Here is a 57,671-nt window from a genome sequence, read left to right as displayed (position 1 = left end):
GTTGGCCTGAGCTGTTTCGAGTTGTACCTTGCTAACAATGTTCTTCTCCACCAAAGGGCGAAGCTTATTAACCTCTACCTGAGCCACTTCCACCTGAGCCTTAGCTGAAGCGGCTGACTGGTTGAGGGTCTGTGTCTCGAGCTGGAACATAGGCTGCCCCTGAGAAACGGCTTGGCCTTCATCTACCAATACCTTAGTGATATAGCCAGAGATTTTGGCCTGTACGGGACTATTAACGACTCCTTCTATATTGACAGGGAAAGAGAGGTCAGAGGTTGTACGCTGCTCTCCTACGGTAATCACTGGTAGCTCCTTAGGCCCACCTGCCCCCATCATAGCACCAGAGGCTTGTTGGTTTCCATTCTTACACCCTACTGCAAAGAGGGCAATACTTGAAAAAATTAAAACTTTATTCATTTTTTTAAATGTTTAATAGTTAATGATTAATGGTTAATGCCAATAATGATTAATGATTAATGCCAATAATGATTAATGGCCTCATGCTGGCATGAACTCGTCACTTGTCTCCCTTTTGCTAGCGCGAGCTTGCAGCTCGTGCTTATCATAAGGGAGCTTTTAGCTCCTTGTAGAAGAGCTGCAAGCTCGCGCCAGCGTATGAACTTGTCACTTGTCACTTGTCACTTGTCACTAATAACTTATACGTTCCTACTGAAATCAAAATACATAGTGTTATAGCAAAGAGCATAGGCTGGTCGGTAGCGGCGGAGAACAAGGCTAAGATAGCCCCAATCACTGCCCCCGTGGCAAAGCGAAACATACCTATAAGCGAGTTGGCCGTACCTGCTGTGCGAGGGAATAGTTCCAAGACAGCCGCATTGGCATTGCTCGATACCACCGAAACCATTCCTACATAGAAGGCAACCCCTATAGCTACAGGCCACAAGCCCCAGTGAAAAATAGCACAAAGTCCCAACCATAAGCCTGCTGTAAGCTGTATGCCAAGCCCTATACGCAAAACACGCTCCGTCCCTAAGCGACCCACAAAACGTCCCGAAAGGAAAGTGGCTACCATCATCACCCCTATATTAAGGATAAAAAAGTACCCAAAATGCTGTGGTGCTACCCCATATACCCCTGTATAGACCAGCGAACCAGAGGTCAAGAAACAGAACATTCCCGAATAGGAAAAGGCATTGGTAAAGATATAGCCAATGACCTTTTTATTGGTAGCTACTTGGCGGTAATTGCGCAATACGCCTATGATATCCAAGGGAATACGTCGCTCCTTAGGCAAAGACTCTGGGATGCGTAGCCACACCAAAAGGGCAGCGAGCAGTCCCAATACTGTCAATAGGTAAAAAATAGCCTGCCAATGAAACCAATTGGCTATATACCCTCCTAAGATAGGGGCTACCAAGGGCGCCACCATCGTTACGAGCATCACCATGGACATCATCTTGGAGAAAGCCTCCTTGTTGAAAAGGTCTCTAAGCAAGGCACCTGCAACCACCGCAGGGGCAGAACCAAAAAAGCCTTGCAGAAAGCGCAATATATAAAAATGGTATAACTCCCCCACCTGAGTGAGCCACAAGGCAATCACTGCCGCTACGATCACCCCTACAATAATCGTAGGCTTGCGTCCATAGCTATCCGAAAGCGGCCCCCAGAGCAATTGTCCCACGGCAAAGCCCATGGTAAAGAGCGCCAAGGTCGTCTGGATCCGCTCTTTGGAGACATGTAAGTCCGAGGCTATCGCCCCAAAGGACGGCAAGTACATATCTATCGCCAAAGGGGTAAGCATGGAGAGCAACCCCAAGATGAGGATAAATAGGATATCGGTATTATGGTTTTTCACTTATTTCTTCTTGTTTTAGTTTTTCAAAAAATTTTCGGTAAGCGTCTCTATTTGCTCTAAATAATCCAAGAGTAGCCCCAACTTATGTATTCTTTCCTCGGTAAAGGAGTGTTCGCTCTCATTCTGTGCCTTCATATACTGCTGAAAGTGTACAGTAAAATCTTTTTCATAACGAATCAGCTCCAAAAAACCTTCAAAACGCTTGTCAAAGGGAAAGGACTTAAAGTATTTGCGCCGTTTTCCCTCTTTGGTTTCGTAGTAGATTAGCTCCTTGTCCAATAGCAAGTGGATATTGGTAGAGAGGGCACTCTTGCTAACTTTCAATCGCTCTATCAGATCCTCAAAAGTAAGCCCATGTGTGCGGCCTTCTATAGCCAACACCGAGAGGATCTTGGCGGCCATAGGAGAAAGGTGATGCATACGGCGGAAGAGCTCCTCCATCATCTCAAGCAAGACAAACCGTTCTTTCATATCTTCGTTCTTCACTTAATCTGGATGCAAAGATAGTTATTTAGTTCTATTATTTGCGAACCAAAGTTATAAAATTTTGTTAATTTTTATCATTCAATCATCGGCCTCTTGTCTACGCTCTTACTAGCTGACTATTTTAATATGAGTTCAATATAACGAAAGCCCCCACAGATTTTCACGGATTTCACAGATTTTCTATGTTTGTGTAATTGTGCTGTTGCGATTTACACAGATTTTTATAAGGCCTTTGGCCTTATTTATCCGTGAAAATTAAAGAGTTATACTTAGTTGTTGTGTTATTTTCTCTGTGAAAATCCGTGGAATCTGTGGGAGAAAATGTAATTTTGCTTACGTCGAACTCACGTTATTTTATTTGGAAAGATGTCCAATATTTACTATTTTTGCGCAATTTTAAGGAACAAACGCCAGCAGTCAGTAAGCTATCTGGCATTAATCATTAATCATTAAAATGCGTCTATTATATATCTTATTAGCTCTCTTGACAATAGGTTGTTCCAAGGGGGGAGGGGATCGCAGCTCTGTGGAAGTGCTTTTGCGTAAAAACCCCTCTATGCTGCTACATATCCACCAAAAAGACCAGTTTGTAAGTCAAGCCATTAACCATGATTTTTGGAAGGAATACTTTAAGTACTATCCCAATGGGAATGTGCAGAACCTATTGCGTTCCTTGCCTGTGGATAAGGACATCTGGTTGGGCTATACCCATGAGGGGGCGTATCTGAGCTGTAGATTACCTGAAAAAGATACGCTTAGCCCTTGGAAGTCCCTTACCCCTGAGCAGTTGGATTCCCTAACCATAGAAAACAAAAAGTGGTACTATCGCTATCATGAGCGCAACCTGCTGGTAGGCTCGCTCAAGGACCTTCCACAGTGGGAGAGAGAAACCGAAGAGGAGCACCCTTATGAGGATTTCTACAAACTCAACAAGACCACCAGTGAGGATGTGGTAGCCAATTTGTTTCTCTCGCCTAAGAAAAACCAAGAGTTTGTCGGAGGGATCTTTCCCCCTCGTCTGGTAGCACAAATCGGTGATTGGACGGCTTGGGATATCTTCCTTGATAGGCATACCTTTCGCCTGAGTGGCTCCTCGCTGCGTCCTGCCGATAGCCTACCACAATTGCCACTGTCTAACCCTAAGAAAAACACCCTTGAGAGTGCTTATGTCATTCCCCAATCGGCTAAGAATATAGAGGCTTATGCCTTTGACGAGGCACTGATCCCCGACGAGTTTTACTTTGATTTCCAAACAGATATATCTTCTGTAGCGTTCTTTGATTTTGCGGGAGATTCCTTGGCCGTACTACACAGCGAGAACCCTACCGAGACACTGCGCTACTTTACCATACTCAAGACAGAGACCTTCCAAGGTGCTTCTCTCTACCAGATAGAGGAACTCTCAGACGTACAGTCGTTCTTTAGTATCTTTGGCCATGAGCTAGCCCCTAAGTATATCTATAAGCAGGAGGACGATCTTATCTTTGCCCAACAGCGAGGTGCTCTTGAGCAACTTATCAATGCGCTCCAGCTCAAGCAGAGCCTAGCCGAGCAATCCCGTTTTGCCGCCCTCAAGGAACAGAGCAGTAGCCAAACCGCTTTTGTTGCGGTAGCCAACCTTAACGAATCATCAGCTTTTGCCAAGAAATACCCTACCCTGGCCACTCGCTATGGCTATGCTGCCCTACAGCTAAGTCCCGAAGAGCATTTCTACCAACTCACGCTCTCGGCTACTGCGGCTAAGGTAGGGGAAAGCGCCTTAGAAACCACCGATACCTCTGCTAGCCCCACCCAAGGCAATACCCCTACAAACGAAGGGGCTGCCCTTGCTGAACGCTTCCAGCTAATCCTTGACAAAGATGCCCATACCCTCCCCCACTTTGTTACCAACCACCGTACAGGGCAACGCGAAGTGGTCATCCAGGATACTGACAACCAACTCTACCTCATAGGCCATGAGGGGAAAATCCTTTGGAAAAAACGCTTGGATAGCGCTATACAAGGGAAGATATACCAAGTGGATCTCTTCCGCAATGGTTTCTTGCAATTGGCTTTCAATACCCAATACTCCAGCTATGTGATAGACCGCAATGGCAAGGAGGTTATGCCTTTCTGTCATTCATACAAGAACCCTCTGCTACCCTTGCAAATCTTTGACTATGACCGCAATAAAGATTACCGCTTTGTGATCTGTGACAACTATCGCATCCGCCTTGAGGACAGGCGCGGGGAGGAGGTCAAGGGCTTCGAGGGCAGCCATGTCCCAGTAGGGATTAAGGCTACTCCTCAGCACATGCGTTTAGCAGGTAAGGACTTTATCGTCTTCCCAAAAGCAGACAATCACCTTAGTATCCTCCACCGCAATGGTAGCGTACGTATTCCCCTTAGCCAAACCTTTGCCTTCTCTGACAACCCTATACGCGCTTATAAGGATTGCATCTGCTTTACTACCGAGGACGGCAAGCAGTACTATATAGACAGCAACGGAGGCCTACGCCAAGAATCCTTGGGGGTAGGCGCAGGACATTACTTTGATGTATTGGACGATACTTGCGTGGTACTAAGCGGCAACAAACTGATTATTAACAAGAAAAAAATAGACCTCCCTTATGCCGACTATGCGCGACCTCGCCTGATACAGACACCCAAGGGGCTGCTTATCTCGGTACTTGACCAGCAGAACCACCAGCTCTACCTGCTCAATGCACAAGGAGAGATTTATCCAAATTTCCCTATCTACGCCCTCTCCCAAGCGGATGTCACCGTGGAAGCAGGTAAGCTGCTACTGACTTTTCTAAAGGAGAAAAATACAGTAACAGTAATAAGTGAAGAGTGAAAAGTGAAGAGTGAAAAGCGCCACCCTGTTGTTCACTCTTCACTTTTCATTTTTCACTATAGAAAGTGTCAGTCCATCGCGTATAGGCAGCAATACCGTTTCCAAACGTGGATCGGTAGCTAAGCGCTCATTATAGGCCATAAGGACTTGGGTATGCTTGTCATTGTCCTTGACTGGCTCCACCACCTTACCACTCCAAAGCACATTGTCCGAGAGGATCACCCCCCCTACGCGCATCTTAGGCAAGACCGCCTCTAAGTAATTGAGGTAGTTCTTCTTATCGGCATCTATAAATACTAAGTCTATGGCATCGGGCAAGGTAGGCAAGACCTCAAGAGCAGGAGCAAAGTGCTGTACAATCTGCTCTCTGTAAGGACTCTGCCCGAAATATTTGTTCTGAATATCCTCATATTCCTCATTAGCCTCTATAGTATGTAGCCGCCCCGAAGGAGCAAGCCCCTCGGCCAAGCAGAGGGTTGCATAGCCTGTAAAGGTACCTATTTCCACTATATAGCTAGGGGCGAGCAGCTTGGAGAGTACACTAAGCAGGCGCCCCTGCAAGTGGCCACTGAGCATACGAGGCTGCAAGACCCTCAGGTGTGTTTCACGCACAAGAGCCGCCAACAAGGGCGGCTCCTGCTGGCTATGCTGTTCGGCATAGCGCTCTAAATCTTCTGAAAGGAAGTGCATAAGTTATTGCATTAGGGTCATTTCATCTACCACATGCTTGGCACCTGCATAGGTATCTATACACCAAAGCACGTAACGAATATCCACCACTATGGTACGTTGGAGCTTTTTGTCAAAGATCACATCACCTGCCATAGCCTCTATATTACCGTCAAAGGCCAAGCCGATAAGCTCCCCCTTGCCATTGAGCACAGGCGAACCAGAATTACCCCCTGTAATATCATTGTTGGTTAGGAAATTCACATGCATGGTGCCATCCTTATCTAAGTAACGACCAAAATCACCTTTTTGGTACATCTGGACAAACTTCTCTGGCATGTCAAACTCTGGATCCCCTGGCTTATATTTATCCAACATGGTTTTGAAAGTGGTGTAGTAGTTACGCTTCACATCATAATTGCGCTTATCCTTAGGCAAGGACTTCACGCTGCCATAGGTAAGGCGTAAGGTAGAGTTGGCATCAGGATAGAGAATTAGGCTCACCTTGGAATCGCGCATACCCTTTACATATTTGCGGAAAGCCTTTTGGTAAGTATCCTTCAGCGCTTCATCTTCAGAGCTATAATACTTATCCACCAAGGCCTTAGCTATATGTGCTAGTGGGTCTTTGTCAAGTGCTTCTTGGCTTGGATTTTGGAAGAACTTGTCTATATGCTCCTTAGTTGTAAAGATACTACGGGCAAATACCTCTGCGGCATATTTCTTAAAATCCCCCTTATACTGCTGCTTAATCTCAGCCAATTCTTGAGGAATATCGGTAGACTTGTCCGCATAGAGCTTAAGGTTATCAGCGAAAAGGTCTATCTCGGCAGGGAGATAGGTACGGTCATAATAGTTGTAAAGCGCCTGGGTTACACGCTCTTTGATCTGCTGTTTTTCCTTATCGGAAGAAGAGTTGAGGTACAAAGAAAGTTCCTTGGCCAAGGGATTTGCCTGAGAGGCGAGTTGGCTAGCTCTAAAGAAAATAGCCAAGTAGTTTTGGTTGGCTGCCTGTTCATTCGTCTTGGCAAAGAAAGACGCTAAGTCGGTTAGCACAGCACCATATTCTGCTTTGTTTTCCTGCTTAGCTGCCCATTTGGCAAATTTCTTTTCTGCCTTTCGCTTAAGCGCTGCGGTCTTGTGAGCGGTAAGGGCATCGATCATTCCTTGGCGATTCTTCCAATAGTTGGCCAAGCCTGCATAAGCAGAAGCATATTTGAGGCGTACAGCATTGTCGGCATCCATATGTTTTTTCATGGCATCCATAGCCGTTTTGGAAGCCTCTACCCAAGCAGGGTAGCCATATTTCACCTGCTGATCCACCCAATAGGAAGGCACCCAGCGGTTAGTACGACCAGGATAACCCAAGATCATCGCAAAATCCTTCTCTTCCACTCCTTTGAGACTTACATTGAGGTATTTTTGTGCCTTCATCGGAATATTCTCTGGCGAATACTCAGCAGGATTGCCATTCTTATCGGTATATACACGGAACACGGAGAAGTCGCCTGTATGGCGTGGCCATTCCCAGTTGTCGGTATCGCCCCCGAATTTGCCTACATTCTCAGGAGGAGTACCCACCAAGCGCACATCCTTGAAGTCCTGATATACAAAGTAATAGAACTCATTGCCTTGGAAGAACGAACGCACGGAAACCACATACCTGCCTCCCTCATCGTTCTCTTTTTGAATCTTGCTTATTTCTGTATTGAGGGCGGCCTCGCGTTCTTTCTCGCTCATAGAAGGATTTACCACCGCGAGCATACGATCGGTAACATTGTCCATACGCACAAAGAAGCGTACAGAGAGACGCTTAGGAGAGAGCTCATCGGCCTTGGTTTTTGCCCAATAGCCGTCGCGTAAGTAGTTATGCTCAGGGGTAGAAAGGCCTGCAATCGCCCCATAGCCACAGTGATGGTTGGTAATAACTAGCCCATCGGGGGAGATAATACTGGCCGTACAGCCCCCGCCAAACTGCACTATGGCATTCTTAAGGCTGTTATTGTTGATACTATAGATTTCTTCAGCGGTAAGCTGCAAGCCCTCTTTCTGCATATCGCGCTCGTTCAGGCGCTTGAGGAACATCAGGAACCACATCCCCTCATCGGCTCTGACCATAGAGGGCAGAAGTAATAACAGAGAGGTTACAAAGGAAAAAATAACTTTTCTCATTCGGTTAGGTTTTTAGGAATTTAATAAAGGGCAAAAGTACGAAAAAATTATCAATTAGCCAATCAGGAACCTCTCCAATTCGTAAGCTACTACAAAGCTAGTCAAAGGGCTTGTTACGCTGCCGCGAACTTGCAGAGACTAACCCTATATAGATGCCGCGATAAAAAAAGATAAGCAAGTAAATATCTAAAAAATAATTATTACCTTTGTACTCTAATTTAATATTAAGATTTATGAGTATTATTGCAACACTTATTATTGGAGCCATCGCTGGATGGTTAGGAGGAGTTATCTACAAGGGTAGTGGACTAGGCCTTCTTGGGAATATCATTGTTGGTATTCTTGGAAGTGGCGTTGGGTATTGGCTTTTAGCAAGTGTGTTTCACATCTCACTTGGAGAAGGATTGATTGGTTCTATCTTGACTGGAGCCATTGGAGCCATTGTTATTTTATTCTTGATAAATTTGATATCTAAGAAGTAATAAAGAAGCTACTTGCACGAGTTTCTAAAAGCCAGTGAGTAGGTACTCATTGGCTTTGAAAATTTTTTATAACACCTATTTCACATTAATCAAGGTAAGAAGAAGAGAGCTGACTACACTAGCGCGAACTAAAAGTTCGCGCTAACAATGAAAAAAAATACAACCCTCTGATATTCTTGCTATTACAAAATTTTCAAGTTAAAAATTTCTAAAAAATAATTTTTCTTTGCGAATATTTCATCATTACAAAAGAAGTTTATATATTTGCCTTTGGAAAAAACAGAAAGAAAAATGGGATTATTAGATTTATTTAAAAAGAAAAAATTCGATGAAACAGACTTAAAATCAATAACTTACAAAAGATATTGGTTAGATTCTATTTCTACTATTCTCATTCCTACCGATTGGGAAGTAACTAATACTGACCGTTTTTTAGCTAAATCTGCCGATGATAGAGCGATCCTTACGGTAATGAGTTCCGAAGAACCCGTCAAGGGAGAAATTAACAAAGCGTTCTTCGAACGTCTCAAAGGCGATTTCTTCAAGGAATATGAGAGAGATGGTTTCACCGCACTGGATGAGACCACTGCTAACGAGCGCTATATCAGTAAAACTTTCCGCACCTACGACGAGGTAGAGTACCACTTCACTTGTGCCAAAAAGATTGACGACAAGGCTATTATTACCGAGATTATCCTTCGCCACAAGGATTCTTATAGCCTTGAGATGCGCGAACTAGTGGATAAGATAGGTATGAGCATACAGTATGTACCCGACTTCACCCGCCTTTTCGCTCAGCGTTTGGTAACTAAGAACCCCAATGTACAGGTGAGAAAAACCAAAGGCCTTGAAATAGAATGGATGCTCAAAAGTGAGCCTGGACAGCTCATCACCAGTTTCCTTGACAATGCCTATGCCGAATATATGCACCGCAGTGATTTCTATCTAAGTGAAATCATTGAGAAATATGCCAGTTCCATACTTGAGACTATTCCCAAGCAAAAACCCAAACCACAGCCTGAAAAACCTAAACCGCAGCCTGAAAAACCAAAAGAAACGGCCAAGAAGGAAGAGCCTGTGATCATCACCACGCCTCCTCCTGCCCAGCCGCCTAAGCCTAAGGAAGAAGCGCCTAAACCTAAGGAAGAGACGCCTAAGGCTCCTGCTGCCCAGCAGCCCGTACAGCCTGTGGAAAAACCCGTGGAAACTCCTGCTGACAAGACCCCTAAGCCAGTGGAAAAACCCATCGAACCCCCTGTGGTTGAGACTCCTAAGGCAGCAGAAAAACAAGAAAAAGCACCTCACTTCCCCGATGTGGAGGCCTTTACCCGTGGAGAAAAACCTGCGGTTGAGACCCCTGCCCCCCAAGTGGCTAAATCGGTTGAAGTGGCCAAACCTGTTACAGCCCCTATCCTAGGAACTTCTGTAGAAGCACCTGAAGAAATCGACGAAATGGTCATAGGAGGCATTGTTATTAAGAAAGAGGAAATTTTCCCACTGGTGAGAACCACTGGCTTCATAGAAGAACTCAAAGCAGAGATACCCGACTTGCTCTATGAGAATATCAATAGTGAATTGGGTGTGATCTACTTGGTTCGTGATGAGAAGATCAGCCTTACTATGGGCGATCTCAGAAACCTACACTTGGATATGCTTGCACTGAAATCATTGGCGGTACAGAACCTTATCAACCAGATAGAAGTAGGGGTAGAGGAAGAAGGCAACCGCTATACTATTGTGGCCGATGGCAAGTTCGAGGCTAGCTTCTTAGTGGTTTCCGACCTTTGGTCTAAGGACAACATCCCTGTAGAGGGTACCATCACCGTAGGAGTTCCTGCCAACAATGTATTGCTCATCACCGGTAGCGCCAACCCTAATGATATGAACTGGATACGACACAGAGTCGCCCAAGCCTATGTGGAGAGTAATATTCCAATCTCAGACAAGCTCTTTGAGGTAAAAGGAAACTCTCTTATTCCTCTGTAAGTATTATATGAAAAAACTACTCTTTTTAATCACCACTATACTAAGCCTCGCCTGCCATGCACAGGACGATAAGAATATCCTTTTGCCCCAAAACCAAAAGCAAAGTAACTTCTTTGACAACTTTACCATAGGCGGCAACATAGGAGCCTCTTTTGGAAACAACCTTTGGGGTGTGTCCTTGGCTCCCCGTATAGGCTATAAGGTTACCGAAGATTTTGAAGTGGCTTTTTCAGTGAATTATTACCACCAAAAAAGTCCAAATGTTCGATACAACTCTCTGAGCTTAGGCCCCTCGCTGAACTACTATATAGCGCGCAATTTCTATGTAAAAGCCTCATACCAGCACTATTTCATAGATCAGAAGACAAGAGGGATTAGCGAGCATTACAAGAGGGAAGAATCCGCTCTATACTTAGGGGCTGGCTATATGCAATACTTAGGGGGACGTTCCTACCTGCGCCTAGGCTTCTCTTACAATGTGTTGTATGACAAAGATAAAAGTATTTTCTCCTCTGGCCTGTCTCCTGAGGTAGGGATCGTCATAGGGTTATAATACTTAACTTAGCAAGCAGAGAATGGAATGGATATACGATCTTTTTGAATTTTCCAAAAAATACCCAATGGATTTTACCCAAATGGGTTTTTGGGTATTTTTCTTCATCGTATATACAGGTTTTGCCTTTGTCTATAAGCGCCTTTTTGCCCGCAATCTCTTTCTGTTCTTAGTCAGTTGTTTTTTCTATTACAAGACCAGTGGACTGTTCGTCATGCTCTTGCTATTCAGCACTGTAACGGATTTTTACTTTGGCCGCCAGATAGACAGAAGCGAAAATGAGGGGAGGCGAAAACTCTTTGTTACGCTGAGTGTTACGCTGAACCTACTGGTGCTGAGCTACTTCAAGTATGCGTACTTCTTCACTGATTCCTACAATACTATTTTCCACACTGACCATAAGGTGTTTAACTACTTAGCTTACTGGGGCAATGGCTTTCATAACAAGGGCTATTTCTCGGTAGATGAGATTGTGCTCCCAATGGGGATTTCTTTCTATACTTTTCAGACTATTAGTTATACGGTAGATATCTATAGGCGCAAACTCAAGTCTCTGGATTCTATCTTGGATTTTGGGCTGTATGTAACCTTTTTCCCCCAACTCGTGGCAGGGCCTATTGTACGTGCGGAGGAGTTTGTCCCCCAGATTCTGCGCCCTACTCAAATCACCCAAGCCGATTTCAACAAGGCCACTTTCTTTATATTCAAGGGACTGATTAAAAAGATGCTCTTTGCCAACTTTATCGCGACGGAGTTCTTAGATAGGGTCTTTGAGATGCCAACTATGTATTCGGGTTTCACCAACCTTATGGCGCTAGTGGGCTATTCTCTGCAAGTCTACGGGGATTTTGCTGGCTATACCGATATAGCCATAGGGCTGGCGCTACTTATGGGCTTTGAGCTACCGCGTAACTTCAATTCGCCATATAAGGCCGTCAATACAGGAGATTTCTGGAAGCGCTGGCATATCTCCCTCTCTACTTGGCTGAAGGACTACCTCTATATTCCTTTGGGAGGAAATCGCACAGGCTCTTGGGCATCGGTGGCGATCTCCTTGTTATTGATCTCGGTGGCACTCATCGGGGTAGGTAATCCCTATTTCTCGCTCATTGTAGGGGTATTGCTCTTAGGGGGGACGCTCTTGGCCATGAAGAATGAGCGTTTTCAGCACTATATCTCGACCAATATCAACCTGATGCTCACTATGGTACTGGGAGGGTTATGGCATGGTGCCTCGTGGAAGTTTATCCTATGGGGAGGAATTAATGGTTTAGGTATTGTCTTCTACAAACTCTGGCGTAAGATAAGCCCCTATGAGCATTCTACCCATTGGTTGGCACATTTCTGGAAAGTCTTTTCCACTTTTATGTTTATCGTCTTTGTACGTCTTTATTTCCGTGGAGAGGACATAGAGCGTATCAACCAATTCTACAGTCAGCTATGGAACAACATGGACTGGAGCAGCAGCGGACAGGTATTATGGTACTTTCGTGATGCCTTCGCGGTTATGGTACTAGGCTATGTAGTACACTGGCTTCCCCAATCGCTCAAGGATAAAATAGAGAATGCCTACTACCAAAGTCCTATCTGGGTAAAAGTCCTTATCGCAGTAGTGGCAGCTGTTATCTGCTATCAGACTTTCTCCAACGAATCACCAGCGTTTATTTACTTCCAATTTTAGTAGTTAGTCGTAGGGGCGAATGGCAATTCGCCCATGAAAGAGGGCAAATAGCAATTCGCCCATGAAAGAGAGTAGATGACTTCCTTGATGGGCGAATTACCTTCCTTGATGGGCGAATTGCCATTCGCCCCTACATGTGTGTTATCAAATCACTTTTTCAGTGCTTTATCTACCTCCAGCGTAAAATCACTTAGCACATTCATATAATTGATATAAGCATCATAAGGAGAAGGGTAAGGTGATACTTTCTTGAGGCGTTGTTCTATAGGAATAAACTTGGTACTCATATAGTTAAAGTGGTTACTACACTGCAAGCGGCTATAGGTACGCAATAAAGCCTCATCGCCTGTAGCCTCAACCTTGGCACTTAGTCCAAAGAGTTCTTCAAAAGCATTCTCCTGCAATTCGTTACCAAGCCATGAGGTAATATCTCGCTCTTCGTCTGTCCAAGAAATAGGATTAGGTACATAAATGGCTTCCTTAGGCACGAAAGTGGCCACTACCTCCTTAGGCGTTAGGAAGGCATATTGAGGATCGTCCAATACATATTGAGGCAGATAACGCAAGAAATCAAAGATTCCAGAATCAGGCGTATTGTACTTACCAAAAGCCTGATAGTGCATAAAGAGATTCACCACATCGCTATCGCGGAGGCTATCCTTAAGCCAATGGGCATACTTCTCGGCAGTAAGCGGATACTCATTCCAATCCTTTGAAGAGAAGCGCAAGGAAATATCATCGCTGAGCTTGGCATTCTTGAGCAGGATTTTTATTTTGGTATCACTGGGGTGATGATGTACAAAATTAGGGTTACGCCAGCCCAAAATATGCTTAGCTCCCTCGGTGAGTATATTGCGGAAGCCCAAGCGAGCGATACGCTCCCCTATACTATCGGAATAGATCAGGGAGGTGTTGCGGAAAGTTACAGGTGTCTGTCCGAAGAGTTCTTCTATACGCTGAATATGGCGCTTGACATCCCGCTCGAACTCAGTAGTATCACTTGAAAGGGAAGAGAGGGAGTGTGCATAAGGCTCACAGAGAAACTCCACTTTTCCTGTCTTGGCCAAGGCCTGGAAACTATGGATTACCTCTGGGGCATGTAGCTCCAAGAGTTCTATAGCACTACCTGAGATAGAGAAAGCCACCTTGAACCTGCCTTTGTAGCGATCTATCAGCTCCAAGAGAAGCTCATTGGCAGGCAAGTAGCAATCCCGTGCCAACTGTTCTATCTCGGTACGGTTGCGATAATAGTCAAAATAATCATGTTGCTTTCCTATGTCAAAGAAATGATATTGGCGAAGCTGTTCGGGGTGATGAACTTCAAAATAGAAACATATTGCTTTCATGGTTTATTATTTATTTTTAAGGAGGCAAAGCCTATAAGTGAAAAGACACCTCCAAATATACGACTTTTTCTTTGTTTTACCAAATAAATGAGCTATTAATATAACACTTGTTGGTAAATATTTTTGAGCTTACTAGCAGCAAACTCCCATTTTAGGGTATTGACTTCGGCCAAGCCTTCTCTTTTGAGTGAATCGGAGAGTTTCGGATAGGCAATAAGACCATAGATAGCATCGGCCAAAGCGTTCACGTCCCAATAATCTACCTTGATAGCATGCTCCAATACCTCCGATACGCCTGACTGCTTGGAGATTATGGTAGGCACGCCACAGCGCATCGCCTCCAAGGGAGAGATACCGAAAGGCTCGGACACCGAAGGCATCACATACACATCACTATAGCGGAACATACGCTGTACATCGTCCCCACGCAAGAAGCCTGTAAAGTGAAAATGCCCACCGAGTTTTAGTTGTGCTACACGCCTTACCGAAGGGGTCATCTTATCCCCATTACCTGCCATCACAAAGTGTACATCAGGACATCTCTTATGCACCTTAGCGGCAGCTTCTATAAAGTATTCAGGGCCTTTCTGTAGGGTGATACGACCTAAGAAAGTAACAATCTTTTGATTAAGGGCACGAGGAGGGAGGTCTAGATCATCGTCGGAGAAGTCTACTGCATTGTGCACGGTGCTGACCTTATCGGCAGGGATACCATATTTTTCTATAACAATATTGCGTGTCCAATCACTTACGGTAATCACATGATCTGCCCCTTCCATACCTTTCTTTTCTATATCATAGACGATGGTATTGCGGTTGTATTCGCCCCCACGGTCGTACTCAGTTGCATGTACATGCACCACCAATGGCTTGCCACTGATACGCTTGGCGATAAGCCCTGCCTGATAGGTGAGCCAGTCATGTGCATGTATGATATCAAAATCATACTTGCTAGCCACGGTTCCTGCTACCAAGGCATAACGATAGACTTCCTCCAAGAGGTTATCCCCATACTTCCCTGAGAAATTAAAGGTATTGTGGCTGTTATGGGTCGTATATTTCTGTCGGTTCTGTTCCTCTTGCCAGTAGGAGGCGAAGACCTCTGGAGAGAGGTAAGGGCGCAAGGAAGAACCAATTTCCATGAACTGGATATGCTCTAAATAATCATCGGAAAGGGTATAGGGTTGGAGCATTTCCTCCTGGCTAGCATTGATTATTTTTGCCGCTTCGGGGTCTTCATCTCCTGAGGCTTTAGGCATTACAAAGAGTACTTCCACGTCATTCTTCGCTAAGCCCTTGGTAAGTCCAAGGCAGGCGGTTCCCAAGCCTCCACTTATATGAGGGGGAAACTCCCAGCCGAACATAAGTACTTTCAACTTTTTCATAAGGGTATTATTTTTGGGGTGAATTTTCCTTTTTATAACTATTCATCAGATAGGCTGCCCGCACAATCTCAGCCACATTGCGTGCCTGAGAGATACAGCCATGCCCTGAATAGGGTGGGTTACCGTCATAGAACTCAGAGAGCAGGCCTATGCCGTAGTTTTTCATATCTTCGCTGTCTTTGGAGAGGAGTTCCTCTGCCTTGGGCACAAAGTCAGCTCCGTAGAGCTTCAGGCAACTTTCTATATAGAAACTCAAAAGCCATGTGTGCGTTCCTCCCTGATAGATAGCCTCTTCCTGCTCACCCATAGAGCCTTCGCAACGTCCGCGATAGTGCTTGTCATCGGGAGCTAAGGTGCGCAAGCCGCGTTCTGTCAAGAGCTTATCCTCTACCAAATCCACAATCTGTTTCTTTTGTGCCTCCTTCAGTGGGCTGTAATCCAATGCACAAGTGATGAGCTGGTTAGGACGTACCGAAAGGTCTTGCCTATTCTGATCCACATTGTCGGCCAAGTAACCCAAGCGTTCGTTCCAGAAAGTGGAAAGGAAGTTCTTAGCAATCTCGGCTGGATAGTCCTTCCATGATGCTATGAAATCATTGTCTTTAGCCGCCTCAGACAAGGCTAGTGCATAGCATACAGCATTGTACCACAAGGCATTGACTTCCACCACATAGCCATTGCGCTCTAGCACAGGCTTACCTGCTATGGTGCCATTCATCCAAGTGAGGGGGCGGTAGTAGTGCTGGTTATAGATGAGCTTATTCTCCTGCATGCTTACCTGTGGGAAGGTGCGACCATCACGATAGGCCTCCAAGACCTGGGTGAGCGCAGTTGCATACTTCTCCCACAAAAGTTTTTTGGGTACTTTAGCCCAGCGTTCGTACTGCTGAAGTGTCCAAAAGAACCACAAGGAGCCATCGGAGTTGAACTCTGGGGCAGCATGGCTACTGATAAGGCGAGGGAAAAGTCCGCCCTTTTGGTAACCTAACATGGAGGTAATCACCTTATCAAAGAGCTCCACTTTGTCCGTAGCAATAGCAATTCCTGGCAAAGAGAGGAAGGTATTACGCCCATAGGAGAGATGCCAAGGGTATCCTGCCTTGATACGGGTCTCATTGAGCTTTTCAATAACAAACTGATGGGCTGCATATTGCAGGCAGTGTTCAAAGCTATCACGTGGGGCACGCTTCTGGGCTGCCTTATCAAAATCCTCTACCAGCTCACTGTATTTCTCCTCGGTAGTGGAGGCAGAAAAAACCAAAGGCTTGTTCAGGGCAAGGTTTAGTTCAAATTCGCCTGGGACGAGCAAATCCTCCTGATAGTCCCCCCCACGAGCTCTGTCCTTGCTATACTGTATATTCTTGTACCAATGAGGGTCATGCCTATAGCTCTGTTCCTCGCTCAGCTGCATATATAAGGTAGGGAAGCCCTCATAGAGCTTCATAGCCATCCCTTGAGGCACACGCTTATAGTGGGTATCGGCCACTGGATTTTCCTTGCATAGCTCATGAATATCTCGGAAAGCTAAGAAGGGTTTTAGTCTTAGGCGTACCGATGCAGGCCCTGAGAGCAACGTATAGCGAATGAGTACCTGTGGCTGCTTATGGAGCATCATAATGTCTTTCCTCAGACTCACCCCTGCTACCTGATAGGTAATGGAATAATACTTGTTCAACTCGGATTCTACAATATACTTATGACCCTTAGGGGAAAAGGTATCGGGATATTCATGGATACTAAAGTTGAACTCCTTGTCATTGACAATGACTGTCTCGTCCAAGGAGGAGAGCAATAAGTGGTTACGTCCCTTGAAATTATCTATAGGAACTACGAGAAGTCCGTGATAACGACTCGTATTACAAAAATTGAGGGTAGTGGAGAGGTAGCCTCCTTCTCGGTTGGTGCCGAGAAACTCCCTCTGTAAGGCAAATTCTAAATTCACCAAATCACGCTGCTTGAAACTTAGAGACATCATTTTTAGTTTTTAGTTTTGAGTTTTGAATTTTAAGTTAGGTTATAAAATAGTTTTTCACTATTCTCTTTTCGTTTTTCACTATTCACTCCACCTTGCTCCAGTCATAGACCCCATTGATAAAGCCTCTCTTTATGGCATCATCTCCGTAATAGCCCATCATCAGGTATTTTTCCCCTTGGGTAAGCTCCCACCAGCTACCTGCATTCACCCTATAGAAATAGGACTCGCCCTTATAGGTAAGCTCGCCCTCTACTACACAGGGATAGACATCAAACATATCATGCAACTCTCGAAAGTCTATCATTTTAGAATGCTTCATTACATACTTTATAGTCTTTTCAGAGATAGACCAGCCTTTACACTCCTCGTAATCCCCTGAAGATTGCTCATAAGGGGCACTTTTCCTAGTAAGTAGCTCTATTTGATTTTCTTTCAGCTGCTTTCTTTGCTTATTGTTAGTAAGAACATCAAATAATTCGCCTTTGAGGCTATCCTTATGCAAATGGCTCTTTTCTGCTTCTTTAATATCCTGAGACCTATGATCTTCAAAAGAGACAATACTATCATAGCGTGAATCCTTTAAAGTATCTTGCACTAAAGCGTCCATAGCCTCTTTTTGCTTCGGAGAAACACGCTCGCAAGCAAACAAACACACTAAAAGGACAACAATAGGAGGTTTCATTGTTTTTCACTATTCATTTTTCATTTTTCACTCTTCAGTACGATTCCTATACGAGGCGGTATATAGAGTGAAATCAAGTTTTTCTGCGCTATATATTGGGTAAAGTGCTCCGTTTGCTCATTAATCAAGCCTTGTCCGCCAAAGTTAGTGTTGTCGGTGCAAAGCACATAGGTATATTTGCCTGCGGCTACCTCAAAATGATAATTCACAAAGGCCTTATCAGGGTTAAAGCTAAAGACAAACAGATAGCCCCCGCGCTCAAAAGCCAAGAGCTGTCGTTCTATATCCCGTACCAAGACATGCGGCTCATAGTCCAAAAGGCGAGACTGCTTTACAAAATGAATCATCGCTCGGTCAAAGGCATTGAGATACTTGAATTTCAAAGAACTATCGTCCAAGAGACTCCACATACGGCGGGCATGGGCATAGCTCCAGCCATTACCCTCGCGGGGAAAATCAATCCATTCGGGGTGCCCCCATTCGTTGCCCATAAAGTTGAGGTAGCCCCCACCAGCAGTGGCTATGGTCAAAAGGCGTATCATTTTGTGCAAAGCCATAGCGCGGTCTATCACAAGGCTATGGTCAAAAACACTCATTCCTGTATAGATTTCCTTGTCCGTCAAGCGGAAGAAAATCGTCTTATCCCCCACTAAGGCCTGATCGTGGCTCTCGGCATAGCTTATGGTATGTTCTTCTGCTCGTTTGTTCGTTAGCTCGTAATAGATATCCCCTACATGCCACTGCTCATCAGGGACGTCCTCCAAGAGCTTAATCCAGTAGTCGGGAATCCCCATGCTCATCTTATAATCAAAGCCTAAGCCCCCTTCCCTTATAGGAGAAGCCAGCCCCGGCATACCACTCATCTCCTCGGCTATAGTGAGCGCCCCAGGATAGACCTCATGTACTACCTGATTGGCCAAGGTCAAATAGGTGAGTGCATCGGTATCCTCATTCCCATCATAATAAAAACTATATTCAGTAAAGGCCTTACCCAATCCATGGTCGTAATAAATCATACTGGTTACCCCATCGAAACGGAAACCATCAAATTGGTATTCCTCTAACCAATACTTACAATTGGAGAGCAAAAAGTTCAACACCTGTCCTTTGCCATAGTCAAAACAACGAGAGTTCCATGCTGGGTGTTGTCCCCGCTCGCCACTATGAAAATAAAGGTAATCTGTACCATCAAAATGACTAAGCCCTTCGGCCTCATTGCTCACCGAGTGCGAATGTACTATATCCAAAATCACTCGTATATCCAAGCCATGCGCTGTATCTATCAACTCTTTAAGTTCCTCTGGGGTACCAAAGCGCGAACTTACAGCAAAGAAATTGGACACTTGATAACCGAATGACCCATAATAAGGGTGCTCCTGTATGGCCATCAGCTGTAAGACATTGTAACCCAGCTGAGCGATGCGTGGCAGTACAAAAAGACGAAACTCCACAAAGGTACTTACCTTCTGCTGTTCGGTAGCCATACCTATATGTGCCTCGTAGATCAGCGGCGCTCCTGCTGCTTCAGGACGTGGGTGTTGCCACTGATAGGGCGCAGGCTGCCATACTTGCGCGGTGAAGACCTTGGTATAAGGATCCTGTACCGCCCTTGTGGTGTGTGAGGGTAAGCGCTCTCCACTCCCTCCTGGCCATTCTACCAAAAGCTTGTACAAAGTGCCATGCGAAAGCTCCTCTTCGGGCAGAGATAGCTCCCAATTCTCCCCATCAATTCTCTTAAAGGCATAACGCGAATTTCTCTGCCAGCTATTCCCGTCAAAGAGCAGGTATATAGCGGTAGCATTGGGCGCCCATTCCCTAAGGAGCCACTGTCCCTGACTCAGGTGCAGTCCGTAATAGAGGTGAGAGTTACAATTGTCCGCCAAGCGAGGCGCATTTCCTTGCAGCATACGCGCTTTTTCTTGGGACAAACGATGTCTTTCCTCTATAATCCCCTTGTAAGGAAGTAAAAGAAAATCACTATCATACAGCATGGCAAAAGCTTTTATGATTTAGGTTGTAAAAATAATAAAAAGAATCGATACTAACTCACAAGAATTTGTTATTTTTATCGGGATAAATTTTTTATTTTAACAGAAAGGAGAAAGCAGTGGTTAGCGACTAATGATTAATGACTAGTGACTAATGATTACTAGTATTAATCATTAATCAACGCCCTCAAATTTACGTTTTCCTACAGAAAAAAGCAAGAAAAAAGAAAAGAAATTTATCGATTCATTCCAATTCTTCTAAAAAACAATAATTTATACCAATCTTTTAAGAGACGCAATGAATTACACCCATTTTCTAAGACACAATAGATTACACCAATTTTCTAAGAGACAATAAATTGCGTATCTACCCACACCACTGACCACTAACCATTGTTGAAAAAAAATCTCAAGAAGTATTTTAAAAGATAAAAATATCTTTTTATCTTTGCGGCCGCTAAAAATAAATTATATGACCGCTAAAAAATTGTGGATTTGGCTGGGAGCGACGGTAGCTGCCTCGTTCTTAGTGCTGATCTTCTACGGAACAGAAATCTACCGTACAGCACCTGACTTCCCAACCAAGATTGTAACAACTGATGGACAAGTTCTCTATGAGGGACAGGACATCAAGGACGGCCAAAATGTATGGCAGTCCATGGGAGGACAGACCGTGGGCAGTATCTGGGGGCATGGTGCCTATATCGCACCTGACTGGAACGCCGATTACCTACACCGCGAATCCCTAATCCTTCTTGACTTGCTCGCCCAAAAAGACGGCAAACACTACCAAGACCTTTCCGACGAGGAACAGGCCAAATACCAAGTACAACTCAAAAAAGAGTTGCGTACCAACACCTTCGATGAGAAAACTGGTGTGATTACCTTCTCTGCTGAAAGAGCCGAAGCAAGCCGACAAATGGCCGCTTACTATACAAAGCTCTTTATGGACGATCCTTCTATGGATGCTACTCGTAAGAGCTATGCTATCCCTCTCAACGCTATCAAAGACCCTCATCGCATGCAGCAGATGAATGCTTTCTTCACTTGGAGCACTTGGGTATGTAGCACCAACCGCCCTGGGGAACAGGTGAGTTATACCAATAACTGGCCATATGATCCTCTTGTGGGCAACGTAGCCTCAACCTCCCTACAGATGTGGTCTGGCTTTAGCGTGCTGATGCTCCTCTTCGGAGTGGGTATCTTGGTTTTCTACCATGCTTACAACAAGGAAGACGAAGAGAGTGAACACCTCCCTGCGCAAGACCCTATGCGTGAGATGAAGCCAACCCCTTCTATGCGGGCTACCCTCAAGTATATCTGGATTGTTTCCCTACTGATCCTCGTACAGATGCTCGCTGGAGTTATCACCGCTCACTATGGAGTGGAAGGCGAAGGCTTCTTCGGTATTCCGCTTGATTTGATACTACCTCAGGCTGTTTCGCGAAGCTGGCATGTGCAGCTGGCCATCTTCTGGATTGCTACCTCTTGGCTGGCTACTGGCTTGTATATTGCCCCAGCGGTATCAGGACACGAACCCAAAGGACAGAAATTAGGGGTAAATATCCTCTTTATCGCCTTGCTGATTGTCGTATTAGGTTCCTTAGCTGGACAATGGTTTGGTGTGATGCAAAAGTTGGGCTTAGTGGAAAACTTCTACTTCGGACACCAAGGCTATGAGTACTTGGAGTTAGGCCGCTTCTGGCAGATTTTACTGCTTGTGGGGCTCTTCCTTTGGCTTTTCCTTATGGTAAGAGCACTTATTCCTGCCCTCAAACGCAAAGACGAGAGCCGACATCTCTTACTGCTTTTCGTACTTTCTTCCGTAGCTATTGCTGCCTTCTATGGGGCAGGACTTATGTATGGTAGACAAACACATATGGCTGTAGCTGAATACTGGCGCTGGTGGGTGGTACACCTCTGGGTAGAAGGATTCTTTGAGGTATTCGCCACTGTAGTAGCGGCTTTCCTCTTCTCTCGCTTAGGTCTGTTGCGTATCAAGGTAGCTAGTGTATCAGTACTTTTCTCTACTATTGTCTTTTTGGCAGGGGGTATCTTAGGTACGTTTCACCACTTGTATTTCAGTGCTACTCCTACAGGGGTATTAGCCTTGGGAGCTACCTTCAGCGCTATGGAGATTGTTCCTTTGGTACTGATCGGTTTTGAAGCCTACCATAATTACAAGCTATCACGCACTACCCCATGGATCAAGGCGTATAAGTGGCCTATATACTGCTTTATTGCCATGTGTTTCTGGAACTTCTTGGGGGCTGGTATCTTCGGCTTTGCGATCAATCCTCCGATTGCCCTCTACTATATCCAAGGGCTAAACACCACTGCGGTTCACGGCCATGCTGCCCTCTTCGGGGTATATGGTATATTGGGTATTGGCTTAATTCTCTTTGTTCTTAGAGGACTCTACCCAGAACGCCACTGGAATGACCGCCTTATAGGTTGGGCGTTTTGGCTGATCAATATCGGTCTTTTGGTGATGATTTGCGTGAGTATCTTGCCTATTGGTATCATGCAAGCGGTGGAATCGATTCGCCATGGCTACTGGTCTGCCCGTTCGGTAGAGTTTATGCAAACCGACCTTATGCAGACTATTCGCTGGTTACGCGTCCCAGGCGACTTGCTTTTGGCCTTCGGTGAATTACTCCTTGTCTATTTCATCATCGGGCTGAAAACAGGTTGGTCTTTAAAAGAGGAACGATAATAATATAGTAACTAATGACCAATGACTAGTGACCAATGACTAATGACTAATGACAAATCCTAATTAGGACGTTGTCATTGGTCATTTTTTTATTCACTTTTCACGCTTCGCTTTTCACTATTCATTCTTCACTATTCATTCTTCACTATTCACTCTTCACTTTTTTCCTCTTCTAGTTTAAAAAACAGCGTCTGCAAGGGGGCTATATCCACACGCATATGGCCATAGTTGCCTTCGCGGTAGAAGTGGGTCTGTACCTCTCCATAGAGTTTGTCCACAAGGGGATAGCTACCATTGGGCAAATCCCATGTGGAGAGCAGCTCAGGGGGTACTTGTAGCTCAAAGCCAAAACCATCATGCTTGCTGAAGTTGGCTATGATAAGCCACTTGGTATGGGCAGTTTCCCTGACAAAGCTGTATACCTTATCATTATAATAAGGTGTATGTTCCCTATTATAGCCATGTATGTAACGGAAAGCACCTTCCACAGGGAGAGAGAGCAATCGGCAATAATAGTCTCTTAGGGCTACCTCTTCGGGAGTGAGTGCGCCCCCATCATAGCGCTTGCCGTTGACCCAACGCTGGAAAGCTGGCACCCCTATATAATCAAAGATAGAGGTACGGGTAGGCGAGCCAAAGCCTGCATGCTCTCGTGCTGCCTCCCCTACTTCTTGTCCGAAGTAGACCATTACAGAAGCCTCATTCAGGTGGGCACTCACTGCCATAGCTGGTAGGCCATAGTGTGGATTGTGAGCAAACCCATCGCTGGCAATACGCTGCTCATCGTGATTTTCCATGAAATGAAGCATCTGAGGCCAAATATCGGTAAGGGGTGCCTGTACTTGGTCTATCCTATCGGTGGAGTGTTCATAGCAGATGATATCCCACAACGTATCATACAGACCTACCTTATTATAGAGTGCATCCATCTTACCTATATGCAGGTAATCGCGGTAGCTATCAGGGTTGTAGATCTCGGCCATAAGGAAAGCGTCCGGACGCCTGCTCTTGATATAGGAGTTCAGGTAGCTCCAGAACTCCACGGGCACCATCTCTGCCATATCGTACCTAAAGCCATCTACCCCTAAGGAGAGCCAAAAAGAAACAACCTCCTTGAACTTGCGCCATGTACTAGGCACTACCCTACTACGCCAAAAGGCATAGTGCGCCCCTGCGTCCCACTGAGCTACCTCCGCCGGTAGGCTGTCGAAATCCTTATGCCCATCGGGGGCTACTCCATAGTTGAGCTTAATGGTCTCGTACCAGTCGGTCAGGGCAGGGCTACTGCTACGGCTATTGCCTGTCCATTTGGCAGGGTACTCCTTATAAGGGGTCAGCAATAGCGCTCTTAGGGCGGGTTCCTCTGGCAAATAACCCACTGTAGTGGTAGGCAAGGTAAGGCTTTCTCCTACATTGTAATAGAAGTTATTATCTTGCGCATATTCCACTTGCGTATTGTCCTGCACTCCAAAGTCCTCGACCCCCTTGGGGTTACTGATGGAGTGGTAGCAGCGTGCCACATGATTGGGCACCATATCTATGACGACCTTCATTCCATGCTGGTGGATACGCTCCACAAGGGCTACAAACTCCTCCAAACGCCGCGTAGGGTCGTCGGCCAAGTCGGGATTGACATTATAAGAATCCTTGATCGCATAGGGAGATCCTGCACGTCCTTTGACCAAATAAGGGATATCATTGGGCACCCCTATGGCTGTATAATCCCCAACCAAAGCATGATGGAGTACCCCTGTTAGCCAAATATGGGTAGTACCCAACTGCTTAATGCCTTCTAAAGCGGCATCGGTGAAGTCGGAAAACTTCCCTACGCCATTTTCTTCCTTTGTCCCATAGGGGACATTACGCGTACAGGTATTGCCAAAGAGGCGTACCAGTACTTGATAGACAATCGTTTTCAATTGTTAATAGTTAATAGTTAGTGGTTAGTGATTAGCCATTTAGCTAAAATCCTATAACCCTTTATTCCTTAAATTCTAAACCTCAAAACTTTTTTACTTTTTACCTTTTACTTTTTACATAAAAGTTGTATCTTTGCCCCGTACTTCTAACCCACCCAAATTATTTCCCCCTTACTTAATCCATTACAACATGAAAAAATTTATTCTACCAGGGGTATTGGCTGCGGTTGCTTCCTGCCACTGCCCAAAGACAGCACAATCGGCTGCTCAAGAAACTGTAAAACAATCAGTTGCTCAAGAGAATTGGGGCAATCCCTCCGATGTAAAAGCCCAAGGCAAATTCCAACTCTCTGGTCTTGCTTATGGTTATAGCGACTTAGAACCTTATATAGATGGGCGCACCATGTCTATCCACTATTCTAAGCACTATTTGGCTTATACCAACAACCTAAACAAGGCCATTGCGGGTACTGCCCTTGAGAGTCAAAGCATAGAGCAAATCCTCTCTTCCCTTGACCTGAACAACAAAGCTGTTCGCAACAACGCAGGTGGGTACTACAACCACACCCTATTTTGGGAAGTGATGACCCCTAAGAAAACCGCCCCACAAGGCAAGCTCTTGGAACAAATCAACGCTGACTTCGGTTCGTTTGAGAACTTCAAAAACCAGTTTGCCGATGCTGCTGCTAAGCAATTTGGTTCAGGTTGGGCATGGCTTGTAGTAGGAAAAGACGGCAAGCTACACATAGGTGATACTCCTAATCAGGACAACCCACTAATGCCTAATATGCCTATACAAGGCACTCCTATCCTAGCCCTAGACGTATGGGAACACGCTTATTATCTAAAATACCAAAACCAACGTCCTAAATACATTGATGCTTTCTTCAATGTAATCAACTGGGACAAAGTAGCGGAAAAGTTCGAAAACGCGAGACACCAATAAGCAATGATTAATGATTAATGGTTAATGATTAATGGCTAATACTATATTGGTCATTAATCATTAATCATTATTGTCATTAATCATTATTTTCGTTTCCACATATGCCCCTTCAGGTACTTGGTTGATAATAGCCTCACGATAGCCCTGCCATAAGTATCCTCCCGGCAACCATAGTTCATTGACCCCCTCTTCATTACCTGTAGGCATTCTTAGGTGAAAATCCGTGGGACAAAGCACATCTATACGAGAGAGTTCTCTCCCTGCCCACTTACCATGTGGTACCCCTAAGGCTGCTTCTATCTTCTCTACAGATCCATTGGCCTGTTCTAATAAACAATCCATCTGCTCCTTAGGAATCACAAACTGACAGTTATCTGGGCGGCCTATCAGCGCTCTCCCATATTTGTCCAAAATATCCTTGGGCACTATATAAGAGGCTCCCTGTACAAAACTTCCCAAATGCACTGCTATATAATTGGGACAGAGATAGGAAGCCGGCTTAGGACGCTTTCCCTTACTCATCTTCATAAGTATAGCACTATCCGTCCCTTGCTGATAATGTACTCGCTGACATGTCTCCCACGAATCAGGAGCCAAAAACACCGCCTTACAATCCTCTACTCGGCTAAGGACAAAGGAGTTTCTCACCGCTTCCCTCCATAGGAGTTCCTGCTGTGCGTAGAGTTTCCCTACAAACAAAAGGGAAATAAAGAGTATTTTCTTTAAAACTGATTTCATATCATCTTTGTAGGCCCTACAAAATTACGTTTTTTCTTTCAAATGACCTCACTTTTTAATAAAAAAACTCCTATGGATTATACTATTTATTCCACAGGAGCTAAAATCTATTTTTAGTGCATTTGACTAAAAATCAACTTTGACATCTAATTTCTCAGCGATGATCTTATTGATATAGTCTGAGAGTGCGGGTATCTTGACGCTCTCCAATACTGTATTGGCAAAGGCATAGGTAAGCAGGGCAGCGGCTTCCTTCTTCCCAATTCCTCGTGTCTGTAAGTAAAACAGCGAATCGGGACTAAGTGAACCCACGGTACAGCCATGAGAGCACTTCACATCATCGGCAAAGATCTCCAATTGGGGTTTGGTATATACAGTTGCCTTTTCTGAAAGTAAAATATTGTCATTCTGCTGGTAAGCATTCGTTTTCTGAGCAATCTGATCGACCATGATTTTCCCATTGAAAACATTGGTTGCCTCCCCATTTACAATACTCTTATAGTCCTGATGGCTCTCACAATTAGGGTGCGCATGGTTTACCAAGGTATAATGATCGGTATGCTGCTGACCTTCGAGTATACTCAATCCCTTAAGGGTAGATTCCAAGTATTCCCCATGGTGATAGAAATTCAAGTTGTTACGGGTGAGTGTCCCTCCAAAAGAGAAGGTATGTACACTGGCATGGCTCTGCCCCTCTTGAGAGATATAAGTATTGTCTATCAAGGAGGCTTGGAGCGCATCATTCTGCAATTTGTAGTAGTCCAAATGCGCCTCTTTGGCTACAAATACTTCCGTTACGGCATTGGTCAACACCTGTGCTTGGGAGAGGTTGTGGTGCATCTCAATCACCTTCAGCTCTGCTCGTTCCCCTACCGAGATGATATTACGAGGCTGGAAACAAGTAGGTGTACCCACATCGCTCAAGTATAATAGCTGAATGGGCTTTTCCACTACCTTGCCCTTAGGCACTTCTATATATACCCCCTCGGCGGCATAAGCCGTATTAAGAGCGGTAAAGACATCGCCTTTCTCGGTAGCTGCATTAAAATATTTGCCCACAAAGTCAGCTCCTCCCTTGTGCAAAGCCTCCAACAGCGGCGTTACGGTGAAGTCGGCCACAGCGGCATCGGACATCTCAGAGCTAAAGAAGCCATTGACAAAGACCAAGAGATGGCTACCCTCTATCCTATAAGGGTGCAAGGCCTCTGCCGCTAGTGTCTTTTTAGCATGGGTAGGTTGCCACAACACGTAGTCAGTAGCCTGTACCCCATCGAGGGAAGTATACTTCCATGCCTCTATCTTCTTATGAGGGAAGCCATTAGAGACAAAGAAGCGCAAAGCCTCTTGGCGGATGTCCTTTAATATATCGTTTTGATGAGGAAACTGCGCAAAGGCTGCTTCCCATTTGTCTTTTAAATTAATCATTAGTTGTTCGTAATTAGTCGTTAGTCACTTGTCATTAGTCACTATTTAAGCCAATCATATCCTTTTTCTTCCAACTCCAAGGCGAGGTGTTTGTCCCCTGTTTTCACGATTTTACCATCGGAAAGCACATGGACATAGTCAGGAACGATGTAGTCCAAAAGGCGTTGGTAGTGAGTGATAACAATCACAGCGTTGTCCTTATTCTTGAGTTTGTTCACACCATTGGCCACAATGCGCAGCGCATCTATATCCAAGCCTGAATCCGTCTCGTCAAGGATCGCAATTTTAGGCTCTAGCATAGCCATTTGGAAGATTTCGTTGCGCTTCTTCTCCCCTCCAGAGAAGCCTTGGTTAAGGGAGCGTGCCAAAAAGTCAGGGTTGATTTCCAAGAGAGCAGCTTTTTCGCGTATCTTCTTAAGGAGTTCGCCGGCAGACATCTCAGGCAGTCCTTGTGCCTTGCGGCTCTCGTTGATTGCTGTTTTGATAAAGTTGGTTACTGATATACCAGGTATTTCCACGGGATACTGAAACGACATAAAGATACCCTTATGGGCACGCTCTTCAGGGGCATCCTCCAGGAGGCTTTCCCCGTTGAGGATCACATCCCCTTGAGTTACCTCAAAGTTCTCATTACCTGCAATTACGGAAGAGAGCGTAGATTTGCCCGCTCCGTTAGGCCCCATAATTGCATGTACTTCACCTGCTTTCACTTCTAAGTTGATTCCTTTAAGGATTTCCTTACCATCCACACCCGCGTGGAGATCTTTTATTATTAACATTCTTGATAATTTTATAGGTTGTTGTATCTTTTATTTTTTTTAATTCATTGTTTTGACTACAAAATGGTCAGGGATTTCGCTTAGGAAACAGGATTCGTTGCCTTTTTCTGTTATCAGGTAAAGCAAATCCTTGGCCCGTGTGATGGCTACATAGAATAAACGTCTTTCCTCTTCCATTAGTAGATCATGCTGAGTCGGTTTCACCACTTGGAAGATTCTATCTTCTAACCAAACATCAGGGAATCCCCCATACCCTTGAGTAAGTCCTATAATAAAGACAGCCTTAGCTTCCAACCCTTTTGCAGCATGAATAGTCTTATCTTGTACACTAATACGTTGGCTTCTGAAACGATTGCCATAGTTATAATACATTTTAGAGCGCCTGTACAAAAATAGTATATCATCCTTCTTATACCCCATATCAAGCAGCTTCCTAACTTCTTTCACTACGAAATTAATATTTTCATCCTCATCTTTGCCTGCAAAAATATTAACCCTTGTCTCTGATTTTTTATTAGCAAAGATCTCTTTTTCTACTTTGAACTTATTGTGCTTTATCACTTCATTACTTGCTCCAACAATGTGCTCGGTACTTCTATAATTTTGATCCAGCTTAATCACCTCTGCATTAGGAAAATATTTTTCAAAGTTCACTATATAATCCACATTAGACCCCCTAAAACCATAAATACTTTGCCAGTCATCTCCTACACAGAAGAGCTGATTATCAGGGGTAAGCATTCGCTTGAGCAAATCCACTTGCAGATTGTTCACATCCTGAAACTCATCTACCAGTATATACTTATACTGATGTTGGAATTTTTCCCTTATCTCTGCCCTGTGGTCAAATAAGCTTATTGTATTGATAATCATATCTTCAAAATCAAGATATGATTTATTCACGCAATAGGCCTGATATTTTTCCATTAAAGGAATTAACAGTTTATAAAAATCTCTTACGCGCTGATGAGGATCTTCTAAGGCTTTTTTCAACACACGCTCAGGAGAAAGATCTTCTGTTTTTATCATCTTTATCATACGCAAGACTTGAGCAAGAAAATCATTCACCTCTTTATGATAGGTATTGAGTTCTTCCTCGAAGCTCAAGGCTGTTTGACTCTGATAGTTGGCAGGAAGTCGGTTTTTAACAATTGTATCTAAGACTTCATTGAAAAGAGTGGAATCCTTAGCATGAATATCTTCATAGGTTTTAAAGAGCGTTTTATTAGCTTTTTTGTATTGCTCATCTTTCTCCGCTACCGCAACACTCTTATCACTTATATGCTCTAAATAGATATCCGCTTGAGGAATATAAAAATCAGGATGAAAATAGAAATCCTTACAACTCAGATAGGTCTCATACTTAAAGTCTATATTATGTCTATAGAGCCAATCGGCTATATAACGCTCTGATTTAGAACGCACTCTTGTACCATTCAGGGAGGTGTAATCCTTTTGTTTTTCATAGAAAGGCGACTCCTCTTTACCAACCTGACGATAATTTTTATCTACAAAATAATCAAGAATATAGCGCTTTAGGTCTAACAAATATCCTCTATCCTTTGAAAGTTCTATAAGTACCTTATGAGCCACCTCAAAATCAGTTTCAGGAGCATTATCATAGGTAGCATCAGCTTCTCCTCTATCCTTTTTGCTTTCCTCTATTACCTTAAATCGGTTATCAAACTCACTTACTCCATATTTGCGAAGTACATTATGACAGAAACTATGGAAGGTACTAATAGAAAGATTAGAAAGCCAACTATGCCTCTTTTTGAACTCCTCTCTGTATTTGTTTTTCTCCGCCAAGCCTATCTTAGGATTATTCATAATATATCTATATTCTTCTGCATTCTTACTAGCAAGGATCAGACGATCAATCATCTCATTAGCTGCGTTTTTTGTAAAGGTAATTACCAAAAGATTAGCAGGAGTTATTCTTTTTTCTCTCATTAAGTAGATGAGCTTCTCCAAAAGAGTTTTTGTTTTCCCAGATCCTGCTCCTGCAAGCACCAATAGGCGCTTACTTTCACTCTTTACGGCTTCTAATTGCTTAGTATTGAGCTGTTCTAGATTCATTTCCATAATATTATCATTCTATATTGGTTATTTTGTCAGTCAGAGAAAATATTGTCTATTCCTATTTGGAGCATAGAAAACTTTTCTGATGGAATATTTCCTTCTACTATATTCATTGTATTCAAACACTTACCACCCTTAAGCACATAGACCAATACATTTAAAGAGTTCTACGCGCTCCTTAAACTTCCACAACAGATAGTCTGCATAAGAATACACCCCATAGAGAGGATCTAACTGATTGATATTAGTGATTTCCATAGAAAATTATTCATTTCTTCTTATTTCATCAAAAATAGTATCATATACTACATCAAGTCCTTCACACAATCCCCATTCTAGCTTGTCTTCTACCACTTGCAGTTCTTCATAAGTAAGCCTTCTGCCTAATTTTTCTTCAGCCCAATGTTGTGCATCAGCTACAGTTATAACAAATAACGGTTTTTCTCCTTCCATAGTTTTATTTCAAGGTGCAAAGATACATCATTTCTTTTTGCTTTCCAAGAAAAAGACGATTTTATCTCTTATGATGATTAACTACTCTTTATACACATGCAAAGCATCGGCTTGGTGCAGTGGGGTGACGGTGATATCGGTAATCTGCACTTTATCGGGTAGATTGACAATATAGGCAATAGTATCGGCGATATCTTCAGCATAAAGGGGCGTGATGCCCTTATAGACATTATCGGCTTTCTCGGTATCGCCTTTGAAACGTACTTTGCTGAAGTTGGTCTCTACCAAGCCTGGTTTTACGGTCGTTACCTTGATTTTCTTGTCCAACAGCTCTATACGCATGGCATCGCTGAGGGCTTTTACAGCAAACTTAGTCGCACAATAGATACTACCATTGGGGTAGGCTATTTCCCCCGCTACCGATCCAATGTTCACAATCGTGCCCACCTTGTCAGTGGCGAGCATGAGTGGAATCACACTATTGGCTACATAAGTAAATCCTTTGATGTTGGTGTCGATCATCTGGTCAGCATCTTCCATGGCGTAGGTGTGCAGAGGTTGTAGCCCTACCGCTAAGCCCGCATTATTGATAAGAATCTCAATATGTCGCCATTTTTCAGGCAAAGACTGAATGCTTTTGGCTACTTCTTGGTAATGTCTCACATCAAATACCAAGGTGAAGACCTCCACAGCATATTCTTTCTCTAATTGGTATTTCAGCTGTGCCAACACCTCCGCACGGCGTGCACAGAGAATAAGGTTTGCACCCATTTGTGCCAGTTTTTCGGCTACTGCTCTGCCTATCCCACTGCTGGCACCTGAGATAAAAGCAATTTTTCCTTTGATACGATTTGTGTTCATATTGTTTTGCTATTTTAGATTGATTATCAATTCTATCTCCTAACATCAGGAGTGTCTTCACTTTGGGCATCCCAAAAGGCTTCATAGTTTTCTAAGCGTTTTAGTACAAGCGGGTACAGCTTTTCTGCTGTCGCAAAATCGGGGCATAGTTCTTTTCTTAGTGTATTCATTATTCTTCAAAAATTTTATTTGCTGGAAAGCGCAAATCGGGATAGGTAACCGATTGCACTTCGTCGGTTTCTAAAATAGGGGAAAGAGCTATATAGTTACCCTCACGATATAGGTAGATTTGTACTGTTTTATAGTAAGGGTCTACTACCCAATATTCAGGTACACCCTGCTCTTGATAGAGCTCAAACTTCAGCTTGGTATCGTTGTATTGGGTGCCTCGCGAAAGAATCTCAATAATGAGATTAGGGGCTCCTTCGCAGCCTCGCTGGGTGAGTTTCTGTCGGTCGCATATCACACAAATATCAGGCTGTACAACCGACTCCTTACCGTCTGCACTTTTGAAGAACACATCAAAAGGAGCGGAATAAATCTTGCATTTTTGTCCCTTAAAAAAAGGTATTAGTAGCTCGTTTAGGTTGGTAGAGATTTCTTGGTGAAACCTTGCTGGTGCTGGGCTCATTGCAAATATTTTCCCCTTGAAGAGCTGTATTTTCTCTTTGAGCTTCCAGAGCAGATAATCGGCATAGGTGTAAGTACCCAAAGGGTCTAACTGATTGATATGTGTAATTTCCATAGCTTTAAAAGTAAGGTTTTAGGACACAAAGATAAGGATAATTTGCTAATTGCCAAAATATCACTACCTTTGCCCTTAGAAAATAGAAAATGAAAAATCTAGAACTTAAAATCCCTCCTGTTGGAGCATGGCTTATCTGTGCCTTGACAATGTGGGGAATGGCTCGTCTATTACCTTTTGGTGCATTACCTCACTTACCCGTAGTGGCTATAGCTGTCGCAGGGATAGGTATAGGCGTTTCATTTGCAGGTGTTTGGAGCTTTCATAAGGCCCGCACTACTGTCAATCCTCTTGATCCATCACAAGCTACTCATTTTGTTTCTGAAGGTGTATACCAACTGAGCCGTAACCCTATGTATGTAGGCTTGGCTTGCTGTTTACTCGCTTGGGCAATATGGCTCTCTTATCTTTTAACTTGGATAGGAATCCCACTATTCATAGCCTATATGACACGCTTCCAAATCATTCCAGAAGAGCGCACCCTTAGACTGAAATTTGGCAAAGAATACGAAAACTATTGCTTGAAAGTACGCCGCTGGCTGTAAATCTAATTAGTACACTTCTTCTCTATTCTCTTGGCAAAGGTTTCTCCCATAATCTTGTAACAGTCTTGGATGAAAGGTAGTTTTTCAAATCCTCGGCTTTATCTTTTGTTCTTCTATTGCTTCGGTCATATTATTAATTTGTTAATGTACCAATTAGCTCATTACTCGTCATCATACGAAGTGTAATCCCATTCCAAGCCAAAGTTTTCCATAGCGTCTAAAAGAGTATCAAATAACTCTTGTTGAGTGCTGCCTATAAAAATAGCTGTGGCTCGGTTTGTAGTTTGATGTATGGCAAGGGTAATGACTATTTTAAAGTTCGCATCGGTGAAGGTGCGTTGCCCTTCCCAACTGAGGGAGGTAAGCTCAGTATATTGTTTTTCGATATGGGCAACTGCTTCTGTGGGTACTTCAAAGCCTTCCATATCCAAACCGCCCATTGCATTAGCGTTGTAAGGCAAGCCTCCCATCACACCATTGTAAATAGCCATGTACAACCAAAAGTCGGAGAGATTTTTGGTTTCTTGTATCCAATTGGGGTCGGTTGCGGAGCCGTAATTACCCCAAACGGGAGGGTTAGGGTTGTTTAAATCTTCTTTTCGAATTGCCCACATTACCACTCCTTGGTTTTCTTCACAAAAGCATAAGTAATCCCCTGCAAAATACAATTGCTGAGGTGTAGCCAAAGAGTTAAAGGATTGGTTTACACTTTTGGTTGCCCCTAACTCTAAGTAATACGCTCGGAACTCTTCAGGCAAGGTGATGAGTAAGCGTTTTTCAGCTTTTAATAGCTGTGTTTCCGAGAAGCCTTTACAGTCCTCTGGCATTAAATTGTATAGTTTTTTGATGTTGTCCATATCAATATTTTAACAAATAAAATCCCCATATCATATTGCTAAACTCCCCTGCTACAAAGCTGTGTGTTTCGCCATTTATCACTACTTTATAAAGACAAAAAGACCTTTCAACGTGATAGAGAGGGTCAGTTACTTTTACATATTCCCCCGTTTCTTGCCATTTGTAGGCAAAGATATTTACGCCAAAGAGTGTTACCTCACCTTCTATTCCTGATGTTTCAAACTGCCACATTTTTTGCTTGAATAATTTCATACTAAAAATACGAATCAATAGTTAAAATGTTAATCACTAACTTTCTAAGACGCAATAAATTGCGTCTCTACGCATACGCTGGCTAAGACAACTCCTGATGAGCGTAGTCCTTTGTAGAGACGCAATAAATTGCGTCTTAATGAATTGGACTATACAATTGTTTTTTTACTATTGATTCGCGTTAAAAATAATCATTAACATGAGTGTGATATAATAAAAGTGCTCACAGTTGGGTCTGTGAAACACAGATTTCACAGATTTTCTATTGTCGAACTCTTGTTATATCAGCATTGCAAAGATACGATTTTAAAACAATTGTTTGTTTGCTTTTTTTGTTGTATTTTTGCAAGGTCAAAGAATTCTTAGGAAGTCTTTGGCCTTTGGCTTTTATATTCGTATCTTTGCAGAGAATTTTAAAACTAATGAAATTAACTACATTAGGCTGTCATAGTGCTTCACCGAGGGATAAGGCACGTACCACTGCCCAGCTCTTGGAGATGCGAGGGCATCTCTTCCTTATTGATTGCGGGGAAGGAACACAAATGGCTCTGAGACAATCAGGGGCTAAGTTTGCCCGTATCAAGCATATCTTCATCTCTCACCTCCATGGTGATCATTTCTACGGATTGGCGGGGCTGATCTCTACCTTCCAGCTACAAGGCAGGGAGGCAGAACTACATATCCATGCTCCTAAGGGTGCCAAAGAGGCCATGCTGCTACTGCTGAAAGTCAGTGGCGCTCATATGGTCTTCCCCTTGTACTTCCATGAGCTGGAGAGCAAGGAAAGCGAAGTTATCTTTGAGGACGATAAGCTCTCGGTCACTACCATTCCCCTTGACCATCGTATCTATGCCAATGGCTTTTTGTTCAAAGAGAAAAACAAGGAACGCAAGCTCAATGCAGATGCTGTACAAGAATATGGTATTGACGTTTGCTATTATCAGAATATCAAGAATGGTAGGGACATTATTTTAGAGACAGGAGAGTGTATCCCCAATGAAGTACTGAGCTTCCCGCCTGCTCCTGCACAGAGCTATGCCTTTTGTAGTGATACCGCCTATTTGCCTAAGATTATCCCACTGATTGAGGGGGTACAAGTACTCTATCACGAGAGCACCTTCCTTGAGGATAACCATGCTTTGGCTGAGAAAACCAAGCACTCCACCGCCCTTGAAGCAGCCAAAATCGCTAAAGCCGCTAATGTACAAACCCTTATCTTAGGCCACTACTCCTCTCGCTATAAGGACAAACGGGTTTTTCAAGAAGAAGCCCAAACGATTTTCCCCAATACGCTACTGAGCGAAGACGGAAAAGAATTCCTCTTTAGTGAATAACGAATAGTGATTAGTGATTAGTGACTAAAAACTTAAAACTCAAAACTTAAAACTCAAAACTGAATATGTTATATCAACTACTCAAAAACACCCACTCACTGACTGCTTATATTGTCTTGGTAGTGCTTTGCTTTGCTGTAATCAATGCCGCTTTAGGTGTGTGGCAAAAACGTAAATATGAGAAAAAGGACTTGCGTATCAACTTGTTTGCTCTCATATTCACACACCTACAGGTTACCTTAGGGCTTATCCTCTATTTTGTAACCCCTCTTTTTCAAAGCTGGTCTGCTATGGGTGCAGGCGTGATGAAGGACGCTTACCTAAGAAAGATGCTTGTGGAGCACCCCTTCGGTATTGTGGCGGTAACCCTTATTACTATTGGCTGGTCACTACACAAAAAGCAGAAAACTGATATAGGCGCTTTCAAGCGTATCCTTATTTTCTATGGCATAGGATTACTGCTTATTTTGGGTGTATTGCCTTGGAAAACGTGGATGGCTGCCTTTTGATCATGAGCGAAACGGTAAAAACTTATACGGTAGAGGAAGCCAAGAGGCGTATGGAGCGCTATTGTGCCTATCAGGAACGTTGCCACAAAGAGGTCGTCACTAAGCTCCGACAGATGCGTATGATTCCCGAAGCGATAGATGTTATTGTAGCGTACCTTATTGAGGAAAATTTCCTCAATGAGGAACGCTTTGCTCGTAGCTATGCCAGAGGCAAATTCCGTTTCAAAAAGTGGGGACGCGTACGTATCACCCGCGAGCTGAAGTTTCGCGAGATCTCCCGCTACAATATAGCTTGTGCTATGGAGGAGATAGAGGACGATTATCAAGAGGTATTTGATACCTTGGCAGAGAAAAAGGCCAACACTATCACTGAGAAGAATATCCAAAAAGCACGCCGCAAGCTCGCTGACTACCTGCTCTACAAGGGCTGGGAGTCCTCCATGGTGTACGAAAAGACAGTAGAACTCTTTCCCTATGACGATTAATCCTCTTTTCCCCTATCCTAACATACATACTCATAAGGCAAAAAATAGTCAGGAGGTACAGAACTGCTTCCCTGAAGACACCTACGATGCGGGCGTATTCTCAGTAGGGATTCACCCTTGTTATATCAGTGGGGACGGCCAAGAGCAATGGGCGCAAGTACTTGAACGTGCCTCTCATCCGCTCTGTGTTGCCATAGGCGAATGCGGCTTGGACAAGCGTGCTGCTACGCCTTTGCCCGAGCAGACAGCTCTCTTTGAGCAACATATTGCTCTGGCCAAGCTGCTACATAAGCCGCTGATTATCCATTGTGTCAAGAGCTATGGGGAGCTTATCGGTTTGCGTAAGAAGAGCGGCGCCACAGGTCTGTGGATTCTCCATGGCTTTCACAAGAGTGAAGCCCTTGCCCATGAGCTATTAAAGGCAGGCATCAAGCTCTCTTTCAACATAACCCTATTGCATGACCCTCGCCTGAAACACTTAGTTGAGACGCTCCCCCGTGAGGATTTTTTCTTTGAAACAGACGAAAACAATGACTAATCACATGTATCGTATTCTTCTCTTGCTCTTATGTATAGGTAGCGGCTATGCTCAGGAGCTCCCCCAAAGCCCTATCTCTGCTGGTCGGGACACAGAGGTAGCAGCGTTCTTATTAGCCACCGAAAAGAACAACGCCTACCTTATCGCTGCCCCACGAAAAGCCCCTGAAAGCGGATATTGTATAACCTTAGTAATCCCTATTTTATGAAAGTGTATATTTTAGAAGACGAACCTAATATACTCCGTTATCTCATTTCCCTTGTAGAAAAGCTCCCTTTTGCTCAAACAGTAGGTTATAGCTCGAATATAGCTACTGCAAGGCAGGAGATTCCTGCCCTATCTCCCGAACTGGTACTCTCAGACATACAACTCTCAGATGGGAATAGTCTAACCCTTTTTTCCGAGATAGAAACAGAACACCTACAGCTTATCTTTATCACCGCCTATAGCCAGTTTGCCATAGAAGCACTGAACTTAGGTGCCTTTGCCTATTTGCTTAAGCCTATTGAGGAAACATTCTTTAACCAAACCCTGCTGAGATGTTATCAGAAGAAAGAGCAGTTCAAGGTCGCAGCCTCCCAGCTGCAACTTGCCTTACAATATATAGCCGATAAGAGTCAAATAAGTAGGATCTCTCTTTCTACCGCCGAAGGAATAGATGTAGTGCCTATAGAGAAGATTGTCTACTTGCAGAGCGATAAGGGCTATACCACTTTTTACCTTGACGACGGAAAGAAGATCTTGGTCAGCAAGGTCATCAAGGTATACGAAGGACTTTTGCCCTCCTCACAATTCGTACGCTCTCATCAGTCCTATTTGGTCAATGCTCGCTACGTGCGGAAGTATTACAAAGAGGGGGTTCTGGAGCTAACCACAGGCGAGCGTATCCCCGTGGCCGAACGCCGTAGAGAGCAGGTACAAAAGTGGTTAATGAAAAATGAATAAATAACCAACCTCTACTCTATAGATTCTTGTTTAGAGCTTCTAAAATAAACAATCTCTATACTTTTTTCTTTTTCATTTACATCAAAATAAATAAGAAACCTTCCTTTGAGAATTGTCCTACAATAGAGGTTTAGGCTTTTGCTATATCTCCCTACAAAGTAAGGATTGTTAGCCAAGTCATACTCTAATGCTTCTACAGCTTGTATGATCTTAGCTGAATAGGTAAAAGAACCATTGTGCTCATACCAATAATCAAGTGCATTGTGATAGTCGTTTTTGGCATCAATAGCCCATTTTACTTCCATATTTCTCTCTGGTTTCTTTTTGCAAATCCTGACTACTGATACTCATACCTTGTTGTATCTGCTCTCTTCCTTTCTCTATTTTCTGAATATCTTCCTCTGTCAGTTCTTCAAAAAAATCAGTTTCTTCTCCAAAAGAGACCTCTGTAGCAATTCCTCTAAGAAATCGTTCTATATAAGGCACATCTGACTCTTGCACCTTTGCTTGTAATAACACAGTGTTCATACATTCTTTATTAGGTATCAAAGTCTCCATTCTGATAGTATTTAAATCATGTGCAAAAGTACAAATTTAATTGTTAATTATCAAACTCTAAAAAATAAAAAGTGAAGCGTAAATAGTAAAGAGCATTTTTCACTTTTCGCTTATTTAGCTGCGAATATTTACCCCCCCTGCGAATATTGATTTGTTTTAGCATTTTAAGAATTTTCGTTTAATTTTGCTGCTTAATAACTCTAAATATAAGTCATTATGGGACTATTAGACAAGAATATCACCATTACATTCTTAGAAGGCAAGGTGCCTTTGCAAGACCTCTTTGAAGTCATCAAAGAAAAATTAGGCGACAAGTACAAAGTGGAGTTCATCAAAAAAGGCAATGCTGCCGCTCAGTTTTTGGGAACTTCTGCCTCAGAAGACCGTATCTTCGTGGCCAAAAACGCTTACCACCGTACTTTTATTACCGTAAAGCATGCTCCTATGACCGAGGACATGTCTCGCGAGGACACTTACTTAGGCTTTGACCGCTCTACTATGAAGTGGTGGCTCAAGGGACTCTACAACGAAGGCGGTATGATTGGCCGTTGGATTATCCAAACCATCTATGGTAGCAATTTAGATTTTGACGGAGATATTCTGGAGGCTATCAACAGCAAATACCCTGTACAACAGAAAGACCAAAACGTAGGCATCTCTGCCCTTTGGAAAAGAAACAAATAAAAATCCTTTACCCTATATGAAAAAACTCACCCTCTTAGTAGTAGCGATATTGGCACTTAGCTTTAGCAGTTGCGAATACCTCAGGCTTTGGAAAAATGCTATCTTCCCACCCGCTAAGTATGACCTTACCAAAGGGATTGTAGGAACTGACATGGAGAGCTACCCCCAATATATAGATGATATCCTAAAAGAACTGGTCGAAACCAATAGGCTTAAGTCCGCTGAAGATGCTGAATTCTATGCCATAGGTGCCAATGTGCTCCGTTTGGATCTAGATGAAGTAGCCAAGGCCTCCAAGGTATTGGTCAAGGTACTCACCAACGTAGAGGCAAGTGCTTTTCGGGTTTTCTATATAGATTGCGACAGCGACCGCAGTGTCTTCGGTGAGGAAGGCAGCTCTGCCTTTGTGCTCAAGCGAGACGATGAGACTGCGGCTACCTATGACGACTATAAGGACATACTGTTTCGCCTTTCCGATGTCAAGCCCCTTTTACAAAAGGTTCCCTCCATCCTGAAGAAAGCACTTCAAGAATCCGAGGAAAGTGCCTTTGTAACAAGCTGGGAGATCAGCCGTAACCACCAGACGAAAGCCTTTGAGATAGAAGTGCGTACCCAACCCATGGTGCTGGCAGCCCAAAAAACTACTTTCCGCTTCGATGCGGAAGGTACGCTAATAGACACTAAAAAACCAATCAAATTATAAAATGAAAAAAATCACCCTTTTATTAGGTATGGCACTTACTTTTGTGCTTACCTCTTGTAGCCTTATCTTTGGCAACAAAATGACCGAAAAAGACGGAATCAACGAAGCCAAAGCGATTTTGGAGAAGGAGCAACCTTTTGCAGGGAAGGAATTCTACAAAGTAGGCCTACACACAGGCAAACCCTTAGAAGATGCCTTCAAAGGACTTACTGCCGTTTTCAAAGATCCTGAAAATGAGGGTAAGTATATCTCTCAGGCTTATTGGAAAATAGGCAAACTACAGAACCCTCAAGAAGATTCTGTTAGTGATAACTTAACTCCTTTCAAAGTAGAAGAGATCAATACCGATATGGTGGTAAAAGATGCGGCCGAGCTTTATAAATTCCTTGAAAACAATGAAGAGTTAAAGGATTTCAATCGCTTCAACGTACGCGATATGACCATTATCAAGTGGAAAGGCCAATTCACCATCCTCTATAATGTAACTATGCGCGATAAGAGTGGTGGAACTACCTATTCTGGTAGGAAGAGAACCATTTCTTATTATGAAATTTCTGTCAGCAGAGACAACGATGGCAAATACATCATCGAAGATCAGGACTAATTGAGTGAAAAGTGAAGAGTGAAGAGTGAAAAGCGCTCTTCACTTTTTGTTTTTTACTTATTTTTCTGCGAATATTTACCCCCCCCCGCGAATATTGATTCTTTTACTTATAAGCGCTGAAATTATTTATCTTTGCCCAATAATATAAAATTGTTAGATAATGAAAAAGTTATTAACCATGGCAGGGATAGGCCTTGCCTTAGTTATAAGTAGCTGTAGTTCCCTCACTGGGAGCAAACTCACCAGTGCTGAAGGATTGGAAAAAGCCAAAAAACTCTTAGAGAAAGATCCTTATACAGGCAAGGCTTTCACTAAGGTAATGCTTTGGGCAGGACAACCTTTGGAAGAGAATTTTGAATCCGTAACCGCTCAGTATTTTGATGAGAAGCAAGGCAAAGACGTATCACAAAGAGCCTCCGAGGCAGGTCTTAGCTCCCCTGATGTTTCCACTGACGAACCCTCCAAAGCGGAAACCTTTACCCTCGCCGAAATTCCTTTTGACAAAGTACCTGCCCAGGTGGATAAGATGATAAAGTTCCTAAGTTCACAATCTGAATTAGAAGAAATGGAAGGCTATATCGTGCATTCCCTTGTCTTTACTAAGGAAAACGGACAGATAAAACAAAAATATGAAATCCAGTGCACTAAAAAAGGGGAAGGAAAATCCGTAGAAGGGCGTAATATTGTAACCAATTATTACCAATTCCATGTAACACCTACTGCTGACGGACAATATGAAGTTAGTGAGTGGTAGTATATAAGATTGTTTCACTAAAATCAAACTAATATGAGTCAAGAAATTCCACAAAGTTTGCCTGCTTATTTTGAGTCACATCCTGATCAGTTTGCCAAAAAGAATGACATTGCTAAGAAGGCTATTAACGGAATACTTTTTTTAGCATTCCTTGTACTGATAATTTATCCCGAAATTACCCCTGTAGGGGAGCTATGGGTGTGGCGTATTATTGCTGCCATAGGACTGGTATTCACTGGTTTAGGATTCTATATGGCCTATGATTACTATAATATCCAAACCAAAACGAAAATCAAACAAAAAGGGCATAAGAAATTTGATTCTGGCCATACCACCGTGGAGGAGTTGGCACGCCTTTTAGAACAAGGCAACTACCAAGAGTTGGCGAACCTTCCTTCCAAGAACAACCAACCCTTACAGATGTTCTCTTGGGAGGATAAGGACAACAAGACCTTCTATATCCTTTTGATGAAGTATTTTTCCCCATCGGATTTCAGAGGGGTTACTCCTGTGAAAGTGGTCTCTGGAGCGGACTATGACCGCTATAAGACCATTATCAGTGCGATTGATGGATACTAAGATAGTGACAAATGACAAGTGACAAATAACAGATTCTATAAAAAGTGCTTAATTTGTTGTTTGTCATTTGTTATTATTTTTGTACATTTGCAACGTAAAACAATGAGCTCCTATGGAAATCACCTCTTTAAATCAGTTAGACCTTGTCAATGGGATTTACTCCTATGCCGATTACTTAGTCTGGAAGATAAAGGAGCGTGTGGAGCTGCTCAAGGGAAAGATTCTTGAGATGTCCGCCCCCTCCCCTATCCATCAAGAGATTTCAGGTAACCTGCAAGGGGCTTTGTTTGTCTTCTTGAAAAACAGCAAGTGCAAACTATATACCGCTCCCTTTGATGTACGCTTCCCACAGAAAGGGGAAAGCCAAGTATATACAGTCGTACAACCTGACTTGTGTGTGGTCTGTGATTTTGAAAAAATAGACAGCAAAGGCTGTGTAGGTGCACCTGACTTAGTGGTTGAAATCCTTTCCCCTGGGAACTCTAAAAAAGAGATGAAAAGCAAGTTTGCCCTCTATCAAGAAGAAGGGGTTTGCGAATATTGGGTAGTTGATCCTGAGAGAGAACTTGTTTTTGTCTATGTGGCTGAGAACAAAAAGTTTAAACCCACTATACCCATTGCAGATGACTATGTATACTCCACTATTTTCCCTGATTTTAAGATACATACCTCTGACCTTTTCCATATAAAAAATTAATCATTCGTCATTAATCATTAATCATTATTTTATGACTTTATCCGATGCTAAAGAATATGTTCTCTACGAAGCGCGTAGAGAAAAGCGTATCACCCTAAGAAACCTTATTATCGTAGTGGTACTGATCCTTATAGGAATCATTTTGGCAGTGAAGTACCTGCTGCCTTTTCTAAGCCAACAGACTACCAATGTCCCTACTTATGTGAAATTCGTGCTGCCTTTGGCCTTGCTGCTCACTGCCGCTTATCCCCTTATACGGGTGTGGAAAATCCTTAAGCGTGGCGAGCAGGTAGAGGAGGCTTTCTCCCTAATCGGCCAAGGAGAAGAGTGCCGCATCGTCAGTGAGACAGATGATTACCTCACAGTTATTCCCTTTGGCAAACGCTCTCGTATCCAAATGGACCCTATCTCTTACTTAGGGGTATCCATTAAAAACAAAAACTACACCCTCCCTATCCACTATCGTGCAGGCTCAGCCGAGATCAAGCGTGTCCTTACTGGAGCCGATGAGGGGGCTTACAAGGAAGTGATGTACGAACTCTATAACAAACCGCAGTCCAACACCCTATTTGACAAGGCAGCAGTGAAAAGCCAAGCCGAAAGGGCACCTATCACGCTAAAACCTGTAGCCGAGTTCCGCTCCTTTGCTGAAAAGGAATTAGCCCCTACCCTTGCCTCTATGGAGAAAGGGCGTAGTGCAAGCCATGGAATGTTCAAGACTTCTACTATAGTCGCTGTGGCTTTTGTAGTGATAATGATGGTCTTGACCTTTACAGGTGTACTTAATTTCTCCTCTCAAACAAGTGTGCTGTACTTTATCATAGGTTTTGTAGTTTTTGGTTTCCTATTGAGCTTTATCTCTATGCAACAGGCTAAGAAAAAAATGGCAGGTGCGGAGGATTACACTCAGCTTAAGTCCAAGATTTTCAGCCGTGTGGTGCATTACATCAGCCCTGATTTTCAGTATATAGAAAAGGGACATATAGGCCTTGGTGACCTTCTCTCTTCCTTCCTTTTCCGCCAAGAGCGCTATGACCTTACAGGGGGCGACCAGATTGTAGGTCACTACAATGGGGTGCCTTTCCAGTCTTGTAATTTAGCGCTGACCTATCGCCCAACGGTTCGCAAGGAGAACGAGTCCGACCGAGTAGCTTTCTATGGAAATTACTTTGTGGCACGTTCGCCCAAGACTTTTGAGCACCCTATCGTGATACACCCTGTCAAGAGCTTTTTCGGTACGCTCAAGGACAATGATATAGCCGCTTACCTCAACACAGGGGGCGAGCGTATTCGCTTAGAAGACCCTGAGTTCCAAAAGATGTTTGAGGTATATTGCGATGACCAGATTACTGCCCGCTATGTGCTTACCCCTGCCTTTATGGAGCGCCTCAAAAAGCTCAATGAGCGCTACAAAGGCCAAGTATATATCGCTATCAACACCGACAACATCGTTATTGCGACCAACCGTGGCAATGTGCTCAATGTGGTAGATAGCCCTATCGGTGCCCTCTTCCAAAAAATAGACCTCAACTTAGTTACCCAAGTCTATGAGGAACTGGTAGAACAATTACAAATGATTGAAACCCTTAAACTTAGTGATTAGTAGTTAGTGATTAGTGGTCAGTAGTCAGTGGTCAGCCTCTAACAACTAAAAACTAACCACTGAAAGCTAACCACTAACAACTCAAAACTCAAAACTCCTTATGGTTACTTACATTTTACTCGGTGTAGGAGTGGTAGTACTCTTATACATTGTCTTGGTTTTTAATAAGATAGCCAAGCGAAAAAACCAGATACAGAATGCTATTTCCTCGTTGGATTCGCTTTTTATCCAGCGAGCAGAGCTTATTCCAAACCTTATTGAAACGACCAAGCAGTATATGAACTATGAGCAGGAGACCTTAGCCCAAATCACCGAGCTGCGTACCCCTGTGGTCACTGAAAAACAAAACCCCTACCTGCAACCAGAGAAGGGGAACAAGATGCTGATGAATGTCATGGCACGTGCTGAGGAATACCCTGAGCTAAAGGCTAACCAACAGTTCCTACATCTGCAACATGCTTTCACTGAGTGTGAGGAGCAACTTGCCGCAGGTCGGCGCTACCTGAGTGCCTCCATCACCGACTACAACGATGCCATTGTGACCTTCCCAGCCAATCTGCTGGCGGGACTCTTCGGTTTTACTACTTACCAATGGCAATACGCCACTCAAAAACAGCGTGAAGCGATTGATGCGAAAGAACTCTTCAAATAATGATTAATGCCAATAATGATTAATGATTATCATTATTGGCATTAATTATTGCTGGCATTATTGGCATTAATCATTATTTCACTGCTATGCAGGAGATTTCCACAGCTACACCTTTAGGAAGTTTGGCAACTTGGTAGGTTTCACGGGCAGGAGCTCCCTCACCGAAATAACCGCCATAGATTTCATTTACCTTGGCAAAATTGCCCAAATCGTCCAAGAGAATCGTGGTTTTCACCACTTGGTCAAAGGTATAACCAGCCTCTTCCAAAATTGCTTTAAGGCTCTGCATCACTTGTTTGGCTTGGGGTTCTATGCCTCCAGCAACTACCTCGCCTGTGGCAGGGTCAATAGGAATCTGTCCAGAAACATAGAGGGTGCCATTGGCTTCAATGGCTTGACTGTAAGGGCCTATCGGAGCAGGCGCCTTAGAAGAAAGAATAACTTTTTTCATTATTTAAAGAATTATAGGGTGTTTAGATAGTGACTAATGATAAGTGACAAGTGACTAATCCACTGTGGTATTGGTCATTAGTCGTTAGTCACTTGTCATTAGTCACTTGTCACTTGTCACTTGTCGTTAGTTACTAATTAAGTGTTCTATCTGGTGATTTGTTTTTCTCCCATTTCAGGTCGGAGAGCATAGAGGCCTTTATCCCTATGAAGAAGTGCCATGAATTGCGGTCGCCAAAGGGTGAAAAGCTAAAGGACATACGGAAACTGTTCAAGTCTCGCTCGAAACGGAACTGGGTATAGGTAACCCCCTTATCCTTGAAATCATACCCTGAGGACATCCCTACTCGGAACTTAGGCGTTAGGTCTATATTACCCGACACCATAAGAGAGTTACTAGATATCATAGGGTTACGATTGGTATTGCTATACGAAAGCGAATAGGCAAGGGTCAAGTCCCACGGCATAGAAGCATTGAACAAACGTGTACCTTGCTCCTTTTCCTTGTCTTTGTCATTGGGGTCATCTTCCTTCATGGGTTTGCTCAGATCGGTATTCATAGCCGATCCGAAGAGATCATCGGCACGCCCTCCCGAAGCGGTATTATCCGTATTCTTGCCTTTCTTAAAGTTCTTGCTGGAGAAGGCATAGTTCAGGGTCATATTGGCATTGGTAAAGCGAAAGAGACTCCCTCCGTTGTTGATATTGAACTTGTCCAATTGTCGCCCATTGATATCTATAGCATAAGGGTTAAAGGTTGCTCCAAAATTCACCCCTAACTTATTGTCAAACAGCTGCGTTCCCCCTGTCATATTCAGCGGGGAAAAGCGTTTGGTAACCAGGTCATACCCCGAAGAAAAGTTAAGGCTATTGAGCAACATCACCTTCTTAGGTTTGGCCTCCGCCAGTGAATCCTTGCCCTTCTCGCGCACCTTAGCCTCAAAGGTATTGCTTAGGGAAAAACTCAGCGAACTGGACTCATTGCGACCAGGCGCCCCATAGAGTCCCCCTTCAAAACGGCTATAATCGCGTTTAGTACCAAAGGCATCGGCTATATAGTAGTCGTAATACTTATCAAACGAAGGCGTATAGCCATAATTCACCGAAGGGCGCATCACATGCCTAATGGCCTGTATTTTCTTATCCTTTCCAAAATCAAAAGTCCCATAGATGGTCGTTCCCAGTCCCGCCCCAAAGTTATAGGTCATATAGCGATGAAAGCCATTGATGGTATCCTTAGTGGTCTTGTTGGTCAGTTCGTCATAATCGCGGTACTTGACGGTCTTGAACTGCCAAGTCTCGTTGATAGAGGAGTTAAGCGATACACTGACAAACTTGAGCACCTTGAAGTTGGTTGAGATAGGGATACTATGGCGAAAACCCGTTTGTCCTTTGGCAAACATGGTTTGGGAAAAGAAATCCCTGTCGGTAGTGTTGTAGCGGTTATCCCCCTGTAAGCTATAGTTGAAGTTGATGTTCTGTATCAGTCCCTTCTTGCTCATTCCACGCTTTACAAAGGGGTAGATACGCTCCATACTCACCCGCAAGGCAGGCAAGGTCATCTGGATACTCTGCGTATTGGTATTCTGTGAGTGAGAGGCCGTAAGTGACAGATTCACCGACGGATAGGACGGAAATGTACGCGAATAGGAGATGGACGAGGAAAGCGTATTGTTCAGGAAGTTGGACGAGTTCTCTTGGTTATACGAATTCTTATAGTAAGTGGAGCTACCCAAATTCACCGATGAGGAGAAAGTGGAGAGCGGACTGGACTTAGTATCTTGAGAATGAGACCACTGTATATTATAAATCGAGCTACGGCTGTAATCGGGGAAACCGCGCTGGCTATAGATAAGATTTTCATAACGCACGCTTAGGTTGCCCGAATACTTATAGCGCTTGCGATAAGTAGAAGCCCCCCTAAGACCATAGCTCCCATTGGTATAGTAATCTCCCGTCAGCGCCAAATCCACATAGTCGGAAATCACAAAGTAGTAGCCCCCATTCTGGATATAGTACCCCCTATCATTGACCTCTCCAAAGGTAGGGAAGAGCAAGCCCGAAGTACGTGATTCTACCATAGGGTAATAAGCAAAAGGCAGTGCAATAGGCGTAGGCACATTGGAGATATACATATTGCTAAAGCCTGCTACAATTTTCTTTTTAGGGACAAACTTAGCTTTGCGCAAGCGGATATAATAGTCTGGATCGGTAAGGTCTTCGGCAGTGGTAATCATACCCTCCTTGAAGAAATAAGTAGAGTCATTCTCTTTTTTGATAATCTCGGCACGTATTTTGTTCTCGTCCTGAGTGGTATAGGCGTTGCGGATAATGGCCTTTTTGGTTACATAGTTAAAGCGAATAGAATCAGGCTCAATCACCTGCTCCGCCTGCTTGAACACTGGCGCCTGCACCAGCTCACCCACACTGTCCTTGATACGCCCAGCGTAGGCCTCTCGCTTCTGATAGTCAATCACGCTGATACCCGCCTTAAGATCGGTATCCTCGTAAGTAATCTGAGACTCATCGTATAGTAACACCCTGTTGAGCGGCTTGCTAATGACCACACAATCCTTGGCATGATAGCGCACCACATCGGTAAGCATGGCAGGACTTTTGCGCAGCGAATCCATCTTGAGTGTATCGGCAACCTTGCTAAGGGACGGGGTAAGGGTATCTGTCTTTGAAGTAAGCGTATCTTTCTTTCGAAACTGAGGTTTCACAAGGGAATCACTTGGCTTTAGGAGCGTATCCAAGGGAGGGAGTATAGGAGGCGTAGGGGTATGACCCGCCTGAGACATTTTCAACTCTTGTTGGGCTGAAAGTCCTATAAAGCAGGCAATCAAACTCAGGAATAAGGTATATTTTTTGTATATTTGCAAAATATAAGCAAGCCAGTGTGATTGTTCAACATTTTTTTTTACCTTTGCATTTTGAAAATCAAAGATTTAAGCAATAGGTAAAGACTTTATTTTCAGAGGTCAAACTTACGGATATTTTTTGTATCTCAAAAGAGATAAAGGAAGTTTGTGAATGTTTTTAAAGAAATTTTATAATTAATGAAAAAATATTTTTTCTATATCTTTTTATCCTTTTCCCTCTCTGCCTTGGCGCAGACAGAGACTTTTAAAATCGTCTTAGATGCAGGACATGGCGGAAAAGACCCAGGGAAAGTACATAAGAAAATATTTGAAAAGGATATTGTCCTGAAAATCATTTTGCTCATAGGTAAGGAATTAGAAAAAGACCCTTTATTCAAGGTTACCTACACCCGTAAGGACGACCGCTTTATTGAGCTATACGAGCGCGGAGCTATTGCCAATAAGGCCAAGGCTGACCTCTTCGTATCGGTACACTGCAATTCTTCTCCCAGCAAGGACGCCCATGGATCGGAGTCCTATGTATTGGGGTTACATGCCAATGATATCAACTTTGAAGTAGCCAAGGAAGAAAACCAAGTAATCTTCCTCGAAAAGGACTATAAGGAGCGTTACGCAGGCTATGATATCAACTCCCCAGAGTCCTTCATAGGGCTTTCTATCATGCAGGAGGAGTACCTCGAACAGAGTATCCAAGCGGCCAAGCGGGTACAATCCTCTTTAGCAGAGAACACCCAGCGCCGCGATCGTGGGGTAAAGCAGGCAGGCTTCATCGTCCTACACCAAACGTATATGCCCGCTATGCTCATAGAAACGGGATTCTTGAGTAACCAAGAGGAGCGCGATTACCTCAACTCCGCCACAGGACAACAACAGATTGCCTCCAGCATCGTTAAGGCCATTAAGAGCTATTATAATTGGCTAAAGAATAATAGCCAACTAAGCAAAGAAGCGGTCGCTGCCGCCAATGGCGATCTCTTCTATCGCATACAAATAGCCACTAGCAATAAGGACTTACCCGCAGTCCCTTCCAACTTCAAAGGACTTAGCCCCATTCTCAAAGAGAAGATTGGCAATGCCTTCCGCTACTATTACGGCAAAGAAACCGACCTGAAGAAGATAGAAAACCTTCTGCAACTGGCCAAGAAAAAAGGCTTTACCGACGCTTTTATCGTAACTTTTATCCGTGGGAAAAGAGCAAACTAAAGGAGTGAAAAGTGAAAAGTGAAAAACTAACAACTAACCGCCACTAAAACTGTGAATAAAAATGAACTTAAAGATGTCCTTTGCGGAGCGAGCCAAGTTAGCTATGGAACTCCTATCCAAGCAATCGCCCGTTACCTTAAAAGAAGCGAAAGCTCAAGCCATAAGAGTGAAAAATCGAAGTCAATCAAAGAAGAAGAAACAGAGAGACTCTGTCAGTGGATAGAGATTTGTAGTCAGTAATCAGACTCTGACCACTAACCAGTGAAAACTAACCACTAACCACTGACCACTAACCACTAATTTTTCTTGGTAATTAGCCTTTAAAATCGTATCTTTGCGAAAAGCAGTAAAGACTAAAGAAATGAACAACGCTGAACTTATTCTCTCTGGAGAGGGACGTATCTATCACCTGAATATTCATGCTGAGGATATCGCCCCTAGAATTCTTTTGGTTGGCGACCCGCAGCGGGTACCTGTGGTGAGTGCCCATTTTGACAAAGTGGAATTTACCGCCCACAAGCGCGAGTTTGTAACCCATACTGGCTACTTGGGCGGCAAACGTATCTCAGTGGTTTCCACAGGAATAGGCCCTGATAACATCGATATTGTTCTAAGCGAACTAGATGCACTCTTCAATATTGACTTCAAGCAAAGAGCCCCCAAGGAAGTACATACGCCCTTGACTTTCATTCGATTGGGAACCTCAGGGAGTCTGCAAGCAGATATTCCCGTAGATAGCATTGTCCTTTCCTCTTTTGGCTTGGGTATGGACAACATGCTACACTCCTACAAAGACAGCCCCAAGGTGCGTGAAAGGGCTATGGAAGAGGCCTTTATCTCCCATACACAATGGCTCATGGACAAAGGGCATCCCTATATCGTAAAAGGAAGCGAGGCGCTCCTTGAGAAGCTATACACCCCTGCCGTATTCAAGGGGATCACTGGTACCGCTCCAGGGTTCTATGGCCCACAAGGAAGAAAACTGCGCCTTGCCCCCCAAGACGAACAACTCAATGAGAAATTAGCTTCTTATACCTTTGAAGGGCATCGTATTACCAATATGGAGATGGAAACCGCCGCTATCTATGGCCTCAGCAGACTCTTAGGTCACCAAGCGCTATCTATGAACGCTATCATCGCCAACCGTCCCTTAGGTACATTCTCTGCCGATCCTGGAAAGGCCGTGGAGAAACTTATACAATATGCACTCTCTATAGTGACCAATGACAAGTGACTAGTGACTAACGACAAGTGACTAGTGACTAACGACAAGTGATTAATAATAAAAAAATCCTCACTATGGTGAGGATTTTTACTTAAAACTAACTGATTTCTAATGAGGTTAAAACAACTGATATAAAAACACTAAAAAAGAACTTGCTCATTAGAAAAAACGTAATGGAAATGAAATACTAAAAACATTCCTTTACAGGCGGACTTTTACATCCAAACAACAACAGTGCAAAGATATAACTTTTTCCCGAATAAACAAGCGTTATTTTTAATTATTTTAAATAAAAGTTTTTATTTGTTGATTATCAATTAGTTATACTCTAATCTTATTTCCTCTTTTCTCTCACTGCGTGCGCATGAAAACAAAAAATATTTTTATTTTCCCCTAAGATATTGTACTTTTGCACTTAGAAGTGATCACAGCAGATGAAAAGACTTGATTTTTTAGATTTTCTCAAGAGTTACGCCTTTGTTATTGGGGTAATGAAGTCCTTTGCTATACTCTCTTGCGCTATAGCAGGGTGGTTGTTAGGCAATGTATCGGCGGGACTTACTGCGGCTACGACCATTATCATGATTGCCCCCAGCGATATCCCTGGTAACCGCAAGCACCACTTAGGCGGGATTGTCATCGCTACCCTCTTTGTAGCTATTAGCTCCGTATCGATGAATTTCGTTCATGCCTATGGTTCGCTCTGGCAGCTGCTTACGGTCATGGCTATACTTACCTTTTGCTATGCTTATATCTCTCTCTATGGGGCGAGGGCGGCAATGGTCTCTATTGCTGGGATCTTCACACTCACCTTGGCTTTAGTGCGCCCTTTAGAGGGTATCCATATTCTCTACAATGCACTGTATATATTTTTGGCAGGGGCTTGGTATATCTTTTTAGTTCGGGTACTGATGTGGATACGTCCGCGCCAATACAGCGAACAGCTCTTGGCTATGTGTATGACCCTTACGGCCAAATATTTGCAAACACGCGCCTTGCTCATTCGAGATACTGCTCACCGCGTGGCCAACAAGCAGGTACTCCTTTCCCTACAATCCTCCCTCAATGAGGAATATGAGAAGCTACGCGCGGTGCTGCTCGACTCCCGCTCTAAATCAGGTAAGACCAACTACCTACAGCGCCAGTTCCTCATCTTTATCGAGATGGTGGATATTTTCGAGCTGGCCATTGCCAACCCTATTCCCTACGAAAAGGTGGATAAATATGCTGAAAAGGACGCTGTTTTCTTTGAGAAATATACGCATTTCTTAGAGGAAATCTCCCAGATACTCCTTAAAATGGCCGAGTATATAGGGGAAAGGAAGAAAGGCACCTTCTCCATTAGTCTCAAGAGTCTTTTAGAAAAGCAATTGGAGTTCAAGCAGGCTTATATTTCTATTAGCCAAGAAGGGTCTTTCTCTGAAGAACAGATGCTTTTGGAGAAAATGTACCACTATCTGGCCAAGCAAACCCAAAATATCTACAACGTACAGCAGATATTCAATAATTACTATACCCAAGAGGTGAGTTTTCGCGATGAGAAGAGTTACCGCCGCTTTGTCAGTGCCGACAACTACTCTATCAAGCGCCTGGCCGACCACTTTTCTTTTCAGTCGTCCTTCTTCCGACATGCCTTGCGCCTTGCCATTGTTACAGTCATTGGTTATCTGATTGGGGACGCCTTTAAGGTACAGAACCCCCACTGGATTCTCTTTACCGTGTATGTGATCATGCGCCCTGGTTATGGGCTGACCCTCAAGCGCTCCAAGGATAGGGCTTTGGGCACGCTCATCGGGGCAGGATTTGCTTTTGCCTTGGTCTATATCTGTCAGTTTGTCCTACACTTGGATCACGAGATTTACAAATATATCTATGGGCTAACCATTCTCATGAGTATGCCCTTTGGTTATGGGCTATTGCAGGAGAATTTTAGTATGAGTGCGATCTTCCTCACTCTATACATTGTATTGGCCTACGCTCTTTTTGTTCCTGATGCGATGAGTGTGGTGCAATACCGCGTAGTGGATACGCTAATTGCCTTTGCCCTTTCGGTGAGTGCCAATTACCTGCTCTTCCCCTCATGGGAGCATAAGAACTATAACCTGCTGATTGTCAAAAGTCTTAGAGCGAATTTGGGCTATACCAATGAGCTAATCAAGCGTGCAGACAACCCTGAAATCACTACCGAGTACAAGGTAGCTCGTAAGAAGGCTTTCCTAGCCTTGGCCAACCTGAACGCGGGCTTGCAGCGTATGCTTCAAGAGCCTAAGTCTCAACGGAAGAACTACACTGTCTGCAACGAAATACAGGTACTTCAGCAGGATTTTCTTTCCTGTGTAGCAACCCTTAGCACTCAGCTCAGTGAGACGCCCTCTCCTATTGTACGCGATCTCTTTGTTCGCGCCATACAGGAGATACAGCACAAGCTCCAGCACTGTGTAGCCCTCTTGGACGGCAAGCTCGATGAGGAGATACGCCCCTTTGACCCCAAGGTCTTCTACGAAATCCGACAGACGACCCTTGAGCTATTTGCCGAGCAAGGCAAAACCCCTCGTGCCGATAACCCCTTAGCCGCCATTCGCCCCCAAGAGATGCTCTTTTTTACCGAACAACTCAACTACCTAAGGGAACTGACGGAGAATATTGAGAAAATGATTGCTTCAATCGTTAAGGGGTGATGATTATATAGGTTCAATAATACAAATGTAATCTTAATGATTAAACATATGGATAGTTTTAGAGACAAACATTTAAGAGGAATATGCAAAGATGACTATGTATATAAATATATTCCTTTTAAATATTTAAAAGCAATGCTTCAGAGTAGAACACTAAGAATTAATAAGGTTTTAACATGGGAAGATCCTTATGAAAATTTTTTTTTGAAATCTGATTTTAATACTTATTCTCCCTTTTATAATCAAAATATCCCTGTTGCTACACAAAACCTAATAGATAGGATATATGGACAAAGCTGGACTTCTCTTGAAGAGTCTGATGCTATGTGGCGAATTTATTCAAATGTGAAAGATTTAGACTTTATTGCAATACGACTTAAAATAAAGGTTGACAATTTATTTAATATAGTTTACACTGATGATGATTGTATGGCTACAACAAGCATTGGAAGAGTTAATTATAAAACTGATAAAGAGATAAACCAATGGTTAGATAATATAAAAGATAATACTGATATAATTTCTGACTTTCATAAATATGTTAAAGATTGCCTTCTTATAAAAAGAAAACCTTTTTCTCATGAAGAAGAAGTAAGGATCATTATTTGTAACGGGACAAGTGGTACGGCTAAAGATTTTTTGGAATTCGATATAAAAGACTTATCTGTCTTTGAAGAATTTGTAATAGAGCCAAGATTAGAGCAGGATTGTGTCGAACTAATTACTCAGAGAATTGAAAAATTAGGCATTGATAGATCTAAGATTAGAAAATCTAAACTATACGATTTCCAACCTACAAAATTAACCATTTAATTAATGAGTATAATATAAGTAAATTATAATTTCCTCATATTCTTCTACGGATTCTATAGATAGATTGGCTATAGGAACATTTGATTTAAAGACAAACAAAACCTCCTCCCTACAATAACTTATGCAAATTGTAGCAGTATAATTACACAATCACAGAAATACCATACAATCCATAAGAAATCCTTATTATATCGGACTCAAACTTAATTGGATGGTATTTGGTCAGCTATATCTATAATTTTTTTTAGTAATTCGTTGAATTTGTTATAAGTATACCATTCGGGACCTGATTTTAATTCCTTTTCTCTCTCTTCAATAGATTCTTGTAGTTGTCTATAAAATACTATTTCTGATCTTAATATAACAGAAGAATACGTGATTCTATCCTTTATCAAATCTGAAATATTCTGTCTTAAACGAATATTTTTATTATAAAAATCAAAGATTAACAGACTATCAATATATGTAAAAATAGGAATATTGTTATATTCTTCTTTTACTTTCTGACACCAAAGTTCAAAATCTGTTTCTAACAATACACTATCTTTTCTATATTTTTCTTCTTCTTTCTCTTTATTTATAGCAAGACAATACTCTATAATTCCTTCTATATTATTTTGTTTGTCTGATTTTTCAAAATAGGGTAACCTTCTGAATAAGTCAGGATTGTATGTAAACCTATCCTTCCCCTTTTCTATTCCTCTGATTATCCTTTCTTTCAAGTCTTCCTCTGCTATTCCTAAAGGATTATTATATTTTATGACATGATTATATATTCCTACATAATCTTCTAATCTATAGTCTCCTATATCTACATATTCTAGCATTTTATATAGTAGTTTCTTATACTCTTCATTTGAAATTTCAAAGATATAGTCACTATTAATCTCATTATATACTTTATAAGATTCTGAGATATCTTGCCCTTCTACTATTCCACTTTTTTCTTTTACTTCTTTTTCAAATAGTGTGGAATCAAAAGTGTTTATTCCTACTATGTAATCAAAAATGGATTCATAAAATTCATAATCATAATGCCCATAGTATTTATATTTAAGCTTACTAGGGTCTGTTTTTTCTCCCTTCTTAACTTTTACAGAGATATCTTTATCCTCTTCAATAGAGTCTTCTCCTTCATCTCTAATAAAATCCAAAAAAGGCCATAATTCATAACTCATAGTTTCTTTATCTTCTTTCGAACACCTTGCCCGTTTAAATTCAATAGCTATAGCTATTGTAAACAAAAGTGTTCTTTTTAAGATGTTATTTTTATTAGATTGTATATATCCAATATGAGGAGCTATGATTCCTATTTGTGAAAAAATATCATGATAATAACTTAAGATAAATTTTAAAGTGCGTATATTTTTGTAGTCTTGGAAAAAGCTACAGATAAACTCTTTTTCTTTTTGTAAGAATTTTGTATATTCTGAGAAACTTTGAAACTCATTTTGTATAAGAATATCAAAAACTTCTTCTATGTTAATCTTATACTCTATTTCTCTACCTATCAGTTTTTCTTTTATCTCATCAAAACTTTCATCTTTTATTTTGTCAGTATTTGCTATGATAATTGTTTTTAGATTGTTGTTTTCAGTAAGGTTATTTATATAACCTATGAGGCTATCTATGGGGAAAGTTTTGCTTATTCTTTCTAAGTCATCAAAACAAATAACAAGGTTATTTGTTCCTGAGTCTATTACATCACTATTAGGAATTTCGGGGATATATTCTTTTATTTTAGGGATACTTAAAAAGAGTTTAAAGATTTCCTTCCCCCATTTTACTTCTTTGTTTAAGGAGGGGTATAGTTCCGCTACAATTCTTCTTTCTATATCATCTATATTTGTAACGCCTGATAGAGAGACTCTAATAGGTTTGTATTTGACACTTTCATTTTCTTTAATGCTTGTTCCCTTTATTTCTTCACTCAGTTTATTATCAAAGAAATAGGTTTTGCCTACGCCCCATTCTCCTGTGATGAGGAGGGCGTTATTGGTTTCTCGTGTGAGGTAGTCTTTGACTATATTGATGATCTTTTGCATAGGTTCTTCTATAATATTGTATTGCGGTTTCTTTCTTCCAAAGAGAAATAACAACCAACGAGTTATAAGTTTTTTTTACAATTTCTTTAAGTTTCTCTATCCCTACCTATTATAATATTCTATTTCATAGAGATTGCAAAATACTAATTTTTATAACTCAAAAGAAAAAATTTATATTTTTTTGAGTGGTCAAAATGTGTCCTTTTGTTAATTTGTTAATTCGCTAATGAATTTATATTTCAATTGGCTGTTCATTAAAAACCAATGTTCACTAAAAATGAACATGCAAAATTAGTGAACATTTTTATTTTATACAATAAGGGTAAATTGCTATTTGTCTCTATATGGTTAAAACTTCGGTTTGAGGCTATACTTGAGGTAGAATTTCTCAATGATATCTTCTACTTCATCGGCAGTATCTACAATTCTGAAGATATCCATATCCTTAGCGGCGATGTTGCCGAACTTGTCCAAGAGGACTTCCTTGATCCATGCTACCAATCCACTCCAGAACTCGGAGCCTACCAAGATGATAGGGAAAGGTTCTATCTTAGTGGTCTGAATCAGGGTAATAGCTTCAAAAAGTTCGTCCATAGTACCAAAACCTCCTGGGAAAACGACAAAGGCTTGGGAGTAGCGGACAAACATGACCTTGCGAGCAAAAAAATAGTTGAAATGCAAGTTCTTATCTCTGTCTATATAGGGGTTGTCGTGTTGCTCAAAGGGGAGTTCTATATTGATTCCTACCGAAGCCCCCTCGCCCTGAGTAGCGCCTTTGTTGGCTGCTTCCATGATCCCTGGGCCTCCGCCTGTGATCACTCCAAAGCCCATGCCTACAATACGCTCGGCAATCTCTGTGGCCAAGTTGTAATACTTGCTATCGGGCTGGATACGGGCAGAGCCAAAAATGGAAATACAAGGGCCTATAGCACTAAGGCGTTCGTAGCCTGTAACAAATTCGCTCATGATCTTGAAGATCCCCCAAGCATCATGTTGTTGTAATTGAAATTCTTCAAATTGTCGTTTTTTTGTCATCTTTTATAATTGTTAATTATTAATTGTCAATTGTTAATTCAAGTTTCCCATGCTGGCGCGAGCTTGCTGCTCATGCCTATAATGAACTTATTTAAGTTTCGCAAGTTGTTTTTAGGTTGCTATTGAAATTGCAAGTAACTGATAAACAATTATTTGTAAAAACCTCCCCCCAACCCCCCTCCAAAGGGGGAGCTTTAAGGGCGTTGAAATGGTCTAATTTGTTTATTAAATTAGAAAATTTCCCTTTTATAACTTATTGAACCTCTATTACTTACTAACTCCCCCCTTGAGGGGGGGGTAGGGGGGATGTTTTGAGAAT

The 57,671-nt window shown here is 42.8% G+C and carries 54 protein-coding genes and 1 pseudogene (1 of these 55 running past the window's edge); 27 read left to right on the top strand and 28 right to left on the bottom strand.

Annotation, left to right across the window (positions count from 1 at the left end; translation table 11 throughout):
• The 3 genes from HMPREF1154_RS11860 to HMPREF1154_RS11850 all read right to left on the bottom strand — a co-directional run.
• A protein-coding gene (locus HMPREF1154_RS11860) for an efflux RND transporter periplasmic adaptor subunit (protein WP_009642810.1) crosses the window boundary here: on the bottom strand, positions 1-417 show its start. The gene continues 699 nt to the left of window position 1, outside the view; the window shows 417 of its 1,116 coding nt (coding positions 1-417); its start codon is at positions 415-417; its stop codon lies off the left edge, out of view.
• Positions 418-631: 214 nt separating this feature from the next.
• Entirely contained in the window at positions 632-1,816 is a 1,185-nt protein-coding gene (locus HMPREF1154_RS11855; protein ID WP_009642831.1) for a Bcr/CflA family multidrug efflux MFS transporter, read from the bottom strand.
• Between the two features lie 15 nt (positions 1,817-1,831).
• Positions 1,832-2,302: a GbsR/MarR family transcriptional regulator gene (locus tag HMPREF1154_RS11850; RefSeq protein WP_232212000.1), complete on the bottom strand. Its 471-nt coding sequence runs from the start codon at positions 2,300-2,302 to the stop codon at positions 1,832-1,834.
• 454 nt (positions 2,303-2,756) lie between these two features.
• Between HMPREF1154_RS11850 and HMPREF1154_RS11845 the strand changes: the two genes are divergently transcribed.
• On the top strand, positions 2,757-5,138 hold the full coding sequence (locus HMPREF1154_RS11845) for a hypothetical protein (RefSeq protein WP_009642811.1): 2,382 nt from the start codon (positions 2,757-2,759) through the stop codon (positions 5,136-5,138).
• A 39-nt stretch (positions 5,139-5,177) separates the two neighbouring features.
• On the opposite strand, the gene HMPREF1154_RS11840 is transcribed toward HMPREF1154_RS11845, so the two are convergent.
• The gene (locus HMPREF1154_RS11840; protein WP_009642841.1) at positions 5,178-5,828 is read right to left on the bottom strand and encodes an O-methyltransferase; all 651 of its coding nucleotides are present in this window, start codon (positions 5,826-5,828) and stop codon (positions 5,178-5,180) included.
• Between the two features lie 3 nt (positions 5,829-5,831).
• On the bottom strand, positions 5,832-7,979 hold the full coding sequence (locus tag HMPREF1154_RS11835; RefSeq protein ID WP_009642836.1) for a S46 family peptidase: 2,148 nt from the start codon (positions 7,977-7,979) through the stop codon (positions 5,832-5,834).
• Positions 7,980-8,212: 233 nt separating this feature from the next.
• Here HMPREF1154_RS11835 and HMPREF1154_RS11830 point away from each other — a divergent pair, with 233 nt between their 5' ends.
• From HMPREF1154_RS11830 to HMPREF1154_RS11815, 4 genes are all read left to right on the top strand, one after another.
• Positions 8,213-8,461: a GlsB/YeaQ/YmgE family stress response membrane protein gene (locus HMPREF1154_RS11830; protein WP_016420561.1), complete on the top strand. Its 249-nt coding sequence runs from the start codon at positions 8,213-8,215 to the stop codon at positions 8,459-8,461.
• Positions 8,462-8,752: 291 nt separating this feature from the next.
• The gene (locus HMPREF1154_RS11825; protein WP_034567470.1) at positions 8,753-10,447 is read left to right on the top strand and encodes a DUF1444 family protein; all 1,695 of its coding nucleotides are present in this window, start codon (positions 8,753-8,755) and stop codon (positions 10,445-10,447) included.
• Between the two features lie 7 nt (positions 10,448-10,454).
• Positions 10,455-11,000 carry a transporter gene (locus tag HMPREF1154_RS11820; RefSeq protein ID WP_009642826.1) on the top strand — a complete coding sequence of 182 codons (546 nt, stop codon included), beginning with the start codon at positions 10,455-10,457 and terminating at the stop codon, positions 10,998-11,000.
• A gap of 22 nt (positions 11,001-11,022) precedes the next feature.
• Positions 11,023-12,681, top strand: coding sequence for an MBOAT family O-acyltransferase (locus HMPREF1154_RS11815; RefSeq protein WP_034567469.1), 1,659 nt, complete (start codon positions 11,023-11,025; stop codon positions 12,679-12,681).
• Positions 12,682-12,830: 149 nt separating this feature from the next.
• Here HMPREF1154_RS11815 and HMPREF1154_RS11810 read toward each other — a convergent pair whose 3' ends face one another.
• The 5 genes from HMPREF1154_RS11810 to HMPREF1154_RS11790 all read right to left on the bottom strand — a co-directional run bounded on the left by HMPREF1154_RS11810 (position 12,831) and on the right by HMPREF1154_RS11790 (position 20,060).
• Positions 12,831-14,027: a glycoside hydrolase family 57 protein gene (locus HMPREF1154_RS11810; RefSeq protein ID WP_009642809.1), complete on the bottom strand. Its 1,197-nt coding sequence runs from the start codon at positions 14,025-14,027 to the stop codon at positions 12,831-12,833.
• Between the two features lie 95 nt (positions 14,028-14,122).
• A complete protein-coding gene (locus tag HMPREF1154_RS11805) occupies positions 14,123-15,412 on the bottom strand; it encodes a glycosyltransferase family 4 protein (protein ID WP_009642850.1) in 1,290 nt (429 codons plus the stop codon).
• Positions 15,413-15,419: 7 nt separating this feature from the next.
• Positions 15,420-17,384, bottom strand: a complete 1,965-nt coding sequence (locus tag HMPREF1154_RS11800; protein ID WP_009642798.1) for an amylo-alpha-1,6-glucosidase — start codon at positions 17,382-17,384, stop codon at positions 15,420-15,422.
• 85 nt (positions 17,385-17,469) lie between these two features.
• Positions 17,470-18,069, bottom strand: a complete 600-nt coding sequence (locus tag HMPREF1154_RS11795; RefSeq protein ID WP_009642832.1) for a hypothetical protein — start codon at positions 18,067-18,069, stop codon at positions 17,470-17,472.
• A gap of 20 nt (positions 18,070-18,089) precedes the next feature.
• On the bottom strand, positions 18,090-20,060 hold the full coding sequence (locus HMPREF1154_RS11790) for an alpha-amylase family glycosyl hydrolase (protein WP_009642854.1): 1,971 nt from the start codon (positions 20,058-20,060) through the stop codon (positions 18,090-18,092).
• A 469-nt stretch (positions 20,061-20,529) separates the two neighbouring features.
• Here HMPREF1154_RS11790 and HMPREF1154_RS11785 point away from each other — a divergent pair, with 469 nt between their 5' ends.
• Positions 20,530-22,773: a nitric-oxide reductase large subunit gene (locus tag HMPREF1154_RS11785; protein ID WP_009642828.1), complete on the top strand. Its 2,244-nt coding sequence runs from the start codon at positions 20,530-20,532 to the stop codon at positions 22,771-22,773.
• Positions 22,774-22,922: 149 nt separating this feature from the next.
• On the opposite strand, the gene HMPREF1154_RS11780 is transcribed toward HMPREF1154_RS11785, so the two are convergent.
• Positions 22,923-24,692 (bottom strand): alpha-amylase family glycosyl hydrolase, encoded by a 1,770-nt coding sequence (locus tag HMPREF1154_RS11780; RefSeq protein ID WP_009642815.1) that lies wholly within the window; start codon positions 24,690-24,692, stop codon positions 22,923-22,925.
• 190 nt (positions 24,693-24,882) lie between these two features.
• Here HMPREF1154_RS11780 and HMPREF1154_RS11775 point away from each other — a divergent pair, with 190 nt between their 5' ends.
• Entirely contained in the window at positions 24,883-25,638 is a 756-nt protein-coding gene (locus HMPREF1154_RS11775) for a superoxide dismutase (RefSeq protein ID WP_009642816.1), read from the top strand.
• A gap of 60 nt (positions 25,639-25,698) precedes the next feature.
• Here HMPREF1154_RS11775 and HMPREF1154_RS11770 read toward each other — a convergent pair whose 3' ends face one another.
• The 9 genes and pseudogenes from HMPREF1154_RS11770 to HMPREF1154_RS11740 form a co-directional block, all read right to left on the bottom strand.
• Positions 25,699-26,376: a hypothetical protein gene (locus tag HMPREF1154_RS11770; protein ID WP_009642821.1), complete on the bottom strand. Its 678-nt coding sequence runs from the start codon at positions 26,374-26,376 to the stop codon at positions 25,699-25,701.
• A 126-nt stretch (positions 26,377-26,502) separates the two neighbouring features.
• The gene (sufD, locus tag HMPREF1154_RS11765) at positions 26,503-27,798 is read right to left on the bottom strand and encodes a Fe-S cluster assembly protein SufD (RefSeq protein ID WP_034567475.1); all 1,296 of its coding nucleotides are present in this window, start codon (positions 27,796-27,798) and stop codon (positions 26,503-26,505) included.
• Positions 27,799-27,842: 44 nt separating this feature from the next.
• Complete coding sequence (gene sufC, locus HMPREF1154_RS11760; RefSeq protein ID WP_016420575.1) at positions 27,843-28,580, bottom strand: Fe-S cluster assembly ATPase SufC; 738 nt, start codon at positions 28,578-28,580, stop codon at positions 27,843-27,845.
• A 39-nt stretch (positions 28,581-28,619) separates the two neighbouring features.
• Positions 28,620-30,665 carry an ATP-dependent helicase gene (locus HMPREF1154_RS11755; protein WP_009642833.1) on the bottom strand — a complete coding sequence of 682 codons (2,046 nt, stop codon included), beginning with the start codon at positions 30,663-30,665 and terminating at the stop codon, positions 28,620-28,622.
• Between the two features lie 153 nt (positions 30,666-30,818).
• Positions 30,819-30,920, bottom strand: a pseudogene (locus HMPREF1154_RS13575) (Uma2 family endonuclease); the annotation flags it as partial.
• Positions 30,921-30,926: 6 nt separating this feature from the next.
• Positions 30,927-31,115 carry a hypothetical protein gene (locus HMPREF1154_RS11750; RefSeq protein ID WP_009642814.1) on the bottom strand — a complete coding sequence of 63 codons (189 nt, stop codon included), beginning with the start codon at positions 31,113-31,115 and terminating at the stop codon, positions 30,927-30,929.
• A gap of 81 nt (positions 31,116-31,196) precedes the next feature.
• Entirely contained in the window at positions 31,197-31,976 is a 780-nt protein-coding gene (locus tag HMPREF1154_RS11745; RefSeq protein WP_009642825.1) for an SDR family NAD(P)-dependent oxidoreductase, read from the bottom strand.
• Positions 31,977-32,008: 32 nt separating this feature from the next.
• A complete protein-coding gene (locus tag HMPREF1154_RS13430) occupies positions 32,009-32,146 on the bottom strand; it encodes a hypothetical protein (RefSeq protein WP_157231286.1) in 138 nt (45 codons plus the stop codon).
• Positions 32,146-32,721 carry a Uma2 family endonuclease gene (locus HMPREF1154_RS11740; RefSeq protein ID WP_009642820.1) on the bottom strand — a complete coding sequence of 192 codons (576 nt, stop codon included), beginning with the start codon at positions 32,719-32,721 and terminating at the stop codon, positions 32,146-32,148. Before HMPREF1154_RS11740 ends, HMPREF1154_RS13430 begins: the two co-directional genes overlap by 1 nt.
• Positions 32,722-32,810: 89 nt before the next feature.
• Between HMPREF1154_RS11740 and HMPREF1154_RS11735 the strand changes: the two genes are divergently transcribed.
• Positions 32,811-33,266 (top strand): methyltransferase family protein, encoded by a 456-nt coding sequence (locus tag HMPREF1154_RS11735; protein WP_009642812.1) that lies wholly within the window; start codon positions 32,811-32,813, stop codon positions 33,264-33,266.
• Between the two features lie 161 nt (positions 33,267-33,427).
• Here the strand turns inward: HMPREF1154_RS11735 and HMPREF1154_RS11730 are convergent, their stop codons facing one another.
• Positions 33,428-34,123: an SMI1/KNR4 family protein gene (locus HMPREF1154_RS11730; protein WP_034567464.1), complete on the bottom strand. Its 696-nt coding sequence runs from the start codon at positions 34,121-34,123 to the stop codon at positions 33,428-33,430.
• Position 34,124: 1 nt separating this feature from the next.
• Positions 34,125-34,376: a hypothetical protein gene (locus HMPREF1154_RS11725; protein ID WP_009642819.1), complete on the bottom strand. Its 252-nt coding sequence runs from the start codon at positions 34,374-34,376 to the stop codon at positions 34,125-34,127.
• 422 nt (positions 34,377-34,798) lie between these two features.
• On the opposite strand from HMPREF1154_RS11725, the gene HMPREF1154_RS11720 reads away from it, so the two are divergent.
• The 6 genes from HMPREF1154_RS11720 (at position 34,799) to HMPREF1154_RS11695 (ending at position 38,187) form a co-directional block, all read left to right on the top strand.
• Positions 34,799-35,710, top strand: a complete 912-nt coding sequence (locus tag HMPREF1154_RS11720) for a ribonuclease Z (RefSeq protein WP_034567461.1) — start codon at positions 34,799-34,801, stop codon at positions 35,708-35,710.
• Positions 35,711-35,775: 65 nt separating this feature from the next.
• Positions 35,776-36,219, top strand: a complete 444-nt coding sequence (locus HMPREF1154_RS11715; protein WP_009642839.1) for a hypothetical protein — start codon at positions 35,776-35,778, stop codon at positions 36,217-36,219.
• Between the two features lie 2 nt (positions 36,220-36,221).
• Complete coding sequence (locus tag HMPREF1154_RS11710; protein WP_009642822.1) at positions 36,222-36,704, top strand: regulatory protein RecX; 483 nt, start codon at positions 36,222-36,224, stop codon at positions 36,702-36,704.
• A complete protein-coding gene (locus tag HMPREF1154_RS11705; RefSeq protein WP_009642834.1) occupies positions 36,694-37,242 on the top strand; it encodes a TatD family hydrolase in 549 nt (182 codons plus the stop codon). Before HMPREF1154_RS11710 ends, HMPREF1154_RS11705 begins: the two co-directional genes overlap by 11 nt.
• A 4-nt stretch (positions 37,243-37,246) precedes the next feature.
• The gene (locus HMPREF1154_RS11700; RefSeq protein WP_009642794.1) at positions 37,247-37,450 is read left to right on the top strand and encodes a hypothetical protein; all 204 of its coding nucleotides are present in this window, start codon (positions 37,247-37,249) and stop codon (positions 37,448-37,450) included.
• On the top strand, positions 37,447-38,187 hold the full coding sequence (locus HMPREF1154_RS11695) for a LytR/AlgR family response regulator transcription factor (protein WP_009642817.1): 741 nt from the start codon (positions 37,447-37,449) through the stop codon (positions 38,185-38,187). Before HMPREF1154_RS11700 ends, HMPREF1154_RS11695 begins: the two co-directional genes overlap by 4 nt.
• 11 nt (positions 38,188-38,198) lie before the next feature.
• Here the strand turns inward: HMPREF1154_RS11695 and HMPREF1154_RS11690 are convergent, their stop codons facing one another.
• Both HMPREF1154_RS11690 and HMPREF1154_RS11685 read right to left on the bottom strand, forming a co-directional pair.
• Positions 38,199-38,492: a type II toxin-antitoxin system RelE/ParE family toxin gene (locus HMPREF1154_RS11690; protein WP_009642847.1), complete on the bottom strand. Its 294-nt coding sequence runs from the start codon at positions 38,490-38,492 to the stop codon at positions 38,199-38,201.
• Positions 38,470-38,745: a hypothetical protein gene (locus HMPREF1154_RS11685; RefSeq protein WP_009642848.1), complete on the bottom strand. Its 276-nt coding sequence runs from the start codon at positions 38,743-38,745 to the stop codon at positions 38,470-38,472. Before HMPREF1154_RS11685 ends, HMPREF1154_RS11690 begins: the two co-directional genes overlap by 23 nt.
• A gap of 216 nt (positions 38,746-38,961) precedes the next feature.
• On the opposite strand from HMPREF1154_RS11685, the gene HMPREF1154_RS11680 reads away from it, so the two are divergent.
• From HMPREF1154_RS11680 to HMPREF1154_RS11645, 8 genes are all read left to right on the top strand, one after another.
• The gene (locus HMPREF1154_RS11680) at positions 38,962-39,429 is read left to right on the top strand and encodes a hypothetical protein (RefSeq protein WP_009642795.1); all 468 of its coding nucleotides are present in this window, start codon (positions 38,962-38,964) and stop codon (positions 39,427-39,429) included.
• A gap of 16 nt (positions 39,430-39,445) precedes the next feature.
• Entirely contained in the window at positions 39,446-40,132 is a 687-nt protein-coding gene (locus tag HMPREF1154_RS11675) for a hypothetical protein (RefSeq protein WP_009642796.1), read from the top strand.
• A gap of 1 nt (position 40,133) precedes the next feature.
• Positions 40,134-40,736, top strand: coding sequence for a hypothetical protein (locus HMPREF1154_RS13030; RefSeq protein WP_009642830.1), 603 nt, complete (start codon positions 40,134-40,136; stop codon positions 40,734-40,736).
• A 160-nt stretch (positions 40,737-40,896) separates the two neighbouring features.
• Positions 40,897-41,490 (top strand): hypothetical protein, encoded by a 594-nt coding sequence (locus HMPREF1154_RS11665; protein ID WP_034567460.1) that lies wholly within the window; start codon positions 40,897-40,899, stop codon positions 41,488-41,490.
• Between the two features lie 33 nt (positions 41,491-41,523).
• Positions 41,524-42,069 carry a hypothetical protein gene (locus HMPREF1154_RS11660; RefSeq protein WP_009642805.1) on the top strand — a complete coding sequence of 182 codons (546 nt, stop codon included), beginning with the start codon at positions 41,524-41,526 and terminating at the stop codon, positions 42,067-42,069.
• A gap of 112 nt (positions 42,070-42,181) precedes the next feature.
• On the top strand, positions 42,182-42,766 hold the full coding sequence (locus HMPREF1154_RS11655; RefSeq protein ID WP_009642835.1) for a Uma2 family endonuclease: 585 nt from the start codon (positions 42,182-42,184) through the stop codon (positions 42,764-42,766).
• A 31-nt stretch (positions 42,767-42,797) separates the two neighbouring features.
• Positions 42,798-44,369 carry a DUF3137 domain-containing protein gene (locus tag HMPREF1154_RS11650; protein WP_009642807.1) on the top strand — a complete coding sequence of 524 codons (1,572 nt, stop codon included), beginning with the start codon at positions 42,798-42,800 and terminating at the stop codon, positions 44,367-44,369.
• A 100-nt stretch (positions 44,370-44,469) separates the two neighbouring features.
• Entirely contained in the window at positions 44,470-45,021 is a 552-nt protein-coding gene (locus tag HMPREF1154_RS11645) for a LemA family protein (protein ID WP_009642855.1), read from the top strand.
• 73 nt (positions 45,022-45,094) lie between these two features.
• Here the strand turns inward: HMPREF1154_RS11645 and HMPREF1154_RS11640 are convergent, their stop codons facing one another.
• The gene (locus HMPREF1154_RS11640; RefSeq protein ID WP_009642818.1) at positions 45,095-45,472 is read right to left on the bottom strand and encodes a RidA family protein; all 378 of its coding nucleotides are present in this window, start codon (positions 45,470-45,472) and stop codon (positions 45,095-45,097) included.
• A 133-nt stretch (positions 45,473-45,605) separates the two neighbouring features.
• Positions 45,606-48,353, bottom strand: coding sequence for a putative LPS assembly protein LptD (locus HMPREF1154_RS11635; protein ID WP_009642829.1), 2,748 nt, complete (start codon positions 48,351-48,353; stop codon positions 45,606-45,608).
• Positions 48,354-48,530: 177 nt separating this feature from the next.
• On the opposite strand from HMPREF1154_RS11635, the gene HMPREF1154_RS11630 reads away from it, so the two are divergent.
• The 5 genes from HMPREF1154_RS11630 (at position 48,531) to HMPREF1154_RS11615 (ending at position 54,272) form a co-directional block, all read left to right on the top strand.
• Positions 48,531-49,556 carry an N-acetylmuramoyl-L-alanine amidase family protein gene (locus tag HMPREF1154_RS11630; RefSeq protein WP_009642800.1) on the top strand — a complete coding sequence of 342 codons (1,026 nt, stop codon included), beginning with the start codon at positions 48,531-48,533 and terminating at the stop codon, positions 49,554-49,556.
• 61 nt (positions 49,557-49,617) lie between these two features.
• Positions 49,618-49,779: a hypothetical protein gene (locus tag HMPREF1154_RS13240; protein ID WP_157231285.1), complete on the top strand. Its 162-nt coding sequence runs from the start codon at positions 49,618-49,620 to the stop codon at positions 49,777-49,779.
• A 138-nt stretch (positions 49,780-49,917) separates the two neighbouring features.
• Entirely contained in the window at positions 49,918-50,790 is an 873-nt protein-coding gene (locus HMPREF1154_RS11625) for a nucleoside phosphorylase (protein ID WP_009642842.1), read from the top strand.
• Between the two features lie 425 nt (positions 50,791-51,215).
• On the top strand, positions 51,216-53,459 hold the full coding sequence (locus tag HMPREF1154_RS11620) for an FUSC family protein (protein WP_009642849.1): 2,244 nt from the start codon (positions 51,216-51,218) through the stop codon (positions 53,457-53,459).
• A 48-nt stretch (positions 53,460-53,507) separates the two neighbouring features.
• Entirely contained in the window at positions 53,508-54,272 is a 765-nt protein-coding gene (locus HMPREF1154_RS11615) for a DUF2971 domain-containing protein (protein WP_157231284.1), read from the top strand.
• Between the two features lie 203 nt (positions 54,273-54,475).
• Here the strand turns inward: HMPREF1154_RS11615 and HMPREF1154_RS11610 are convergent, their stop codons facing one another.
• Together HMPREF1154_RS11610 and HMPREF1154_RS11605 are read right to left on the bottom strand one after the other, a co-directional pair.
• A complete protein-coding gene (locus HMPREF1154_RS11610) occupies positions 54,476-56,317 on the bottom strand; it encodes a P-loop NTPase fold protein (protein ID WP_157231283.1) in 1,842 nt (613 codons plus the stop codon).
• Positions 56,318-56,665: 348 nt separating this feature from the next.
• A complete protein-coding gene (locus HMPREF1154_RS11605; protein ID WP_009642827.1) occupies positions 56,666-57,352 on the bottom strand; it encodes an LOG family protein in 687 nt (228 codons plus the stop codon).
• Between the last annotated feature and the right edge of the window lie 319 nt (positions 57,353-57,671).

Origin of the sequence: Capnocytophaga sp. CM59 (assembly GCF_000293175.1) — a bacterium.
Lineage (GTDB): Bacteria > Bacteroidota > Bacteroidia > Flavobacteriales > Flavobacteriaceae > Capnocytophaga > Capnocytophaga granulosa.
This window is presented reverse-complemented; position numbering and strand designations above follow the sequence as displayed.

Bases quoted from the DNA above. Each gene is read 5' to 3' on its own strand.
- HMPREF1154_RS11845 (WP_009642811.1), top strand. From the start codon at position 2,757: ATGCGTCTATTATATATCTTATTAGCTCTCTTGACAATAGGTTGTTCC.
- HMPREF1154_RS11840 (WP_009642841.1), bottom strand. From the start codon at position 5,828: ATGCACTTCCTTTCAGAAGATTTAGAGCGCTATGCCGAACAGCATAGC.
- HMPREF1154_RS11835 (WP_009642836.1), bottom strand. From the start codon at position 7,979: ATGAGAAAAGTTATTTTTTCCTTTGTAACCTCTCTGTTATTACTTCTG.
- HMPREF1154_RS11830 (WP_016420561.1), top strand. From the start codon at position 8,213: ATGAGTATTATTGCAACACTTATTATTGGAGCCATCGCTGGATGGTTA.
- HMPREF1154_RS11825 (WP_034567470.1), top strand. From the start codon at position 8,753: ATGGGATTATTAGATTTATTTAAAAAGAAAAAATTCGATGAAACAGAC.
- HMPREF1154_RS11820 (WP_009642826.1), top strand. From the start codon at position 10,455: ATGAAAAAACTACTCTTTTTAATCACCACTATACTAAGCCTCGCCTGC.
- HMPREF1154_RS11815 (WP_034567469.1), top strand. From the start codon at position 11,023: ATGGAATGGATATACGATCTTTTTGAATTTTCCAAAAAATACCCAATG.
- HMPREF1154_RS11810 (WP_009642809.1), bottom strand. From the start codon at position 14,027: ATGAAAGCAATATGTTTCTATTTTGAAGTTCATCACCCCGAACAGCTT.
- HMPREF1154_RS11805 (WP_009642850.1), bottom strand. From the start codon at position 15,412: ATGAAAAAGTTGAAAGTACTTATGTTCGGCTGGGAGTTTCCCCCTCAT.
- HMPREF1154_RS11800 (WP_009642798.1), bottom strand. From the start codon at position 17,384: ATGTCTCTAAGTTTCAAGCAGCGTGATTTGGTGAATTTAGAATTTGCC.
- HMPREF1154_RS11795 (WP_009642832.1), bottom strand. From the start codon at position 18,069: ATGAAACCTCCTATTGTTGTCCTTTTAGTGTGTTTGTTTGCTTGCGAG.
- HMPREF1154_RS11790 (WP_009642854.1), bottom strand. From the start codon at position 20,060: ATGCTGTATGATAGTGATTTTCTTTTACTTCCTTACAAGGGGATTATA.
- HMPREF1154_RS11785 (WP_009642828.1), top strand. From the start codon at position 20,530: ATGACCGCTAAAAAATTGTGGATTTGGCTGGGAGCGACGGTAGCTGCC.
- HMPREF1154_RS11775 (WP_009642816.1), top strand. From the start codon at position 24,883: ATGAAAAAATTTATTCTACCAGGGGTATTGGCTGCGGTTGCTTCCTGC.
- HMPREF1154_RS11770 (WP_009642821.1), bottom strand. From the start codon at position 26,376: ATGAAATCAGTTTTAAAGAAAATACTCTTTATTTCCCTTTTGTTTGTA.
- sufC (WP_016420575.1), bottom strand. From the start codon at position 28,580: ATGTTAATAATAAAAGATCTCCACGCGGGTGTGGATGGTAAGGAAATC.
- HMPREF1154_RS11755 (WP_009642833.1), bottom strand. From the start codon at position 30,665: ATGGAAATGAATCTAGAACAGCTCAATACTAAGCAATTAGAAGCCGTA.
- HMPREF1154_RS11750 (WP_009642814.1), bottom strand. From the start codon at position 31,115: ATGGAAGGAGAAAAACCGTTATTTGTTATAACTGTAGCTGATGCACAA.
- HMPREF1154_RS11745 (WP_009642825.1), bottom strand. From the start codon at position 31,976: ATGAACACAAATCGTATCAAAGGAAAAATTGCTTTTATCTCAGGTGCC.
- HMPREF1154_RS13430 (WP_157231286.1), bottom strand. From the start codon at position 32,146: ATGAATACACTAAGAAAAGAACTATGCCCCGATTTTGCGACAGCAGAA.
- HMPREF1154_RS11740 (WP_009642820.1), bottom strand. From the start codon at position 32,721: ATGGAAATTACACATATCAATCAGTTAGACCCTTTGGGTACTTACACC.
- HMPREF1154_RS11735 (WP_009642812.1), top strand. From the start codon at position 32,811: ATGAAAAATCTAGAACTTAAAATCCCTCCTGTTGGAGCATGGCTTATC.
- HMPREF1154_RS11730 (WP_034567464.1), bottom strand. From the start codon at position 34,123: ATGGACAACATCAAAAAACTATACAATTTAATGCCAGAGGACTGTAAA.
- HMPREF1154_RS11725 (WP_009642819.1), bottom strand. From the start codon at position 34,376: ATGAAATTATTCAAGCAAAAAATGTGGCAGTTTGAAACATCAGGAATA.
- HMPREF1154_RS11720 (WP_034567461.1), top strand. From the start codon at position 34,799: ATGAAATTAACTACATTAGGCTGTCATAGTGCTTCACCGAGGGATAAG.
- HMPREF1154_RS11715 (WP_009642839.1), top strand. From the start codon at position 35,776: ATGTTATATCAACTACTCAAAAACACCCACTCACTGACTGCTTATATT.
- HMPREF1154_RS11710 (WP_009642822.1), top strand. From the start codon at position 36,222: ATGAGCGAAACGGTAAAAACTTATACGGTAGAGGAAGCCAAGAGGCGT.
- HMPREF1154_RS11705 (WP_009642834.1), top strand. From the start codon at position 36,694: ATGACGATTAATCCTCTTTTCCCCTATCCTAACATACATACTCATAAG.
- HMPREF1154_RS11700 (WP_009642794.1), top strand. From the start codon at position 37,247: ATGTATCGTATTCTTCTCTTGCTCTTATGTATAGGTAGCGGCTATGCT.
- HMPREF1154_RS11695 (WP_009642817.1), top strand. From the start codon at position 37,447: ATGAAAGTGTATATTTTAGAAGACGAACCTAATATACTCCGTTATCTC.
- HMPREF1154_RS11690 (WP_009642847.1), bottom strand. From the start codon at position 38,492: ATGGAAGTAAAATGGGCTATTGATGCCAAAAACGACTATCACAATGCA.
- HMPREF1154_RS11685 (WP_009642848.1), bottom strand. From the start codon at position 38,745: ATGGAGACTTTGATACCTAATAAAGAATGTATGAACACTGTGTTATTA.
- HMPREF1154_RS11680 (WP_009642795.1), top strand. From the start codon at position 38,962: ATGGGACTATTAGACAAGAATATCACCATTACATTCTTAGAAGGCAAG.
- HMPREF1154_RS11675 (WP_009642796.1), top strand. From the start codon at position 39,446: ATGAAAAAACTCACCCTCTTAGTAGTAGCGATATTGGCACTTAGCTTT.
- HMPREF1154_RS13030 (WP_009642830.1), top strand. From the start codon at position 40,134: ATGAAAAAAATCACCCTTTTATTAGGTATGGCACTTACTTTTGTGCTT.
- HMPREF1154_RS11665 (WP_034567460.1), top strand. From the start codon at position 40,897: ATGAAAAAGTTATTAACCATGGCAGGGATAGGCCTTGCCTTAGTTATA.
- HMPREF1154_RS11660 (WP_009642805.1), top strand. From the start codon at position 41,524: ATGAGTCAAGAAATTCCACAAAGTTTGCCTGCTTATTTTGAGTCACAT.
- HMPREF1154_RS11655 (WP_009642835.1), top strand. From the start codon at position 42,182: ATGGAAATCACCTCTTTAAATCAGTTAGACCTTGTCAATGGGATTTAC.
- HMPREF1154_RS11650 (WP_009642807.1), top strand. From the start codon at position 42,798: ATGACTTTATCCGATGCTAAAGAATATGTTCTCTACGAAGCGCGTAGA.
- HMPREF1154_RS11645 (WP_009642855.1), top strand. From the start codon at position 44,470: ATGGTTACTTACATTTTACTCGGTGTAGGAGTGGTAGTACTCTTATAC.
- HMPREF1154_RS11640 (WP_009642818.1), bottom strand. From the start codon at position 45,472: ATGAAAAAAGTTATTCTTTCTTCTAAGGCGCCTGCTCCGATAGGCCCT.
- HMPREF1154_RS11630 (WP_009642800.1), top strand. From the start codon at position 48,531: ATGAAAAAATATTTTTTCTATATCTTTTTATCCTTTTCCCTCTCTGCC.
- HMPREF1154_RS13240 (WP_157231285.1), top strand. From the start codon at position 49,618: ATGAACTTAAAGATGTCCTTTGCGGAGCGAGCCAAGTTAGCTATGGAA.
- HMPREF1154_RS11625 (WP_009642842.1), top strand. From the start codon at position 49,918: ATGAACAACGCTGAACTTATTCTCTCTGGAGAGGGACGTATCTATCAC.
- HMPREF1154_RS11620 (WP_009642849.1), top strand. From the start codon at position 51,216: ATGAAAAGACTTGATTTTTTAGATTTTCTCAAGAGTTACGCCTTTGTT.
- HMPREF1154_RS11615 (WP_157231284.1), top strand. From the start codon at position 53,508: ATGGATAGTTTTAGAGACAAACATTTAAGAGGAATATGCAAAGATGAC.
- HMPREF1154_RS11610 (WP_157231283.1), bottom strand. From the start codon at position 56,317: ATGCAAAAGATCATCAATATAGTCAAAGACTACCTCACACGAGAAACC.
- HMPREF1154_RS11605 (WP_009642827.1), bottom strand. From the start codon at position 57,352: ATGACAAAAAAACGACAATTTGAAGAATTTCAATTACAACAACATGAT.